Origin of the sequence: Hahella chejuensis KCTC 2396, assembly GCF_000012985.1 — a bacterium.
Lineage (GTDB): Bacteria > Pseudomonadota > Gammaproteobacteria > Pseudomonadales > Oleiphilaceae > Hahella > Hahella chejuensis.
Genome location: NC_007645.1, coordinates 1 through 57,671 on the forward strand (window position 1 = coordinate 1; position 57,671 = coordinate 57,671).

The 57,671-nt window shown below is 54.5% G+C and carries 51 protein-coding genes and 1 tRNA gene (1 of these 52 running past the window's edge); 27 read left to right on the top strand and 25 right to left on the bottom strand.

Annotated features, from left to right (window positions below; genetic code table 11):
- Nucleotides 1-377: 377 nt before the first annotated feature.
- The 6 genes from dnaA to gyrB all read left to right on the top strand — a co-directional run bounded on the left by dnaA (nt 378) and on the right by gyrB (nt 8,670).
- On the top strand, nt 378-1,781 hold the full coding sequence (dnaA, locus tag HCH_RS00005; RefSeq protein WP_011394002.1) for a chromosomal replication initiator protein DnaA: 1,404 nt from the start codon (nt 378-380) through the stop codon (nt 1,779-1,781).
- A gap of 102 nt (nt 1,782-1,883) precedes the next feature.
- Entirely contained in the window at nt 1,884-2,987 is a 1,104-nt protein-coding gene (gene dnaN / locus HCH_RS00010; RefSeq protein WP_011394003.1) for a DNA polymerase III subunit beta, read from the top strand.
- A gap of 140 nt (nt 2,988-3,127) precedes the next feature.
- Entirely contained in the window at nt 3,128-4,405 is a 1,278-nt protein-coding gene (locus HCH_RS00015) for an ABC1 kinase family protein (protein WP_011394005.1), read from the top strand.
- 73 nt (nt 4,406-4,478) lie between these two features.
- Nucleotides 4,479-5,081 (top strand): MarC family protein, encoded by a 603-nt coding sequence (locus HCH_RS00020; RefSeq protein WP_011394006.1) that lies wholly within the window; start codon nt 4,479-4,481, stop codon nt 5,079-5,081.
- 20 nt (nt 5,082-5,101) lie between these two features.
- Nucleotides 5,102-6,229 carry a DNA replication/repair protein RecF gene (recF, locus tag HCH_RS00025; RefSeq protein ID WP_011394007.1) on the top strand — a complete coding sequence of 376 codons (1,128 nt, stop codon included), beginning with the start codon at nt 5,102-5,104 and terminating at the stop codon, nt 6,227-6,229.
- 23 nt (nt 6,230-6,252) lie between these two features.
- The gene (gene gyrB, locus HCH_RS00030; protein WP_011394008.1) at nt 6,253-8,670 is read left to right on the top strand and encodes a DNA topoisomerase (ATP-hydrolyzing) subunit B; all 2,418 of its coding nucleotides are present in this window, start codon (nt 6,253-6,255) and stop codon (nt 8,668-8,670) included.
- 71 nt (nt 8,671-8,741) lie between these two features.
- On the opposite strand, the gene HCH_RS00035 is transcribed toward gyrB, so the two are convergent.
- From HCH_RS00035 to HCH_RS34075, 6 genes are all read right to left on the bottom strand, one after another.
- Entirely contained in the window at nt 8,742-9,269 is a 528-nt protein-coding gene (locus tag HCH_RS00035) for a shikimate kinase (RefSeq protein ID WP_011394009.1), read from the bottom strand.
- 313 nt (nt 9,270-9,582) lie between these two features.
- The gene (locus HCH_RS00040; RefSeq protein WP_011394010.1) at nt 9,583-10,563 is read right to left on the bottom strand and encodes an ABC transporter ATP-binding protein; all 981 of its coding nucleotides are present in this window, start codon (nt 10,561-10,563) and stop codon (nt 9,583-9,585) included.
- Complete coding sequence (locus HCH_RS00045; protein WP_011394011.1) at nt 10,560-12,458, bottom strand: dipeptide/oligopeptide/nickel ABC transporter permease/ATP-binding protein; 1,899 nt, start codon at nt 12,456-12,458, stop codon at nt 10,560-10,562. Before HCH_RS00045 ends, HCH_RS00040 begins: the two co-directional genes overlap by 4 nt.
- A complete protein-coding gene (locus tag HCH_RS00050; protein WP_011394012.1) occupies nt 12,455-13,402 on the bottom strand; it encodes an ABC transporter permease in 948 nt (315 codons plus the stop codon). Before HCH_RS00050 ends, HCH_RS00045 begins: the two co-directional genes overlap by 4 nt.
- A 570-nt stretch (nt 13,403-13,972) precedes the next feature.
- Complete coding sequence (locus HCH_RS00055) at nt 13,973-15,541, bottom strand: ABC transporter substrate-binding protein (RefSeq protein WP_011394013.1); 1,569 nt, start codon at nt 15,539-15,541, stop codon at nt 13,973-13,975.
- Nucleotides 15,542-15,880: 339 nt separating this feature from the next.
- Nucleotides 15,881-16,051, bottom strand: coding sequence for a hypothetical protein (locus HCH_RS34075; protein ID WP_011394014.1), 171 nt, complete (start codon nt 16,049-16,051; stop codon nt 15,881-15,883).
- Nucleotides 16,052-16,439: 388 nt separating this feature from the next.
- Between HCH_RS34075 and HCH_RS00060 the strand changes: the two genes are divergently transcribed.
- Nucleotides 16,440-16,814, top strand: coding sequence for a metalloregulator ArsR/SmtB family transcription factor (locus HCH_RS00060; protein ID WP_011394015.1), 375 nt, complete (start codon nt 16,440-16,442; stop codon nt 16,812-16,814).
- 43 nt (nt 16,815-16,857) lie between these two features.
- Here HCH_RS00060 and HCH_RS00065 read toward each other — a convergent pair whose 3' ends face one another.
- The 8 genes from HCH_RS00065 to glyQ all read right to left on the bottom strand — a co-directional run bounded on the left by HCH_RS00065 (nt 16,858) and on the right by glyQ (nt 26,504).
- The gene (locus HCH_RS00065) at nt 16,858-18,207 is read right to left on the bottom strand and encodes a class II fumarate hydratase (RefSeq protein ID WP_193359415.1); all 1,350 of its coding nucleotides are present in this window, start codon (nt 18,205-18,207) and stop codon (nt 16,858-16,860) included.
- A gap of 46 nt (nt 18,208-18,253) precedes the next feature.
- Nucleotides 18,254-18,628, bottom strand: coding sequence for a hypothetical protein (locus tag HCH_RS00070; protein ID WP_011394017.1), 375 nt, complete (start codon nt 18,626-18,628; stop codon nt 18,254-18,256).
- An 81-nt stretch (nt 18,629-18,709) separates the two neighbouring features.
- Nucleotides 18,710-20,266 (bottom strand): Na/Pi cotransporter family protein, encoded by a 1,557-nt coding sequence (locus HCH_RS00075; RefSeq protein WP_011394018.1) that lies wholly within the window; start codon nt 20,264-20,266, stop codon nt 18,710-18,712.
- 50 nt (nt 20,267-20,316) lie between these two features.
- Nucleotides 20,317-22,452: an SO2930 family diheme c-type cytochrome gene (locus tag HCH_RS00080; protein ID WP_011394019.1), complete on the bottom strand. Its 2,136-nt coding sequence runs from the start codon at nt 22,450-22,452 to the stop codon at nt 20,317-20,319.
- A 298-nt stretch (nt 22,453-22,750) separates the two neighbouring features.
- Nucleotides 22,751-22,827: transfer RNA gene (locus HCH_RS00085), tRNA-Pro, on the bottom strand.
- Between the two features lie 60 nt (nt 22,828-22,887).
- The gene (gmhB, locus tag HCH_RS00090; protein WP_011394020.1) at nt 22,888-23,454 is read right to left on the bottom strand and encodes a D-glycero-beta-D-manno-heptose 1,7-bisphosphate 7-phosphatase; all 567 of its coding nucleotides are present in this window, start codon (nt 23,452-23,454) and stop codon (nt 22,888-22,890) included.
- 19 nt (nt 23,455-23,473) lie between these two features.
- Complete coding sequence (gene glyS, locus HCH_RS00095; protein WP_011394021.1) at nt 23,474-25,552, bottom strand: glycine--tRNA ligase subunit beta; 2,079 nt, start codon at nt 25,550-25,552, stop codon at nt 23,474-23,476.
- Between the two features lie 4 nt (nt 25,553-25,556).
- Nucleotides 25,557-26,504: a glycine--tRNA ligase subunit alpha gene (glyQ, locus tag HCH_RS00100; RefSeq protein WP_011394022.1), complete on the bottom strand. Its 948-nt coding sequence runs from the start codon at nt 26,502-26,504 to the stop codon at nt 25,557-25,559.
- A 230-nt stretch (nt 26,505-26,734) separates the two neighbouring features.
- Here glyQ and HCH_RS00105 point away from each other — a divergent pair, with 230 nt between their 5' ends.
- Nucleotides 26,735-27,631, top strand: coding sequence for a lysophospholipid acyltransferase family protein (locus tag HCH_RS00105; RefSeq protein ID WP_011394023.1), 897 nt, complete (start codon nt 26,735-26,737; stop codon nt 27,629-27,631).
- Between the two features lie 23 nt (nt 27,632-27,654).
- Here the strand turns inward: HCH_RS00105 and HCH_RS00110 are convergent, their stop codons facing one another.
- Nucleotides 27,655-29,334 carry a hypothetical protein gene (locus HCH_RS00110; protein WP_011394024.1) on the bottom strand — a complete coding sequence of 560 codons (1,680 nt, stop codon included), beginning with the start codon at nt 29,332-29,334 and terminating at the stop codon, nt 27,655-27,657.
- 268 nt (nt 29,335-29,602) lie between these two features.
- Between HCH_RS00110 and HCH_RS00115 the strand changes: the two genes are divergently transcribed.
- Nucleotides 29,603-30,559: an alpha/beta fold hydrolase gene (locus HCH_RS00115; RefSeq protein ID WP_011394025.1), complete on the top strand. Its 957-nt coding sequence runs from the start codon at nt 29,603-29,605 to the stop codon at nt 30,557-30,559.
- Here HCH_RS00115 and HCH_RS00120 read toward each other — a convergent pair.
- From HCH_RS00120 to def, 5 genes are all read right to left on the bottom strand, one after another.
- Nucleotides 30,534-31,982, bottom strand: coding sequence for a TrkH family potassium uptake protein (locus HCH_RS00120; RefSeq protein WP_011394026.1), 1,449 nt, complete (start codon nt 31,980-31,982; stop codon nt 30,534-30,536). The genes HCH_RS00115 and HCH_RS00120 overlap by 26 nt on opposite strands.
- 33 nt (nt 31,983-32,015) lie before the next feature.
- Complete coding sequence (gene trkA / locus HCH_RS00125) at nt 32,016-33,389, bottom strand: Trk system potassium transporter TrkA (protein ID WP_011394027.1); 1,374 nt, start codon at nt 33,387-33,389, stop codon at nt 32,016-32,018.
- 1 nt (nt 33,390) lies between these two features.
- Nucleotides 33,391-34,734 carry a 16S rRNA (cytosine(967)-C(5))-methyltransferase RsmB gene (rsmB, locus tag HCH_RS00130; RefSeq protein WP_011394028.1) on the bottom strand — a complete coding sequence of 448 codons (1,344 nt, stop codon included), beginning with the start codon at nt 34,732-34,734 and terminating at the stop codon, nt 33,391-33,393.
- Between the two features lies 1 nt (nt 34,735).
- Nucleotides 34,736-35,692, bottom strand: a complete 957-nt coding sequence (fmt, locus tag HCH_RS00135; protein ID WP_011394029.1) for a methionyl-tRNA formyltransferase — start codon at nt 35,690-35,692, stop codon at nt 34,736-34,738.
- 68 nt (nt 35,693-35,760) lie between these two features.
- Nucleotides 35,761-36,267 (bottom strand): peptide deformylase, encoded by a 507-nt coding sequence (gene def / locus HCH_RS00140; RefSeq protein WP_011394030.1) that lies wholly within the window; start codon nt 36,265-36,267, stop codon nt 35,761-35,763.
- Between the two features lie 163 nt (nt 36,268-36,430).
- On the opposite strand from def, the gene HCH_RS00145 reads away from it, so the two are divergent.
- The 8 genes from HCH_RS00145 (at nt 36,431) to HCH_RS00180 (ending at nt 43,223) form a co-directional block, all read left to right on the top strand.
- Entirely contained in the window at nt 36,431-37,459 is a 1,029-nt protein-coding gene (locus HCH_RS00145) for a LysM peptidoglycan-binding domain-containing protein (RefSeq protein WP_011394031.1), read from the top strand.
- A 59-nt stretch (nt 37,460-37,518) separates the two neighbouring features.
- Entirely contained in the window at nt 37,519-38,688 is a 1,170-nt protein-coding gene (gene dprA / locus HCH_RS00150; RefSeq protein ID WP_011394032.1) for a DNA-processing protein DprA, read from the top strand.
- A gap of 88 nt (nt 38,689-38,776) precedes the next feature.
- Nucleotides 38,777-39,331, top strand: coding sequence for an L-threonylcarbamoyladenylate synthase (locus tag HCH_RS00155; RefSeq protein WP_011394033.1), 555 nt, complete (start codon nt 38,777-38,779; stop codon nt 39,329-39,331).
- A gap of 10 nt (nt 39,332-39,341) precedes the next feature.
- Nucleotides 39,342-40,247 (top strand): oxygen-dependent coproporphyrinogen oxidase, encoded by a 906-nt coding sequence (gene hemF / locus HCH_RS00160; RefSeq protein WP_011394034.1) that lies wholly within the window; start codon nt 39,342-39,344, stop codon nt 40,245-40,247.
- A gap of 48 nt (nt 40,248-40,295) precedes the next feature.
- Complete coding sequence (aroE, locus tag HCH_RS00165; protein ID WP_011394036.1) at nt 40,296-41,108, top strand: shikimate dehydrogenase; 813 nt, start codon at nt 40,296-40,298, stop codon at nt 41,106-41,108.
- Nucleotides 41,109-41,217: 109 nt separating this feature from the next.
- A complete protein-coding gene (locus HCH_RS00170; RefSeq protein WP_049780799.1) occupies nt 41,218-42,006 on the top strand; it encodes a motility protein A in 789 nt (262 codons plus the stop codon).
- Nucleotides 42,003-42,830, top strand: coding sequence for a flagellar motor protein MotB (locus HCH_RS00175; protein WP_011394038.1), 828 nt, complete (start codon nt 42,003-42,005; stop codon nt 42,828-42,830). The genes HCH_RS00170 and HCH_RS00175 overlap by 4 nt, the downstream gene beginning before the upstream one ends.
- 84 nt (nt 42,831-42,914) lie before the next feature.
- Nucleotides 42,915-43,223 (top strand): PA4642 family protein, encoded by a 309-nt coding sequence (locus HCH_RS00180; RefSeq protein WP_011394039.1) that lies wholly within the window; start codon nt 42,915-42,917, stop codon nt 43,221-43,223.
- Between the two features lie 76 nt (nt 43,224-43,299).
- On the opposite strand, the gene HCH_RS00185 is transcribed toward HCH_RS00180, so the two are convergent.
- Together HCH_RS00185 and HCH_RS00190 are read right to left on the bottom strand one after the other, a co-directional pair.
- Entirely contained in the window at nt 43,300-43,749 is a 450-nt protein-coding gene (locus HCH_RS00185; RefSeq protein ID WP_011394040.1) for an Hsp20/alpha crystallin family protein, read from the bottom strand.
- Between the two features lie 230 nt (nt 43,750-43,979).
- Nucleotides 43,980-44,522 (bottom strand): gamma carbonic anhydrase family protein, encoded by a 543-nt coding sequence (locus HCH_RS00190; RefSeq protein ID WP_011394041.1) that lies wholly within the window; start codon nt 44,520-44,522, stop codon nt 43,980-43,982.
- 210 nt (nt 44,523-44,732) lie between these two features.
- Between HCH_RS00190 and prlC the strand changes: the two genes are divergently transcribed.
- Together prlC and HCH_RS00200 are read left to right on the top strand one after the other, a co-directional pair.
- Nucleotides 44,733-46,766, top strand: coding sequence for an oligopeptidase A (gene prlC, locus HCH_RS00195; protein ID WP_011394042.1), 2,034 nt, complete (start codon nt 44,733-44,735; stop codon nt 46,764-46,766).
- A gap of 69 nt (nt 46,767-46,835) precedes the next feature.
- On the top strand, nt 46,836-47,075 hold the full coding sequence (locus tag HCH_RS00200) for a YheV family putative zinc ribbon protein (protein WP_011394043.1): 240 nt from the start codon (nt 46,836-46,838) through the stop codon (nt 47,073-47,075).
- Nucleotides 47,076-47,112: 37 nt separating this feature from the next.
- Here HCH_RS00200 and HCH_RS00205 read toward each other — a convergent pair whose 3' ends face one another.
- Both HCH_RS00205 and HCH_RS00210 read right to left on the bottom strand, forming a co-directional pair.
- Nucleotides 47,113-47,760 carry a hypothetical protein gene (locus HCH_RS00205; RefSeq protein WP_011394044.1) on the bottom strand — a complete coding sequence of 216 codons (648 nt, stop codon included), beginning with the start codon at nt 47,758-47,760 and terminating at the stop codon, nt 47,113-47,115.
- A gap of 93 nt (nt 47,761-47,853) precedes the next feature.
- Nucleotides 47,854-49,188 (bottom strand): MATE family efflux transporter, encoded by a 1,335-nt coding sequence (locus HCH_RS00210; RefSeq protein WP_011394045.1) that lies wholly within the window; start codon nt 49,186-49,188, stop codon nt 47,854-47,856.
- A 247-nt stretch (nt 49,189-49,435) separates the two neighbouring features.
- Between HCH_RS00210 and coxB the strand changes: the two genes are divergently transcribed.
- The 3 genes from coxB to HCH_RS00225 are packed head-to-tail and all read left to right on the top strand — an operon-like array spanning nt 49,436 to nt 53,118.
- Entirely contained in the window at nt 49,436-50,557 is a 1,122-nt protein-coding gene (gene coxB, locus HCH_RS00215) for a cytochrome c oxidase subunit II (RefSeq protein ID WP_011394046.1), read from the top strand.
- Between the two features lie 39 nt (nt 50,558-50,596).
- Nucleotides 50,597-52,177: a cytochrome c oxidase subunit I gene (gene ctaD, locus HCH_RS00220; protein ID WP_011394047.1), complete on the top strand. Its 1,581-nt coding sequence runs from the start codon at nt 50,597-50,599 to the stop codon at nt 52,175-52,177.
- A gap of 56 nt (nt 52,178-52,233) precedes the next feature.
- Complete coding sequence (locus HCH_RS00225) at nt 52,234-53,118, top strand: cytochrome c oxidase subunit 3 (protein ID WP_011394048.1); 885 nt, start codon at nt 52,234-52,236, stop codon at nt 53,116-53,118.
- A gap of 77 nt (nt 53,119-53,195) precedes the next feature.
- Here the strand turns inward: HCH_RS00225 and HCH_RS00230 are convergent, their stop codons facing one another.
- Nucleotides 53,196-53,399, bottom strand: a complete 204-nt coding sequence (locus HCH_RS00230) for a twin transmembrane helix small protein (protein ID WP_041598329.1) — start codon at nt 53,397-53,399, stop codon at nt 53,196-53,198.
- Nucleotides 53,400-53,531: 132 nt separating this feature from the next.
- Here HCH_RS00230 and HCH_RS00235 point away from each other — a divergent pair, with 132 nt between their 5' ends.
- From HCH_RS00235 to HCH_RS00255, 5 genes are all read left to right on the top strand, one after another.
- Complete coding sequence (locus tag HCH_RS00235; RefSeq protein WP_011394050.1) at nt 53,532-54,269, top strand: SURF1 family protein; 738 nt, start codon at nt 53,532-53,534, stop codon at nt 54,267-54,269.
- Nucleotides 54,247-54,870 carry a hypothetical protein gene (locus HCH_RS00240; protein WP_238384949.1) on the top strand — a complete coding sequence of 208 codons (624 nt, stop codon included), beginning with the start codon at nt 54,247-54,249 and terminating at the stop codon, nt 54,868-54,870. The genes HCH_RS00235 and HCH_RS00240 overlap by 23 nt, the downstream gene beginning before the upstream one ends.
- Nucleotides 54,871-54,964: 94 nt before the next feature.
- Nucleotides 54,965-56,053 carry a COX15/CtaA family protein gene (locus HCH_RS00245; RefSeq protein ID WP_011394052.1) on the top strand — a complete coding sequence of 363 codons (1,089 nt, stop codon included), beginning with the start codon at nt 54,965-54,967 and terminating at the stop codon, nt 56,051-56,053.
- Nucleotides 56,050-56,949: a heme o synthase gene (cyoE, locus tag HCH_RS00250; RefSeq protein ID WP_011394053.1), complete on the top strand. Its 900-nt coding sequence runs from the start codon at nt 56,050-56,052 to the stop codon at nt 56,947-56,949. The genes HCH_RS00245 and cyoE overlap by 4 nt, the downstream gene beginning before the upstream one ends.
- A 118-nt stretch (nt 56,950-57,067) precedes the next feature.
- Nucleotides 57,068-57,671: the 5' end (the start) of an EstA family serine hydrolase gene (locus tag HCH_RS00255; protein ID WP_011394054.1), read on the top strand. Its footprint extends 662 nt past the window's final position; the window shows 604 of its 1,266 coding nt (coding positions 1-604); the start codon lies at nt 57,068-57,070; its stop codon lies beyond the right edge, outside the window.

The window sequence follows — 57,671 nt, forward strand, 5'->3', positions numbered from 1 at the left end:
ATATGAGCAAAGGTTCTAAAAATTTTTTTACGTCTTAAAATGTTAACAAGCTTGTTAGTAACTTCGTAAGTTTATGAAATTAAATTAAAATATAATCCACAGGGGTTCTAATAAGATTTATTTTCGAGGTGGTAAAGAAAAGTCATTCCAGCTAGAATTTTCCCCTACCTGTTGAGGTTCAGTCTGTTTTCGTTGCTTATGTGGGGAGTGACGAAGAGCTAAAGCGTCTTTTATTAGCCGCCTGATGTGGGTTTTGGCCACAGGGTTTTGTTTTCTCTGAAAAACATCAACATTCGGTTTTCTCTATATATAGAAAGCCGCCGTCTTAAATTTGCGCAAAAAAAGAGCAAGCATGTACGAATTCTGGAGGTTTGGAAGTGACGTCTGAGCTGTGGCATCAATGTCTCGGTTATTTGGAGGACGAGTTGCCAGCACAACAGTTCAACACTTGGTTACGCCCTTTGCAGGCGAAAGGCTCTGAGGAAGAGCTGCTTTTGTTTGCTCCAAACCGGTTTGTACTGGATTGGGTTAATGAGAAGTATATTGGCAGGATCAATGAGATTCTCAGTGAACTGACTTCTCAAAAGGCTCCGCGTATTTCTTTAAAGATTGGCAGTATTACAGGGAATAGCAAAGGGCAGCAAGCAAGTAAGGATTCGGCGGTTGGCGCAACAAGAACCACTGCCCCGTCCAGGCCTGTTATCGCTGATGTCGCTCCGTCTGGGGAGAGAAACGTCACGGTGGAAGGGGCTATCAAACATGAGAGCTATCTGAACCCTACCTTTACGTTTGAAACTTTTGTTGAAGGTAAGTCGAACCAGTTAGCGCGGGCGGCGGCCATGCAAGTGGCGGATAATCCGGGCAGCGCGTACAACCCACTATTCTTATATGGCGGCGTTGGCTTGGGGAAAACTCACTTGATGCAGGCGGTGGGTAACGCCATTTTCAAGAAGAATCCCAACGCGAAGATTCTTTATCTACATTCCGAGAGATTTGTTGCGGATATGGTGAAGGCGTTGCAGCTGAATGCTTTCAACGAGTTCAAGCGGTTGTACCGGTCTGTGGATGCGTTGCTGATTGACGATATTCAGTTCTTCGCGCGCAAAGAACGCTCTCAGGAAGAATTTTTCCATACCTTTAACGCCCTGTTGGAGGGTGGTCAGCAGATGATTCTGACCTGTGACCGCTACCCAAAAGAAATCGATCACATGGAAGAGCGCCTGAAGTCTCGCTTCGGGTGGGGGCTAACGGTGATGGTCGAGCCGCCGGAATTAGAGACCCGGGTGGCGATTCTGATGAAAAAGGCGGAGCAGGCCAATGTCCACTTAAGCAGTGAATCCGCTTTCTTCATTGCGCAGAAAATTCGCTCTAACGTTCGAGAGCTGGAAGGCGCATTGAAGCTGGTGATCGCCAATGCTCATTTTACTGGGCAGGAGATCACGCCAGCGTTTATTCGCGAATGCTTGAAGGACCTGCTGGCGCTGCATGAGAAACAGGTGAGTATCGATAATATCCAGAGAACAGTGGCGGAATATTACAAAATCCGCATCGCGGATATTCTGTCAAAGCGTCGCACCCGCTCAATTACCCGTCCAAGGCAGATGGCCATGGCGCTGGCTAAAGAGCTGACCAATCACAGCCTGCCGGAAATCGGTGAGGCGTTTGGGGGGCGTGATCACACTACTGTTTTGCATGCCTGCAAGGTAATGATAGAACTTCAACAAAGCGATCCCACTCTGCGGGACGATTATCAGAATTTTATGCGCATGTTAACCAGCTAGTTAGGCGTGCATGTGCGCCGCTAGCTTGATAGCGACCAAAGAATTTAGTTTAAAATAGCAATATTTTCAGTGATTTAAGAGTTTATAGAAACGGGATATTACATGAAGCTCACTATAACCAGAGAGGCGCTTGTCACGTCATTGCAAATGATTTCTGGAGTGGTTGAAAAACGCCAGACGATGCCAGTGCTCGCCAACGTATTGCTTGACGCCAGAGACGGAAAGCTGGTTATCACCGGCACTAATATGGAAGTAGAGCTGGTCGCAGAAATTAGCGATGTAAACATTGAGCACGAATCAAGAATCACCGTTCCCGCCAAGAAGTTCACGGATATCTGCCGCGCCCTTCCCGAAGGCGCAGCTATTGGTATTGAGCTGAAAGATGGACGCTTGAATGTTCGTTATGGCAGTAGCCATTTCATATTGTCCACATTGCCAGCGGAGCACTTCCCTAATGTAGAGGAAGAACCTGAAAGTGTGAAAGTCACGTTGCCGCAGAGAGAACTCAAGCGTCTGATCGATGCGACAGCTTTCGCTATGGCCCAGCAGGATGTTCGTTATTATCTGAATGGCATGCTGATGGAGCTGGATGAGCAGGGCCTGCGCACTGTCGCAACTGACGGCCATCGTCTGGCTCTCGCTAATGTGTCACTGCAAACAGGCGTTAGTGAAAAGCGCCAACCTATTGTGCCGCGTAAGGGGATTTTGGAGTTAGGTCGTCTTCTCAATGATACAGATGAGTCCTGTACTCTGGTGTTCGGCGATAACCACGTGCGGGCCAGTGTAGGGCATTTTACTTTTACTTCTAAGTTAATTGATGGAAAGTTCCCTGATTATCAAAGGGTTATCCCTAGGTCCGGGGATAAAGTGATGCTCGCAGACAGAGTCCTTTTGAAAGGTGTGCTGTCGCGCGCGAGTATTTTGTCGCATGAAAGTATTCGCGGCGTTCGTCTGCAGTTTGAAGAGGGTTTGTTGAAAGTATTTGCAAATAACCCGGATCAGGAAGAGGCGGAGGATAGCCTGGAAGTGGAATACCCCCATGAAGCTTTGCAAATTGGCTTCAACGTGGGCTATCTGATTGACGTTCTTAACGCACTGGATGATGAGCAGGTCAAAGTGACTCTTTCTAATGCGAATAGCAGCGCCTTGGTGGAAGGCGTCGATACCAGAGATGCTGTCTATGTTGTTATGCCGATGAGGCTATAGTCAGTTAAACTGAAAGCGCCGTGAATCTGTTCGAACTGGAAAGATCACGGCGCGTCGCCCGCTCGGGTATGACGCTCGGCAAGGATGTATCGCCCCTGAATGCAGACAGAGTTTGAATCTCAGCAAGAGTGGAAAAGCTTATGGGAAAGATTGTTAACGCAGTAAAGGGAGCCGCCAGAATTGGACAGACGGCGGCGGTCATATCCAAGGTTGGCCTTGGTTGGTTGAAGGGAAATCGCGCGCCTGCGCCGAGGCTTCTGCGACAGACTTTTGAAGAACTGGGGGCCACATACATTAAGTTGGGGCAGTTTATCGCTAGTTCACCAACATTTTTCCCTGCCGATTATGTTGAAGAGTTTCAACTGTGTTTGGATAAAACCAAACCACTGCCCTATTCGCAAATCGAGAAAATTCTGAAGGAAGAATTCAAGCGGCCATTGCAGTCGATATATTCGCATATCGACACCAAGCCGCTGGCATCCGCATCTATCGCGCAAGTTCACGCGGCTCGTTTGGTGACAGGCGAGGATGTGGTCATTAAGGTTCAAAAGCCGGGTGTTCGCAATGTCCTGCTGACGGATTTGAACTTCTTGTACGTTGCTGCGCGGGTGGTCGAATATTTGGCGCCAAAGCTTTCCTGGACGTCGCTATCGGGCATTGTGGAAGAGATCCAGCGAACCATGATGGAAGAATGCGATTTCTATCAGGAGGCGGCCAATCTCAAGGAGTTTAGAGAGTTTCTGGTGAGTAGCGGAAACGATCAAGCGGTCGTGCCCACCGTATATGAGCAAGCCAGCACCATGCGAGTGTTAACCATGGAGCGCTTCTATGGCGTGCCTCTAACGGATCTGGAAACTATTCGCAAATACTGCTCTGATCCGGAAAAGACGCTGATTACAGCGATGAATACCTGGTTCGCCAGTTTAACCCAGTGCGACTTTTTTCATGCGGATGTTCACGCTGGCAACCTGATGGTGTTGGAAGATGGTCGCATCGGGTTTATCGACTTTGGCATAGTAGGCCGAATTGGCGCAGGAACCTGGCAGGCGGTGTCTGATTTCATCACTGCGATAATGATGGGGAATTTTCACGGCATGGCCGATGCTATGTCGCGAATAGGCATCACCAAGTCTCAATTAAGCGTAGATGACCTGGCTGCGGACATTGCCGACGTTTATAAGAAAATGGATGCGATGACGCCTGATATGCCGCCGATATATTACGACCAGCAGACTGGGGATGATGAAGTTAACAATATTCTGATGGATCTGGTGAGAATCGGTGAGCAGCACGGTTTGCACTTTCCTAGGGAGTTTGCGTTGCTGCTAAAACAATTTTTGTATTTCGACCGTTATGTACATGTACTGGCTCCAGAGCTGGATATGTTTATGGATGAAAGGCTCAGCCTGATTCAGTAACGACGGTTCACCTAGCGTAGTTGAAGAACCTAGCACATTGTTGTGTTAGGTTTTTTTGTTTAAGGGGAAGTTGATGGATATCGTATCCGCGTTGACCTTATTGATAGTGGTCATGGACCCGTTAGGGAATATTCCTTTGTTCCTGAGTATTCTTGAACGTGTAGACGTCAAAAGAAGAAAGAAGGTTTTGTTCAGAGAGCTGTTGATCGCTTTGGCGATTCTGTTGGTGTTTTTGTTCTGTGGACAGTATCTGCTCAAAATATTCAGCCTGAGCAAAGAGTCTGTGGGTATAGCTGGCGCTATCGTACTATTTATCATCGCGCTGCGTATGATCTTCCCCGCCAAGAGAGAGTGGCTTGAAGATCTCCCCGATGGCGAGCCTTTTATCGTGCCTTTGGCGATCCCCTTTGTGGCGGGTCCCTCCGCGTTAGCGACGCTGATTTTAATTTCCACCCGGGAGCCGGAAAGAATGATGGATTGGTCCATCGTGGTGTTGCTGGCCTGGTCTGTCACCGCGGTCACGCTTATGAGCTCCACCTTCTTGTATAAAGTGCTTCGTAAGCGGGGCATTATCGCGATAGAACGTCTGATGGGTATGCTTTTAATTGCGGTTTCGGTAGAGATGTTCTTGACCGGCTTGCAACCTATATTGACCAAACTGACCCACGTTTCCTGAAGCCCGATTGGATTGTTTGAATGGGTCTTAGTCGTATTGCATTCACTAACTTGCGTAATATCTCCAGTCTGAAGCTGGATACCTCTGCGAGATTACTGTTATTTCACGGGAATAACGGAAGTGGAAAAAGTAGTCTTTTGGAAGGCGTTTACCTGTTGGGTCGGGGGGCGTCTTTTCGTACTAAAGAGCTGGACTACGCTGTTTCACATCTATCCGATGAAATGGTCTGCTTTGGCGAAGCCGTCAACGAAGATGCAGGAAAATCTTTCCGTATTGGCGTTAGCCGCCAGAAAACAGGCAAGCTGACCCGGGTCAGGATCAACGGCGAGAGCGCCAGAACTTTATCTGAGCTGGCGGCGGCGCTTCCTATACTGATTGTTACGCCCGATACCTTCGGATTTATTAATGGTGGCCCTGGGGAGAGACGTCGCTTTGTCGACTGGGGAGTGTTTCACGTGGAACACCAGTTCAAGGTGGTCTGGCAGAACTGGCGCAAATTGCTATTGCAAAGGAATAAATTGCTGAAAAGTGGTAATATTAGCCGTTCTGAGTTAAGTGCGTGGGACAACCAGTACGTAGCGTATTCAGATGAGATAAGCCGATATAGAGACGCTTATTTCGCTGAACTGAAGGAAATCCTCATCGAATCTCTGAAAGAGTCCAGTGAACAAACCAGGGATATTGGCGACAAGCTGACGATTACGCTAAGCAATGGTTGGTATCAGAATGATGTCAATCATATGGATCAGCTGGCGTCGTCCGTTGAAAGCGACGTAAAAAAAGGATTTACGACTTTAGGCCCGCACCGGGCGGATATTAAAGTAAAGGTCGGTGGGGTTCACGCGAAGGAAGTGTTATCAAGAGGTCAACAGAAAACCCTGATAACTCACCTGTACTTATCACAATTAGAAATATTACGGCGGCGGACAAATCAAAGGCCCATCGTGCTTATTGATGATGTTGGAGCGGAGCTGGATACCGGAAATCAGGTAACACTGTTGACGAGAATGTTGGAGAAAGGGGCCCAGGTGTTTGTGACGGTCCTGGATAAACAGCAGTCAGAATATTTGTTCGGCCATTTTAATCAAGAATACGACACGCAAATGTTTCACGTGGAACAGGGTGCTGTCACCAAAGTCCACAATTAGCGTGTGACGGTTAGGAGAGATATATGTCCTCATCGGGAAATTATGATTCCTCAAGCATCAAAGTGTTAAAAGGCCTGGATGCGGTAAGAAAGCGTCCAGGTATGTACATTGGCGACACTGATGATGGTACCGGTCTTCACCACATGGTGTTCGAGGTAGTTGATAACTCTATCGACGAAGCCCTGGCTGGATACTGTAAAGAAGTGAAGATCACTATTCACGCCGATGAATCAATCACGGTTAGCGATGATGGCCGCGGCATTCCTGTCGATATCCATGAAGAAATGGGCGTTTCCGCAGCAGAAGTTATCATGACGATGTTGCACGCCGGTGGTAAGTTTGACGATAACAGCTATAAAGTATCTGGCGGCCTGCACGGTGTGGGCGTATCGGTAGTAAACGCGCTTTCAAAAGAACTGCGTCTGACTATCCGCCGCGACAACAAAGTTCATGAGCAGGTTTATAAGCACGGCGTACCACAAGCGCCTTTATCCGTGGTTGGCGAAACGGACCGTTCTGGCACGGAAGTTCACTTCTTCCCTTCCGCAGAAACGTTTAACAACATCGAATTCCACTACGATATTCTGGCCAAGCGTCTGCGTGAACTCGCATTTTTGAACTCTGGCGTTAAGATCACGTTGCATGATGAGCGCTCTGCGAAAACTGAGACCTTCGAGTATGAGGGCGGATTAAGAGCTTTCGTTGAGTATCTCAATCAGACCAAAAACCCGATTAACAAAGTATTCCACTTCCTGAAAGAAAGAGAAGACGGCACCGCTGTAGAAGTGTCGCTGCAGTGGAATGACTCCTTTCAGGAAAATATTTTCTGCTTTACCAACAACATTCCTCAGCGTGACGGCGGCACCCACTTGGCTGGCTTTAGAGCCGCCCTCACCCGCTCTCTTAACAGCTACATTGAAAAAGAGAGCATGCTGAAAAAGACTAAAGTAGCCACTTCCGGCGATGACGCGCGTGAAGGTTTGACTGCGATTATTTCCGTTAAAGTTCCCGATCCCAAGTTCTCCTCGCAGACCAAGGATAAACTGGTTTCCTCAGAGGTTAAGACTGCGGTCGAGCAGGAAATGAATGCCTATTTCGCGGACTTCCTGGCGGAGAACCCGCAGGACGCGAAGAACGTGGTCAACAAAATGATCGATGCAGCTCGCGCCCGAGAAGCGGCCAGAAAAGCGCGTGAAATGACGCGTCGTAAAGGCGCGCTCGACATCGCCGGTTTGCCCGGTAAGCTGGCCGACTGTCAGGAAAAAGATCCCGCTCTCTCTGAACTGTACATAGTGGAGGGTGACTCGGCGGGTGGTTCCGCCAAGCAAGGGCGTGACCGTAAAACTCAGGCTATCCTGCCTCTGAAAGGGAAGATCCTGAACGTTGAAAAGGCTCGCTTCGACAAGATGCTGTCTTCCGCTGAAGTCGGCACCCTGATTACAGCTCTGGGCTGTGGTATTGGCCGTGAAGAGTTTGATGTGAACAAGCTGCGGTATCACAGCATCATCATCATGACGGATGCGGACGTGGACGGTTCGCACATTCGCACATTGCTGCTGACTTTCTTCTTCAGACAAATGCGCGAAATCATCGAGAACGGCCATGTGTTTATTGCGATGCCTCCTTTGTACAAAGTGAAAAGAGGCAAGCAGGAGCAGTACGTTAAGGATGAGAAAGCGCTACAGCAGTACCTGACTCAGAGTGCGCTTGAAAACACACAACTGTTTGTGAATCCGGATGCTCCGCCCATTATTGGCACTGCGCTGGAGACACTGGTAACGGACTATCGTACGGCGACAGGCGTCATTGAACGCATGTCCAGAGCCTACCCTAGAGGCGTACTGAATCAGCTTCTCTACGTCCCACGCCTGACTCAGGAGCAACTCAAAGATAAATCCGCCGTTGAAACCTGGGTCGCCTTGCTCAATGAGAAGCTGGGCTATGACAACAGCACTGGTAACAACTACGTTATCAGCGTCGTGGAAGATGCGGAAAGAAGTCTGTTCCTGCCTCAGGTGGAACTGGTTCAGCATGGCGTGGACTATAAATACACCTTCAACCAGGACTTCTTTGGCTCCAGCTCTTACACCAATATTGCCGATATGGCCGAAAAACTGGACGGTCTGGTTGAGGCTGGCGCTTATGTGAAGCGGGGTGAAAAGACCCAGGCTATCGAGACCTTTGACGATTCGTTGGTCTGGTTGATGAAGGAAGCTCAGCGTGGGTTGAACATTCAGCGCTATAAAGGATTGGGCGAAATGAACCCTGAGCAGCTGTGGGAAACCACCATGGACCCAGCTGTGCGTCGCATGATGAAAGTCACCATTGAAGATGCAATCGCTGCGGATCAGATCTTTAACACTTTGATGGGCGATGATGTAGAGCCGCGTCGTGACTTCATCCAGACCAACGCGCTGTCTGTTATGAACTTGGACGTGTAACAACCTCTCCTCTCTATATTAAAAAATTTAAAAGGGCTGCAATCGCAGCCCTTTTTTTCGCCATCGTTTGTTTATGAGTTCCATGAAAGCAGGCAGTTCTCCATCTCTTTTGGAGAACGAATCCGAATAAAGCGAATGTGGCCGTATTGCGGGTCTCTCATTATCGACAGGGATTTTTCGCGGTTTTTCTTATAGGTAGTAATGGTCCAGAGGACGATAGAATCCCTGCTGAACAGTTTGCGTAATGACTCTCTATTGCCTGTGCCCGCCCAAAGTTCCTTTTTTGTAATGATGCGGGTTATTGCTCTTTTGATTGCTTGGAAGAGTGTGCGGAGGAAAGAGTAGTCAATCCAAACGACTATCTGCGCTCTCTCCCACTTTAGCTGCGTTCTGCTGTTGTAATTACCGTCCAATACCCAGTTTTCCTGCTGCAGTGCTTGCGCAACCCGGGCGCTGAAGATTTCTTCTGGATGGTTTCGCCAGTCAGGCCCCCAATATAGGGCGTCCATTTCTATATAAGGAATGTCGAGCTTTTTTGAAAGCCTTTTACTGAAAGTGGACTTTCCGCTGCCACTGGTTCCTATTACGTTAATTCTCATCTTCACTCCTTATATTCAGAAAAGGTTAAACAGGGGGTGAAGCAACGCGGGAGCGACATTATAGAGTTTTCTGACTAGGCATATACCTGAATTGTCTTAACTTAGAGGCAACACGCAACGATGGCTTTGGACAATGTTCTAAGTTATCTCCATATCAATTCAGACTTATTCCACGACGTATAGATTTTATGCCATTGAAGAGACAAAAGCTGGCATGTCAGAGGAGGATAAAATGGGAAAGTCTGATGGCCGCTGATAAATCTATGAGAGCTCTGATTGCGGCAAATCTCCCAGAAGAGCCGTCATTAAGGCGTCAATGAATCTCCCCCACAGGAAAATGGCAAGCGGCTATGCGCTCCTCTCCTTCCATAGGTCGAAGTTTGGGAAGCTCATGGCGACATTTGTCCCGCGCATTGGCGCAGCGGGGAGCGAACGGGCAGCCGGGTGGCGGTGCGGCGGGATCGGGAAGCTCTATGGTTTCGCTCTCCCCTCGCAAACCTTTTTTACCAGGAAGCGGGATAGAGTCGAGTAGCAAACGGGTGTAAGGGTGCTTGGGAGACCGGAACAGCTCGCTGGCTGGCCCTTGTTCCACGATGCGTCCGAAATACATCACTGCGACCATATCGCTGATTGCTTCCACGACGGCCAGATCATGGCTGATAAATACGTAAGCGAGGCGATAGCGCTGCTGGAGATCCTGCAGCAGGTTCAGCACCTGGGCCTGTATAGAGACATCCAGCGCGGAAACCGGTTCATCCAGAATCAGGATCTGAGGTTGCGCAGCCAATGCTCGTGCAATGCCGACGCGTTGCGCCTGGCCGCCGGATAATTCGTGAGGATAACGCTCAAGTAGCTCTGGCCGTAATCCAACGGCCTCCATAAGCTCCTGTAAACGTCTGGAGCGTGCGTATTTCTTCATCCCCAGTAGAAGCTCCATTGGCGCCTCTAAAATCGCACTGATCGCTTTACGGGGGTTGAGAGCGCTAAGAGAGTCCTGAAACACATACTGGATCTGGGCATGCAGCTGCTGATGTCCGTCACGGCCCCAATCATTGCGCGACCCCCCATGTAACGCCACGTGGCCTGCATTGGGTTGATCAAGGCCTACCAACATGCGCGCCAGGGTGGACTTGCCGCAACCGGATTCCCCCACAATGCCTAGCGTGGCGCCGGCCTGAATACTTAGATCCACGCCCTGTACGGCCTGAATAAGCGGCTTGCGTCGTCCAAGCCAATCACGTTCGCCGCCATAGTGACGAGTGAGGTTGCTGGCGGTCAGGAGAGCATCGCTCATGGATCGGCTTTCCATAGGGGTTTGATACAGCGGGCGAAACGATGATCGCCCAGTGAGCGTAAACCAATATCATTGTTGCGGCAGTCGTCTTCCTCGAAAGGACATCTCTCTGCGAACGCGCACCCGACAGGGAGATTGTTTAGCGCGGGAGGAGAGCCAGGAATTGCGGGCAGGCGGTGTTGGCCTCGACCTGGAATGGGGACGCAATCAATCAAAAGGCGGGTATAGGGATGAGCGGGTCTGTTCAATACCTCCCAGGCGGCGCCCACTTCCACGATACGACCGGCGTACATGACCGCCACGCGATCACAGATTTCGGAAACAACGCCAAAGTCATGGGTAATGAACAAAAGCGCCGCGCCGCTTTGTGTCCGCTGTTGGTTCATCAACTTTAACACTTGAGCCTGTACCGTGACATCCAGGGCGGTAGTGGGTTCATCCGCCACGATGATGTGTGGATGATTGGCGAGAGCCATGGCGATGCAAACCCGCTGTCGCATGCCTCCGGAAAGCTCATGGGGATAACTGTGCGCTTTGGACGCGGCGTTGGGAAGGCGCACTTGTTCAAGCAGGGTCACTGCGGCGCGCCACGCCTCCGCATGAGAATAAGGCTGGTGCGCTTGAATAGCCTCTGCGACCTGGGCGCCGACGCTAAAAAGCGGGTGTAGACTGGAGAGAGGGTCCTGGAATATGTAGGCGATTTTCCCGCCTCTGAGCGCCTGTATGCGATGCAGTGGGAAAGAGAGTAGATCTTCCCCGCTCCGCCAGACTTGGCCTCCTACGATGCGTCCAGGCGGCGTAGGCGCTAACCTGAGCAGCGACATCGCCGTGACAGACTTACCGGAGCCGGATTCGCCTACCAACCCCAAACACTCCCCTTTTCCCAACTCAAAGCTGACGCCGTTCACCGCCTTGTATATATCCGTCCCAACCTGAAACTCGGTGTATAGATTGCACACCGCCAGAGCGTTTTGTGACTTGGTGTCGGAGGATATCTGATTCGGTGCGCGTTGTATTTCCGTCATGGCGGCGGGACGGGTTAAAGAACCGGATTTCAATTTGGGATCAAGCACGTCCCTGACGCCATCGCCAATCAAATTGACGCTCATGACCAGCGCGAAGATCATCAGCCCTGGAATAACCGACACATGTGGCGCCGTGAACAGCAACTTGCGTCCCTCCCCCAGCATTGAGCCCAGATCCGCTTGCGGCGGTTGTGCGCCCAAACCGAGAAAACTGAGTCCTGCGGTTTCCAATATCATCCAGCCCAGGGTTGTCGACATGGTGATGACGATGACGGGAGCTACATTAGGCAGTATTTCCGTTAGCAGAATGCGCACAGGACCTTTGCCGGAAAGCCTGGCTGCGTCGACAAAATCCCGTCTTGTCAGACTCAAAGCGACGCCTCGGATATTGCGGGCGAAGAAGGGAATATTCACCAGAGCGATGGCGTAGAGAGCGTTCGATAATCCCGGCCCCAATGCGGCGACTATCGCCAACGCCAGTAAAATGTATGGAAAAGCCATTAACATATCAACGCCGCGCATCAATACATTATCCGTTCGTCCTCCCGCAAAGCCTGCGACCAGTCCCAACGCGGAGCCGATAACGGAAGCGATCAGCGTGGCGGATAAACCCACAGCGATGCTGACGCGCGCCCCCCATATCAAACGAGACAGGAGGTCTCTTCCCAGATGATCCGTCCCCAATAAATGTCCCTCGCTTAATGGGCGTAGTAATCGCTCCGCCGGCGCGGTGTCATTCGGCGCAGACAACGGTAATAACGGGGCCGCCAGAGCGATGACTGCGACAAAAAGAAACAGGCAAAGCCCAAAAAATGCGATGTGATTATGCCTGAACAGGGTCCAGGCGCTGGGGCGAGATGAGCGAGTCATGAGGTCAGTCTGGGATCAAGTCGATGCTGCGCCACATCCGCAGCCAGGTTAAAAAGGACGTAGGAGGTAGCGACCACCAACACCCCGCCTTGTGCGAGCAGGATGTCCCGAGTCGCGATCGCCTGCACTAACATGCGGCCTATTCCCGGCCATTGGAACACTGTTTCAATATAGACAGCGCCGCCAAGCACAAAGCCAGCCTGAATGCCTAATACTGGGATAATGGCGACCAAGGCTGCTTTGAAAGCATGGCGATAGATAACGCGGCGCTCACTCAGTCCCTTGGCGCGAGCGGTGCGAATATAGTCCTGCCGCAACACTTCCAGCATGGCGCCTCGCGTTAAGCGGGCGATTACGCCAGTAGCGATGACCGCCAGCGTGACGGCCGGTAAGGCGAGATGTGAGAGTAAGTCTAGAAAACCGCCGCCGCCGTAAATGGCGTACATACCGCTCGCCGGTAGGCATTGCAACGTGACGGCGAACACTAATATAAGCAGCAATCCCAGCCAGAATGACGGCGTTGAAATACCAATCAAAACCAACAATGTGATCAGTCTGTCCGCCCAGCTGAACTGACGCGCCGCAGAAACAATCCCCGCCAATAGTCCGAACAGAGAGCATAGCAAAAAGGAGGCGCCGGCGAGCGTCAAGGTAGCGCTGAAGCGCTCTAAAACCTCGTCCAACACAGGGCGATTCAAGCTGTAAGAACGGCCTAAATCACCTTGCAGAATGTGTCCCAACCAGATGAAATATTGTTCAAATAGGCTATGATTTAACCCAAGTTGGCGGTTAATTCGGGCGATATTCTCAGGCGTCGCATAGGCGCCGAGGATGGCCGTGGCGGGATCTCCAGGAATCATGGCCATGATCAAAAAGACGATTGCGGTCATTCCGAACAGAACAGGAATGACGAGAAGGAGACGTTTGGCGATATAGCCCCACATGGATATCAGAGCTTTTCTTTGGCGATGGGAAAACGGGGGAGAATAGGTGACAAAAACTCCCGAGTATTCCAGTGTTTTTCCTTGCAAGAAATCTTGTGACAGCTCGGAGAGTTTGGAGGGGAATTTGGGGCGTAAATGGGTTTTTTCGCGACTTCTTTTCCTTTGCTCATTGAAAATGGTCCTTTTGGAAGTGCTTATTTTGGAGGCGATAGCTTGGTTAGACGCGGGCTATTTCTTCACTTTTATAGCGGTAAAAATGGATTAAAGCGTCTATTTTTTGATCTTCCTGGGACAGGATTGTCGGTCAATTTCCCGTTATTAAAAAGTGATCGCCGATCAATAATTACGTTATAAATTTTCATGATAATTTTAACTTAAAAATTAAGCGGCTTTTGCCGGTTACTAGTGTAAACTCCATCTAAAAAATAGATTAATAAGATGATTTTAAAGAAATTTACTATTAGACAGCTAACGAACCAATAAATTACAGATAGCGTGTTTAAGATCATAGTCACGCAGTAATACTTGTTTGTATGTAGTAGATCGCCGGTTAGGTTTTCCAGATAAGTTTCATAGCTTATTCACCGCTGTTAAATCCAAAAAAAATGAAGGTTGCAATTTGAAGTTTTTAACACGTGTATTGCTGACGGCGTTTTGCTTCCAATTGGCGATGAACGCCCAGGGAGCGTCTTCCTCTACGATGAACTGCATTTCCTTGTAAAGTGTGGCTCTCTCATCCTGGTCTGTCGCGCGACGCGCTCGCTCAAGCAAATCGTCCACTTTGGGGTTGGCGTAGTAACCGGAGTTGAAGCCGCCCTTATCCGGCCAGGCGTCGCTACGTAAGGCGAGATAAGGCAAGGTATCGGGGTCGTTGGTCATCCAGGCCATTTCCGCCATATCGACGTCTCCCGGCAATCCGGGATTCACTTTGCTGAGAAAGGTATTCCACTCATAAGTCACTATTTTTACCTGAAGACCCACTTTGGCGAGATCCGCCTGAATCGCGGCTCCTATAGCGACAGGCTCCAGCATTCCTGAGCCCCCTTCCGTCACATAAAACGTGAGCTGCGCGCCTTCGCGCCCCGCCGCCTTGATCAGCGCCCGCGCCTTGTCGGGGTTATAAGCGTAAGTATCCAGGTTTGTGTTATACGCCCAGGCGAAGGCGGGCGGGATGGGTCCTTTGGCGATTTCAGCAGTGCCTTGCAACACGTTCTCCACTAACGCCTTCTTATCAATAGCGTAGTTGATCGCCTGACGCATACGGCGATCCGCAAAGGGGCCTTTCTTGTTGTTGAGAATTAAAAACCATAAATGCGGTCCTGCCTGTTGATAAACCTGGAATCCAGGATCTTTCTCGAACACAGCCAGATTATCCGGCGGGGTTTCCACCATCAGATCCACGCCGCCGGATAACATTTCCGCCATCCGCGTGTTGGCGTCGGTGATTGGACGGAACACCACCGCTTCCAGAGGCGGCGCGTCATCCCAATAATTTTCGTTGCGGACAATGACTACTTTGGCGTTGCTGACCCACTCAGCAAAGCGGAAAGGGCCGGTTCCCGCAGGATGTCGCCCATAATCCTTGGCGTACTTTTTCACTGAGTCAGGCGAGATAATCAGACCGGTAGGGTAAGCCAGGTTGGATAGAAACGGAGCGTAAGGCGCTTTTAATACGAATCGAATCTGGAGGTCGTCGATTGCTTCCACCTTCTCTATCGGACTGAAGAAAAACGCTAAGGGAAAAGGACCGGTGTCGTGATAAGGATGATTCTCGTCAAGCATACGCTCGAAATTGAACTTTACCGCTTCTGCAGTGAGTGGCGCGCCATCATGAAATAGCACGCCTTTGCGCAGAGTAAAGGTGTAAATCTTGCCGTCGTCGCTGATGGTCCAGGACTCCGCCAACGCTGGCTCTACCTCCAAGGTTCCGTCCTTGTAACGCACCAGGCCGTCATAGAGGTTGATCAGAATGCGAAAGTCATTGAGGGCAGTGACGGCGTGGGGGTCCAGGGACTTGGGTTCGGCGATCTGGCCGACGACTAGAACATTAGCGGGAGTTTGCGCCGCGCTGGGTGAAGTTAATGCAAAGAATGAGAGGCAGCAAACGAGGACGCGCAGAACGCCTGACAGCCGGCCCATAATACTCTCCTTGTGCGGAAGCGTTACTTACGCGTCTCCGAGGCTCTCCTTTCTGACCCTACACCTGAACATTACGGGCGACATTTGGTGGGGCGCTGAGCGGCTCGGTACTGTCCTTGACGCAGCCTTATTACACCATAAAGAACATTTCCCACAACCTCAATGCTTTGGGCGGTTCAGTCTCTGCTGAATGTCTGGACGGGGGTAAATGGTTTGCCGACATAGCAGGCCGCTGTGGGAGACAGCGGCGTAACCTGAGAAGTTTACTGTGGGCGAGTAACAGTGAAGATATCGAATGCTCAGAGTGAGTTAGTGTGTAATTACATACTCTATTTCGCTTTATTTTCCAGTAAGGGAGCGTTTCATTAGGGGAGTGAGTTTATCGTTGTAACGAGAAAGAACATCCTCGTCTGACGTCAGAATACGCAGGTACTTCCAGTACTTCTCACCCTCGGCGGAGAACATGGCGAGCTTGCTGTCCAGTTTCCACTCTTCGTCATCCAGACCCACTCATCCCTCCAAAAAACGCCGCCACGATGAATTATTAATATGGCAATGATATTGGCATGTTAATAACCAGGCGCATGGATGCGCCTGCGCGGCGGCTAGCCGCGGGAGACAGGGCCTGACCTGTGCAGGCCCTGTCGTTGCAGACAAATAGAAGGAAGCTATTTGTCTGCCTGATTAATAACAAGGCGATGAAAACAGCATATTCTCTGCTGAGACCAGCTGGGAGAGCCTTCAGGTCTGTTTGCCTGTGGAACTTGAAGCTCTAGCGGTGGTCTTTATGAAGCAAGCTCGGGGGCGATGTTAACCATTGATTTACCCCCCGGGATGGTTCTATATGAATCTTGTCGTTAAAAACAATTAGAAACTGATAAGCGTAGTAGGGACTAATATGAGTACGGATAATGTGTTTAAGGCCCTGTCCTCCACCCCCCGTAGAAGAATTCTGGCGTATCTTTCGAAATCGCCGCTGACGGCGGGAGAAATCGCCGACCGGTTTGATATCTCCAAGCCGGCTATCTCCAAACATCTTTCCATATTATTGGCGTCAGGGCTGGTGCAGGAAGAGAAAAAAGGACTTTATGTCACTTACTCTTTGGTAGAGGAAAATGTCGCTAACGCACTGATGAGCTTTCTTTCCGAAGTTTGCTCACTTAATCGTTATACCCAAGATGAGAGCGCAGATAGCGACGCTTTGAGTGAACCGGCGCAGGAAGCGTCTGAAGGCAAACAGGACGCCCTTGCGACGATAGTGGAAAAGTCGTGACGCCTGCGCGCCACGAGACTTTTCTTTAGCGGTGAGGCGACGCTTACAGGCCGCCGTGAGTCAGTTTGGCCGGGTCCAGTAACTTCTCCAGTTCCTGACGGGACAGATCGGTTTGCTCCTCCGCCACGTCGATGACCGGGCGTCCCTCTTTGTAAGCCTGTTTGGCGATTTCCGCCGCCTTCAGGTAACCGATGATTGGATTCAGCGCGGTGACCAGAATCGGGTTGCGGGACAGCGCTTCCTGCAGCTTGGCTTCGTTGACTTTGAAAGTGGCGATGGCTTTATCCGCCAGCAGACGACTGGCGTTCGCCAGCAGTTCAACACTTTGCAGCAGGTTGCGAGCGATCAAAGGCAGCATCACGTTCAACTCAAAATTACCAGACTGTCCGCCAATGGTGATGGCCGCGTCGTTGCCAATAACTTGCGCCGCCACCATGGCTGCGGCTTCTGGAATGACCGGATTCACCTTACCAGGCATGATGGAGGACCCGGGCTGCAGCGCTTCCAGCTCGATCTCGCCAAGTCCCGCCAGCGGACCTGAGTTCATCCAGCGCAGGTCGTTGGCGATTTTCATGAGGGCGACGGCGACCGTCTTCAGCTGACCGGACAGGGAGACGGCGATGTCCTGCGAACCGATATGGGAGAAAAAATTCGCCGCCGGTTTGAAGTTCAGACCTGTCATCTCACTGAGCTGGCGATTGAATTCCGCAGCGAAATCAGGATGCGCATTGATGCCGGTTCCTACCGCTGTGCCGCCCTGCGCCAGGGTTTGCAATGCAGGTTGCGCCGCCGCCAGTGCGTTGATGCTCTGCTCTATTTGCGCGCCCCAGGCCAGCAGGCTCTGACTCAGGCGCACCGGCATGGCGTCCATCAGGTGGGTGCGGCCAGTCTTGATGTAACCGTCGGTTTGCGCGGCTTTGTCCTGAATGGTCTTTAACAGGTGACGCAGCGCCGGCAGCAACTGCTTGTCTAACTCCAGCGCCGCACTGATGTGAATGCTGCTGGGAATGATGTCGTTGCTGCTTTGTCCGTAATTGATGTGGTCGTTGGGGCTGACTTTTTCATCCAGAATACGGCTGGCCAGATTCGCCAAGACTTCATTGGCGTTCATATTGGTGCTGGTGCCGGAGCCGGTCTGGAAGACGTCGACCGGAAAGTGGGCCATCATGTCGTCGGCGGCCAGAAGCTGCTGCGCCGCTTCGCAAATAGCGTCGCCCATTTTGGCGGGAATCAGCTCCAGTTTGACGTTGGCGCGCGCGGCGGCGGACTTGGCCAGAAGCAGCGCGCGAATAAAGGCGTCCGGCAGACGCTCGCCGCTGATTGGAAAGTTATTTACGGCCCGCTGGGTTTGCGCGGCGTACAGGGCGTTTTCCGGGACCTGCAGTTCGCCCATGCTGTCTTTTTCGATACGGGTTTTCACACTGTCTCTCCTGAGTGTTTCAGCCGGTCAGGCTGGCTTGAAAGAAATGGCTGGTGGTTCTGAGTTCATAGAGCAACCGGTTCAATTGGCGACGGCGGGATTCGCCATCGGCGATGCGGCTGAGCGCCGCCAGGGGACGATAGATCTGGTCCATGCACAGCGTACGCCAATGGGCGGGAATCAGGTCGTCCGCGAGGGTGTCCAACAAGAGCTGGAACTCCGCGACGTACAACCGCCAGCGACTGGCGGCGCAGGCGGGCGCCAGAGCTTCCTCCATCGACAGCCATAAAGACATCAACTGAGGGTTGTCCGCTTCCGTGGCGTAGCGGATCTTGCGGCGTAGTTCGCGGATCGCCGGCTCTTGCGTGTCGAAGCCGTGAAGGGGTCCTGTCATGGATCGGATGCTAAGTTTATTAATTGATAATGATTATCATTTAACTCTGAGCTGAAGCGGACTGTCAAGCAGGGACGTCCATTAAGTCCCGGGTTTCAAACCCGCCACTAAGCGAGCGGCTTTCAACATCTGCTCCTGAATCCGCTTATACAGGCTCAATCGCTGCAGCGCCTGATTCATCGTAGTTAACTTGATGGTTTTCTCCAACGCTTCATCCAATAATCTCTGCTTGGCCTCTCGATATGAGAGCTCCGCCTGAGCGGCGCTGTCAGCGCCCTCCTGCACCGCTTCCGTCGCGATGGGAGGATGGCAATACAGGCTCAGCCAATCGTTCATCTGCGCTGTCAGAGAGCGATCCAGAGAAGGTTCCTGCTCCACCTCATCCAGCGTCTCCAAGAGATTATAGGCGTATTGAATCACTTGCAGGCATTGCGGCAACTGTTGCGTCAGCGGCAGGCGCAGCGGCTGATGCAGAATATGAGTGATGTGCTGGTTCAGTTCATCCAGCAACTCCTTCAGCTCGCGACGCGTTTCCAGCGTGCGGATGTCGCCAGGATTGAGCAGCGAGTTTTGGATGTGGGCGGACAGCAGGCCCTGAAAACGTTCGAGTTCCATGACGACAGCATGAAAGGCGACGTCCGGTACGACAGTGGCGCTCTTATCCAGATGTTGCAGAGAGAGCACTTTGCCGCCTTTCTGAAAGCGGGTTTTCAACCAGGCGGTCATGGACGTTCCCAGCGGCCACATCAGGGCGACGCCCAGCAGATTGAAAAGGGTATGGAAAGCCGCCAGCAAAACGGCGGGGTTATTCAGGTCCTGACGCATGTCGCTGAGCGCCCCCAGTAACCAGAGAAACAGCGGTAGCAGAGCCAGCGCCGCCGCCCCGGTGATGAGGTTGAACAACACATGCGCCAGAGATAACCGTTTAGCGTTGGCGGTGGCGCCGAAAGAAGCCAGAATCGCGGTGGAGGTGGTGCCGATATTCGCCCCGATTACCGCCGCCGCTCCCGCTTCCAGAGGCAGCATCTTGCCTGCGATGGCGGTAAGGATAATAGCGATGGCGGCGCTGGAGGATTGCATCAGCACGGTCAATATCGCACCGATAACGACCATCCATAGCAAAGAGAGGTTGTCTCCAAAGTTGAGGTTATCCGTAAAATTGGCCCCCACCCCTTCAAATGCGGACTTCATGGCGTCGATGCCCAGAAAGAGCAGACCGAAACCGGCGATGGCGGTTCCAGCGGCTTTCAGACGTGGGCTGCGACCGCCGAGATGAATGAAGGCGCCGATGCCGATTAACGGCAGCGCGTAAGCGTCGATTTTGATGCTGAAGCCCAGCAGGGCGACCAGCCAGGCTGTGAGCGTAGTGCCGACATTGCTGCCGAAGATCACCCAGGCGGCGTGTTCAAACAGTAAAAGCCCCGCATTGACGAAGCCCAGCGTCGCCACTGTGACGGCGCTGGAGGATTGCACCAGCGCCGTAATCGCCACACCACTGGCCAGCGCCCGTGAGCGGGTTGATGTCCAGCGGCTGAGCATGACCTCCAACGCGGGACCGGCGGCGAGTTTGAGGCCGTCCGTCAACAAGGTCATACCTAACAGAAACAGGCCGACGCCACCCAAAAAATGTGCGAGCATTCCTTCATTCTCCCTTACTGCATTGTTTTAAAAATATATCGTCTTAAAGTTCAGTCGCAGGATGTTAGGCTGTTGATCCAATCCTGCACCAAGGCGCCGCCTTCCGTATCGATCAAATTACTCGCCAGCGGCGGCATCCTGTATTCTCCGGAATGAGTCATGCGCAGATAGATCAGTGACATAGAGGCGTCCCCCGGGGTGATTAACTTCGCATTATCGACGCCAATGTCTCCATTCAATGGCTCCTGGCCGCAGGCTTGGGTTGAAGACAACGCTGTGGTGAAGCGCAAATCCATCGCGCTCTGCGACGTACCGCCGGGTTGATGACAGTTGGCGCAGTTACTATGCAGATAAGCGCGGGCGCGACGCGCCAGGGTGGCGTTGTCATTGCTGCTTGCGGGAAGCGCGTTGGACAGATGCGCGTCGCTCAGCGGCGCTGAGAAGACATTGATATGCGTCAGCGTTTGCAGTTGGTTGGCGCGTATGCGGCTTTGTGGATAAATAAGCTCCCGGTTCAACTGCATTGTCTCCAGGCCCAGGCTGAAATCCGCCGCGCTCGTGTGGCATTGCGCGCATTCACCTGAACCAGGAAAGCGCCAGGTTTGTCCGCTGTAATCCACGTCCTTCCCTTCCGCAACCAGCACTGCGTCTGTTTTCGTCTCATTCCACTGATAACTGTAGCCGCGCCAGTCACCTTCCGCCTGTTTCATGAATAGGCGGGTTTCGATGATGGCGCCGTTGAGGTAGAAGTGTTTGACCAGCACGGAGCCATCGGGAAACAGGAAGTCTCCCGCGGCGTTGACGTCAATATAGGTATCATTGGGCAGCGCGAAAAAACGTTGTTTGTCTGCGCCGTCGGACCAGAAAGGCTCTATGACAGTGTAGGGAATCAGTCCAGAGGCTGGCTGCGTGGGATTATCGGGATTGACGCAGCCGGTTTGCGAAAGTAACTCCGGGACCGAGTCTGAGTCGGTATCCGAGATATCTGGGTCGATACGGAAGAGCCCGGAAAAGGTGACTACGTAGAGTTCGCCATCTGGACCCTCTGCGAAAGAAGCGACGTTGCGGCCGCTTTCCAGCAGGGTCTCCCGGTCATAGTCGCCGCTGCCGTTGGCTCTCAATCCCCAAAGGGTTCCCGAGCCGAAATCAGAAAACACGTACACTCCCCTGAGACCAGGAATGGCGTCGCCGCGATAGACATAACCCCCTGTGATGGATATGCCCTCGGAATGGTCGTATTCGGCCACTGGCGCTATATAGGGACCAGTGCTTGTGCAGCTGTTACCGGTGCGGTGCATGCCTTCATAGCAGCGCCAACCGTAGTTACCGCCAGAGGTGATGATATCCACTTCTTCATACTGACCTTGCCCGACATCGCCTAACCATAAGTCGCCGGTTTCGCTGTCAAAACTCCAACGCCAGGGATTACGCAAACCATAGGCATAGATTTCCGGTAGCGCGCCGGGGACGCTATTGCCGGAGGCGGGAGAACCATCGTCGTTCAGGCGCAACATGGAGCCCAGTAGTGTGGAGATGGTTTGGCCATTATTGTCAGGATCGTCGCCGGAACCGCCGTCGCCCAAACCGTAATACAGCAGATTATCCGGTCCGAAGGCGATGTGCCCGCCGTTATGGTTGGAATAGGGCTGGCTGACTTCAATGAGGTTGTCCCGCAATAGATCGCCGCCGCTATCGGAGCGAAGAGTCTGGCCGTTGTCCGAGCTTTCAAAGCGCGCCACGTAAGAAGTCATGTCGGATGCGTTTTCCGTGAAGGAAAAATAGATATAGCCGTTCTCGATGAAGTTCGGGTGAAACGCCATCCCCAGTAATCCACACTCGCCGCAGGTGCTGAGACTGTAGTGCTCGGAGAGGTCAATAAGCGTGGTGCGGGTGTTGTCGCTGAGGTCGACACGGTAAACCCGACCCCGCTGCTGCACGACGTAGAAGATATCGCTCAGGCTGGGATGGGGCAGCATCAGAATCGGGCTGGAGAAGTCCAGTTCCGATGCGATAGGCGTAAGTTTAATGGCGTTGGAGCCGCTACTATCAAACGCCAGACAGGTCGAGTTATCCGGTCGCTCTGATATGCCGACGGGCGTATTTTCGCCTTGATCCGATCCTTCTCCAGATCCACATCCCGATGTAACCAGAACTAAAGCAGAGACAAACAGAACACGCAGCATCATGCATTCCTCCTCCGGCGCTATGACTAAGCGTAACCCATAGCATGGGAGGAATCAGTATGGAATTTGGCCGATTACGATGGGGATCGGTAGGTATGATATATGGCTATCTGGATTCTGCGTATGCTCTGGAAGGCCCTTCGACAGGCTCAGGGCGAACGGGGATTATGTGAGGAATGGATAGGTTGGGATGTAGACATGGTCGGCGTGAGGGGATTGAACGCGCCGGGCTTCCGGGTCCGACCCCGCTGGTGTTTTCTTGAATAACAGAGGATGTAAATGATTGGGTGGGATGTGGATATGGTCGGCGTGAGAGGATTCGAACCTCCGACCCCTTCGTCCCGAACGAAGTGCGCTACCAGGCTGCGCTACACGCCGTAAACCGTGCCGCATAAAATAGATAAAGCTGAGGCCAAAATCAAGCCTCGTTTAGTTTCCTCAGAGGCCTTCTTTTAGACTTGCGATGGCATGCTTGGCGAAGTCCGCCAAGTCGGTAAAAACGGGGACGCCGTCCAACTCTGCGGGAGCTAATTTCGCCAGGGTGCGCTCACCTTTGCCGGTCTTCACCAGCACGGGCTGGCAACCTGCGGCGCGGGCGGCTCCGATATCGCCGACGTTGTCGCCGACAAACCAGGCGTCAGCGGCGGACAGGCCGGTTTCTTCCTCAATTCTACGCACCAGACCGGGTTTGGGTTTGCGGCAATCGCATTGATCGTCCGGCACATGAGGACAGATAGCGATGGCGGCGATAGCGCCGCCATGCTTTGCTACCAGATCGAGCAATTTAGCGTGCATCCTGCCCAGCTCGGCTTCATCGAAATAGCCGCGTCCCAGACCGCTCTGGTTGGTGGCGACGGCGACGGTGAAGCCGGCGGCGGATAAGGCCGCGATGGCTTCAATACTGCCGGGAATCGGACGCCATTCCTGCTCCGATTTAATGTAGTCGTCGGAGTCTTCATTGATGACGCCGTCCCGGTCCAGAATCAGCAGTTTGTTGATGCTCACCCGCTCTTTCCTGTCTCGTTTACGCTTTGTTTTGCAGTAAGGAGATGTCCGCCACCTGCAGGAACACGTGACGCAGGCTGGCCAGCAGCGTCATCCGGTTGCTGCGGATAGCCGGATCATCCACCATCACCATGACTTTATCGAAGAACAGGTCGATGACGTCCTTCAATTCCGCCAATTGCTGCAGCGCCTGGGTGAAGTTGCGTTGTTCGATATACGGACGCGCAGACTCGGATTTCTCCTGCAAGGCGCGGAAAAGGTTCTTCTCCGCTTCCTCGGTGAACAATTCTGGATTCGCCGACTCTGCGGAGATGTCCACCTGCTCTTTGCTGAGGATATTGGAAACCCGCTTGTTCGCCGCCGCCAATGCCTGCGCCGCGTCGAGCTTCAGGAACTCCGCCACCGCCAGTACGCGTTGATCGAACTCCACCGGTTTGGTGGGACGACGGGCCAACACACTCAGGAATACTTCGGTGGGCACGCCCGCTTCTTCGTACCAGGCGCGGAAGCGATCCAACATGTAATCGACGACGGCGGTTTCCAGGTTTTCCGCCGGCAGATCGCCGTGCAGTTCCTGCGCCCATTGAACGCACTCGGCGAGATCCAGATCCAGCTTTTTCTCCACCAGAATCCGCAGTACGCCCAAGGCGGCGCGACGCAGACCGAACGGATCTTTGGCCCCGGTGGGCGGTTGATTGATGCCGAAAATACCGACGATGGTGTCCAGTTTATCCGCCAGAGAGACCGCGCAGCCGGTTAAAGTTGTTGGCAATTGATCGCCGGCGAAACGCGGCAGGTACTGTTCTTCCTGAGCCATAGACACTTCTTCCGGCTCACTGTCGATAGCGGCGTAATAACGGCCCATGGTTCCCTGCAGTTCGGGGAATTCCATGACCATTTCCGTAGCCAGATCGGTCTTGCTGAGCTCGCCCGCGCGCTGCGCCCATTCCGGGTTGCTGTCGATCTTCGCCGCGATTTTCGCCGCCAGTTTGCCGACGCGAATGGCCTTGTCATAAACGGTTCCCAACTGCTGTTGGAAAACGATGGGCTTCAGGTCTTCCAGTCGACTCGCCAGGGTGCGTTTCTTATCAGTGGAGAAGAAAAACGCCGCATCGCTGAGACGGGGACGGATGACTCGTTCGTTACCGTCGATGACCTGCTGAGGGTCTTTGCTTTCAATATTGGCCACGGTGATGAAGTAAGGCAGCATGCGGCCTTCCGCATCCACCACGTGGAAGTATTTCTGGTTGCCTTTCATGGTGGAGATTAACGCCTCCGCCGGGACTTCCAGGAAGCGGTCTTCAAAGCGTCCCATTAACGCAGTCGGCCACTCGTTCAAGCTGGCGACTTCTTCCAACAATTCCTCGTCGATGACGGCCATGCCGGAAGTTTGCTTGGCGATGGCTTCCACTTGCTGTCTGATCAGCGCTTTACGCTCTTCAAAGTCCGCCATGACATAGCCGGTGTTTTTCAACGCGTCTTTGTAATTGGCGGGCGTGGCGATCTCGATAGGCGCAGGGTGGTGGAAACGGTGGCCCAACGTGGTATTGCCCGCTTTCAGACCCAGAATTTCGCAGTCGATGACTTTTTCACCAAACAGCATGATGATCCAATGCACGGGACGCACGAACTCCGTGCGACGCGCGCCCCAACGCATGCGCTTGGGAATCGGCAGCGCCGCCAGAGACTCTTCAACAATGGCCGGCAACAGGCCGGTGGTTGGCGCGCCGGCCTGCTTGCTGCGAAACACCAGCCACACGCCTTTGTCGGTTTCCAGCTTCTCCAGTTTGTCCGGCGTGGTTCCGCAGGAGCGGGCGAAACCTTCACAGGCTTTGGTGGGCGCGCCGGCGGCGTCGAAAGCCGCTTGCAGAGCCGGTCCGCGTTTTTCCACTTCCAGATCCGGTTGCTTTTCCGCGAGTCCGGAAACATGCACCGCCAGACGTCTGGGGGCGGCGTACCATGTCAGCTCAGAGAAGGACAGTTGCGCTTTCTCCAGGCGTTGACGGATGCCTTGGGCGAAGGCTTCCGCCAACTGACGCAAGGCTTTCGGCGGTAGTTCTTCTGCGCCGATTTCTACTAAAAAATCCTGGTGGTTCATTGACTTACTTCTCCCCTTCGCTGGCTAGCACTTCGTCACGGATAGAGGCTTCGGCCAATGGGAAGCCCAATTGTTTGCGGCGGTCAAAGTAGGCTTGAGCCACATCTTTGGCGAGACCGCGCACGCGCAGGATAAAACGCTGTCTCTCGGTGACTGAGATCGCGTGCCGTGCGTCCAGCAGGTTAAATGTATGCGACGCCTTCAACACCATTTCATAAGCGGGCAGCGGCAGGCCTTTCTCGATCAGGCGTTTGCTCTCGCGCTCGTAGGTGTCGAAGTGGCGGAACAGCTCGGTGGTGTCCGCTTCTTCAAAGTTGTAAGTGGACATCTCCACTTCGTTTTGGTGAAACACATCGCCGTAAGTGACCGGACCTTGCGGGCCGTGGGTCCAAATCAGGTCGTATACGCTGTCCACGCCCTGTAGATACATGGCGATCCGCTCCAGACCGTAGGTGATTTCGCCGGTCACGGGGTAACATTCCAGTCCGCCCACCTGTTGGAAGTAGGTGAACTGAGTCACTTCCATACCGTTCAGCCAGACTTCCCAACCCAGTCCCCAGGCGCCCAGCGTCGGGGACTCCCAGTTATCCTCTACGAAGCGGATATCGTGAACCAGGGGATCAATGCCCATTTCACGCAGAGAGCCCAGATAAAGTTCCTGAATATTGTCGGGAGAAGGCTTCAGCACCACCTGATATTGATAGTAGTGCTGCAGACGGTTGGGGTTTTCGCCATAGCGGCCGTCAGTGGGACGGCGGCTGGGCTGCACATAGGCGGCGTTCCAGGTTTCCGGACCGATAGCGCGTAAAAACGTGGCCGGGTGAAAGGTGCCTGCCCCTACCTCCATGTCCAGCGGCTGCAAAATGACGCAGCCCTGACGAGCCCAATAGTCTTGGAGAGTTCGGATTAATCCCTGAAAGGTTTTTACATCTGGCTTGTTTGTATCAGTCACGGTTTACACCACTTGCTGTGCATGTTTGGTTCTTTAGCCGCAGGCGCTTACTTGTCAGGACGTCGCCGGCCTGTAGAATAAAGCGGCAAATTATACTACGTGTGCGCGCCGATTGCAGATAGCCATAGGATATAGCTGCGAAATTACGCGAAAATTGCTGTTTCTGCGGAAAAAAGACGCTATCTGACGCCAGTTTAAGGTGGCGCACGCCTCGAATTCACAGGTATCTCTTGAACAAATCCAAATTCATCGCCACGCTGATCATCTTTTTGATTCGCCTGGTTTCCAAACTGTCTCTGCGCTGGGCGCAGCGATTAGGCGGTTGGCTGGGCTCCTTGACCTGGCGCTGCAACGCTGGCCCGGCTCGGGTGACGCGCACCAATCTGCAACGCTGCTTTCCAGAAAAAAGCGAAGCTGAAATCAATGCCTTGGGCGCCGCCAGTATGCGCGAAACCGGCAAAGTGGCGTTTGAAACCGGCGCGGTGTGGGAATGGCCCGCTGAGAAGACGCTGTCTTTGATCAAATCCATTGATGGCGAGCACCTCATCAAAGAAGCGGAAGAAGCCGGCAAAGGGTTGATTCTGCTGGCGCCGCATTTGGGCAACTGGGAAGTGGCGGGCTTGTTTTTCGCCGCGCGTTACTCCATGGCGGCACTCTATCAACCGCCCAAAATCGAAGAGCTGGATGATTACATGCGGGCCGTACGCGAACGTAACGGCTCTGAACTGGTTCCCGCCAACAAGCGCGGCGTCATGCGCTTGTTCCATATTTTGCGGGATCAGGGCGTGATCGGCATTCTGCCGGATCAGGAGCCGGAGCTTAGCGGCGGCGTCTTCGCGCCTTTTTTCGGTATTCCCGCCAATACCATCAAACTGGTGTCCAAGCTGATAGAACGCACCGGCGCCAAGGTGCTTTGCGTTTACGCCAAGCGTTTACCGGAAGGAGAAGGCTTTGTGATGACGGTGCGACCGGTGGCTGCGGATATCTATTCCGAAGATCTGGACGTTTCCGCCGCCGCCTTGAACGCCACGGTGGAGGCCTGCGTGCGGGAGACGCCCGAGCAATATCAGTGGGAGTACAAGCGCTTCAAACGGCGTCCGGATGGCGAACGCCATTTCTACGACTGAATGTCTCGGCAGGCCGGAAGCCCTTAAAAGCGGTTGCCAGTTCGCAGTGGCGAGCGCTGGGACAGGTCGCTCTCCCGCAGTACTTTTTCATCGATCGAGCCGGAACGGCTGATATTTTTCAGAGAGTTGGCCAGAGACAGGTTGAAGTAAATCACGTCAGCGAGTTCATCGCCGTTGTCTGGATTTTTCTCCATGGTGAACAGACCGTGCGTTTGCTCCACAACTCCTGTCTGGATTAGTTTGTTCTGGCCGTTTAAGCGACCAAGATTGAGCACGGGCAAACCTTCACTCAGGTTGTACGAAGTAAAAGCCGGGCGGTTGAAGTAGCCGTTTTCGAAGGCGGGCACGTAGCTGTCGACGGAGTCGTCCGGATTAGGGTCTGGCGTTTCTTCTCCTGTCATCAATACTGGCGCATAGCCAACGCCTACTTCCTTGAAGGTCTGGAAATACAGCCAACGGGCGTTTTCCGTGACGGCGCAGTGAGCGCCTGGGCAGGCGGTTGCAGCTATGTCCAGGTTCATCAGATAGGCGCTGGCGTTGCTCACGTCTTGATAGTTTGCATAGATGCGGGAGGCGCCGGTCAGGTAATCGCCGCTGATCGGATTGATGATTTCCCGCGACTCCCCAGTCACTTTATCCACTAAATACAAACGCGAGCCACCCAGAGCGATAACCAGATAATCCGTCGTTTGCGCCAAGCGTCCAGTAATCGCGCCCTCGCTACTGAAATCATGCAAAGTCTCATTGGCTCCGCCGTCCAGAGAGATTCTGCGCACCAGCGTTCCATCAATCAGGTAGACGTTGTCTCCGTCTACGACCGTTTTGGTGGGGTCCATGACATTGGCGTCAATGGTTGTCAGCGCTGACAACGCCATGCCTGTATCCAATAACTCTGCGCCGCTGTTGGCGAATACCTGGCTGTCCGTGGTCAAGAGCATATCCAGTTCGCCAGTGGTGAAGGCATAGATGAAGTCGGCGTCCGCCAGGCCATCAATACTCCGCGTCAGAGCGCCTTGAGCGTCCAATATTTCCAGAGAAGTCGCCGTTGGCCGCAGGTAACCCGCCAACGCCCAGTTGGGTTTCCAGAACGGCGTCAGGTTGAGATCGTTAGATGTGCCATTGCCTGGTGCGTCAGTGACTGCCGCGTTGAGGGGTATTTTGAAATAGGCGTCATCCCCATTGGCGCATGTAGCGTCCGCGCCTGGCGTACGCACGGTGATTTTAGTCTTGCCGTAGCCCAAGCCTTCCGGAAGAACAGCGGCGGCGCAAACGGTCGAAGCTAGCGTGCTGACCTGGGTAAGGGAGGACTGATCAGGTCGTCCCAGAAATAGCTTCCCGGATTCGATCATCAACATATAGCCTGCGCTGGCGCGGCTTTTCCCCAGGGGAATCACCGGCGCAAGCGTGGAGGTCGGCTGGCTTGGGCTTTGCCGGTACACGCTGCCGGCGGTGATGTCATAGCGAAACGCGAAGTTCTTCTCCGTGTCTTCGCCAGGGTTTTGCAGTCCCGAGAAAAACAGGTTTTTGGTGACGGGAAAGGGTTCCTGAGGCTCTTCCACGATGACATCCGGCGGTTCCACCACTACCGGCGGACTGGAGTCGTCTTTCTTTTCGTCATCCTCCAGTCCCAACTGCTCACAGCCCCCCAACGCCAGAGAACTTAAGCACAAAGACAACAGAATATTGCGCTGGAGTTTATCCATACTTGCCTCGCATGCCGCCACGATTTTTATTGGTTTGTTTACGCGCATTTACCTACAAATACATAAATTTACAGTAATTTTCGCCGCGAAAATTTGAACCAGCCCTGGTTCTTGCGAGTTGCCCATAGCCCTGGGAGCCTGCTGGTTAGACAATATGAGGCCCTTTGCTATATTTTGTGATGCGATCCGCATTCAGGATTTGGAAGCGGCCGGCGATCCCGGACGTTGTTGCTTAAGTAGTTGGAAGAAGTAGAGAGGTAAGGCATCCATGAATATGCCTTGGCGAAGGAATGTATCCCCCCTTCCCGCGACAGGCGCGCTCAACCTGTTGCAACTCCCCGGCCAGCGAACCCTCGCCTATGGCGAGTGGGGCGACCCTGCCGGAGTTCCGGTTTTTTACGCTCACGGCGCCCCAGGCTCGCGTCTGGAAGGCGCGTTTTTCCATGATGCGGCGCAAGCCGCCGGGATTCGTTGGATTGTCATTGATCGACCAGGAATGGGCGCTTCCTCCCTGGCGAACAACTACACCCTGTTGGATTATCCCAGAGACGTCAGCGCTGTCGCCGACGCGCTGGGGATTGACCAGTTCGCAGTGTCGGGGTGGTCCAGCGGCGGCGCTTATGCGTTGACTTGCGCCTTCGAAATTCCCAAGCGCATCGCCTTTGTCGCGGTAATGGCCAGCTACACCAATTTTGGCGAAATGAGCGTCGCGAAAGATCTGTTATGGCGTAATGAACAGCGCGGCCCGAAGATTGCTGAAGTCAGTACGGGATTGTTTCGCACTCTGTTGTCTCTGCTGAGACTCACAGAGCGCTACAGCCCCAAGCTGTATCTGAAATTTATTGAAAGCTCGAGCACGGAGCAGGATCTGGCGCTGCTGCGCGACGCAGGCGTACTCGAACGCTTCATGAACAACCAGCGCGAGGCCTTCAATCAGGGAGTGCAAGGCGTTATGCTGGATTTGCTGGCGCAGTATCGGCATTGGGGGTTTTCGTTGTCAGAGATCCACCTGCCGACCCATATCTATCAGGGGGTGAAAGACCGTTTCGTCCCTTGGCGTTTCGCACAGCATCTGGCGGATAACCTGCCGTTGGCGGATTTGCGCATGATCACGGACGCCGGCCATATGTTTCCGTTGGAGGCGGACTTTCAGCGTGAACTGATGTCCGCCATCCGGCGTTATCTAGCGCCGTCTGAGACTAGCGACGCCAGAAAGCAGGCGTAAACAGTATCAGCAGCGTGAACACTTCAAGACGGCCCAGCAGCATGGCGAAGCACAGTATCCATTTGGCGGGCTCGTTCAGCTCGCCGTAATGCAGCGCCACGCCGCCCAGGCCCGGACCCAGATTATTGATGCAGGCGCCCACGGCGGACCAGGCGGTAACCTGATCCAGCCCGGTGGCGAGCAGGCCCATCAACATAAACACGAACATGAACATATAAACGGAGAAGAAGCCCCACACGGCCTCCAGCACCCGGTCAGGCACCGGTTTTCGCCCCAGCTTCACCTGAATCACGGCATTGGGATGCACGATACGCTTCACCTCGCGCATGCCTTGCTTAAAGATCAACAGCACTCGGATAACTTTCATGCCGCCGCCAGTGGAGCCGGCGCAGCCGCCGATGAAAGCGACAACGAACAACAGGAATGGCAGCAGGTGCGGCCAATGGGCGAAGTCCGCGGTGGCGAAGCCTGTTGTGGTGGCGATGCTGACGACTTCAAATACGCCTCGAATAATGGCGGTAAAGGGGTCGTAAGTGCCGGTGCCGATTAATACGCCGACGGTAATGACTGAAACAGTTATCAGGATCAGTGAATAAAAAACAAACTCGGGATCTTTCAGGTACACCAGCACGGAGCGGCGGCGCCAGGCGAAAAAGTGCATGGCGAAGTTGATCCCGGCCAGGAACATGAAAATGATGCAGATGAACTCAATCAGCGGGCTGTTGAAGTAGCCAATGGAGGCGTCATGAGTGGAGAAGCCGCCGATCGCAATAGTGGCGAAGCTGTGTCCGATAGCGTCGAACGCATCCATGCCCGCCCACCAATACAGCAGTGCGCACAGCGCAGTGAGTGAGACATAGATATACCAAAGCGCTTTTGCGGTTTCGGTGATTCTGGGCGTGAGCTTGTTGTCCTTGACCGGACCCGGCGCTTCCGCCCGATATAACTGCATGCCGCCGATACCCAGCATCGGCAGAATCGCCACCGCCAGCACGATAATTCCCATACCGCCCAGCCATTGCAATTGCTGGCGATACCAGAGGATGGACTTGGGCAAAACGTCGATGCCGGTCATCACCGTGGCGCCGGTGGTGGTCAGCCCGGAGACGGACTCGAAGATGGCGTCAACCAGACTCAGGTGGGGATGCTCGCTCAGATAAAGAGGAACCGCCCCACTCAGACTCAGCACCACCCAAAACAGCACCGTGACCACAAAGCCGTCGCGTATGCGTAGCTCACTGGTTTGGCGAAATACAGGCAGCCACACCATGAGACCCGTCAGAAAAATACCGCACATGGCGGTAAGGAAAGGCTGCATATGGCCGTCTTCGTAGATCAGCGACACCACGATGGGAGGGATCATGGTGGTGCTGAACAACATCAGCAGGACGCCCAGAATTTTAGCTATCGCCGAATAATGCATTGATTTGTCGTACGCTTATTTTTGGTAAATGCGTTAAAAGAATGCGAGTCCCACCTGGAACAGGCGCTCAACTTCGGCGATTCTGCGTTTATCCACCACGAACAGAATGACGTGATCATCCGGTTGAATACGCAGGTGGTCGTGAGCGATCAATACCTCGCCCCGTCTTACGATGGCGCCGATGGTTGAGCCCGCCGGCAGTGAAATTTCATCCAATCGTTTGCCGACCACTTTGGAGGAGCGATGGTCGCCGTGGGCGATCGCCTCAATGGTTTCCGCCGCGCCACGTCGAAGTGAGTGTGCGCTCACTACGTCGCCTCTCCTTACATGTGTAAGCAAGCTGCCGATAGTGGTTTGCTGTGGTGAAATAGCGACATCAATTTCGCCGCCCTGAATCAGGTCGACGTAATCCGGGTTGTTGATCAGGGTCATCACCTTGCGCACACCGAGTCGCTTGGCCAGCATGGAGGCCATGATGTTGGCTTCGTCATCGTTGGTGACGGCGCAGAAAACGTCAGTGTCTTCGATGTTTTCTTCCAGCAACAGTTCTTTGTAGGCCGCGTTGCCATGCAAAACGATCGTCTTGTTCAGCTCTTCGGAGAGCTGGATGCAGCGATTTTGGTTATGTTCGATCAGTTTAACCTGATAGCGTCCTTCCAGGGTTTCCGCCAGTCGCGCTCCAATGTTGCCGCCGCCCGCGATCATGATGCGACGATAAGGCTTTTCCAGAGGCTGCAGCTCGCTCATGACCTTGCGGATGTTATCCCGGGCGGCGATGAAGAATACTTCGTCGTCTTCTTCAATGACTGTGTCGCCTTGAGGGATAATCGCCCTGTCCTTGCGGTAAATAGCCGCGACGCGGGTATCAATATGCGGCAAATGCTGACGCAGGTAGGCGAGTTCGTGGCCGATCAACGGGCCGCCTTTGGTGGCCTTGATGCCGACCAAACGCACCAGCCCCTTGGAGAAATCCAGCACCTGCAAGGCGCCGGGGTTTTCAATCAGGCGGGTGATGTGCTCGGTAACTACCTGTTCAGGGCTGATAATCACGTCAATGGGAAAAGCTTCGGTATTGAACAGGCCTTTCTTGGTGAGGTAAGCGGAGGTGCGCACCCGGCTGATTTTGGTGGGGGTCTTGAACAGCGTAAAGGCGACCTGACAGGCCACCATATTGACTTCATCGCTGTTGGTGACGGCGATTAGCATATCCGCGTCGTCCGCCCCCGCCTGTTTCAGAATGTTGGGATAGGAAGCCTGTCCCTGCACGGTGCGGATATCCAGCCGGTCCTGCAATGAGCGCAGGCGCTGGGGATTGGAGTCCACCACAGTGATGTCATTCGCCTCGCTGGCCAGGTTTTCCGCGAGGGTTCCCCCAACTTGGCCGGCGCCAAGAATTATGATTTTCATGCTAAGCGTCCACAGCTGAGACTTTCGGTGTTGGTTGTTTCCGCAATCTGGCGTAGAAAAAGCCGTCATGGCCGCCGGTCACCGGCAAAAGCTGCACTCCGAAAGGCGACTGAATTCCATATTTCCCTTCAATCGGTATGACCTCCGCGTCCGTGGCGTCGGCGATAAAGCGTTCAATTATATGCTCATTCTCTTCTTTAAGAATAGAACAGGTCGCATAGACTAATAGACCCTCAGGCTTCAGGGTAGTCCATAAAGTTCGCAGCAGCTTCAGTTGCAGCTCTGCGAGCTGGGGAATATCTTCGCTGCGGCGCAGCAGCTTGATATCGGGGTGACGACGTATTACACCCGTCGCACTACATGGTGCGTCGAGCAAAATGCGGTCGAATGGCGTCCCGTCCCACCACTGCTGCAGGTCGCCGATATCCGCCGTGCGCACATCCGCCTCCAGTTGCAGACGCTGTAGCGTGTCACGGGTGCGAAGCTGGCGCTCTGGGTCTACATCCACGGCGGTTACGGAGATAGTTGGGGTTCGTTCAAGTAACGCCGCTGTTTTGCCGCCTGGCGCGCAACAAGCGTCAAGCACCCGTTCGTTGGGCTGAGGGTCCACGAGACTGGCGCTAAGCTGCGCGGCTTCATCCTGAACGGAACACAAACCGGCGTCGAAAAATCCCGGCAGACGGCTTACATCTACGGCGTGCTCACACTGGACTCCGGTTTCCGCCCATTCGCAGGAATGTGCGCCCACCTCCACTTCGCGTAATTGATTCAGGTAGTCTTCCCGCTGAACTTTCTGCAAATTGACGCGTAGCGTTAGCGGGGCCTGGGCGTTGCTGGCGGCAAGCAACTCGTCAAGCTGGTGCGGATAAGCGGCGGACAATTTGTCCAGTAACCAGCGCGGCATTGCATAGCGGAGGCTTGGATCCGCTTCGCTGCGCGCCAGCAGTTCGTCCTTGCGGCGTTGAAAGCTGCGCAGTACGCCGTTGACCAGCTTGGTGGCCCAAAGCTTATTGAGTTCCTTGGTGACGTTAACGGTTTCATTGATGCTGACGTGGGCGGGTTTATCCATGAACGCCAGTTGATGAAGGCCGCTGAGCAGGAGGAAATGAATATCCCGCTCTTTGGCCTTGATGGGCTGACGTAATAACTGGCCCAGCCAATGCTCCAAGGTCAGATAATGTCGGCATGCACCGTAACATAGCGCCTGCAGAAAACTGCGGTCATTTTCTTCGACCTGTTCCAGAGCCGGCGCCATCGCGGTGGTCAGAGAGCGTCCTTCTTCCGCCACCGCGCGCAGCGTTTTGGCGGCTGCGGCGCGAGCGCTGAGAGTTTTGCGTCGTTTCATATCAGCTGGTTATCTCCAGGACCTGACCCAATTGCATCAGGGGCTTGCCGCCGTTGATCAGATCCTTGCAACTGATAGGCTTGCCGCCGGGCAATTGCAGACTGGTGATGGACAGTACGCCTTCGCCGCAAGCGACTTTGACCGCTTCCGCCGAACGTTCGAGAATTGTCCCCGGCTTCGCTTTGCTCATATCGGCGGACGCGCTGGCCGCCCAAATGCGGATAGTCTGTCCGTTGTCTTCGGTGAAACACACCGGCCAGGGATTGAACGCTGCGATTTTGCGTTGAATCAGCGACGCCGGCTCGGACCAGTCGATACGGGCTTCCTCTTTCTGCAGTTTGTGGGCGTAGGTGGCCAGATCGTCTTGTTGTCTCTCGGCCTGTAATTTGTCTTCCTGCAACAACGCCAGTGCTTTCACAATGGCCTCTCCGCCCATTTGGGCCAGGCGATCATGCAGTGTGCGGCCAGTGTCGTCCGCAGAGATAGGAGTGACGGTCTTTAGCAGCATGGGGCCTGTGTCCAGTCCCGCCTCCATCTGCATGATGGTGATGCCGGACTCTTGATCTCCCGCGATAATCGCCCGCTGAATTGGCGCCGCGCCGCGCCAGCGCGGCAACAGTGAGGCATGAATATTGAGGCAGCCGCGCTTGGGGGCGTCCAGCACCGCTTGAGGCAGGATGATTCCATAGGCGGCCACCACCATCACATCCGCTTCATAATCGCGCAGTTGCTGCCGGTCTTCTTCGTTTTTGAAGTTCAGTGGCTGTTCCACCGGGATAGTGTGTTTTAGCGCAAGCTGTTTCACAGGGCCAGGGAGAAGCTTGTTGCCACGCCCGGCGGGACGGTCAGGTTGAGTGTATACAGCGACGATCTGATAATTGGCGTCCAGTAACGCTTGCAGTGCTGAAGCTGCAAAGTCCGGGGTGCCGGCGAAAATGACTTTCAGGGGTGATGACATGAAGTTTCAGGCCTTAAAAACAAAAACCGCCTGGGTGGGCGGTTAATAAATCTTTCGGAAATGTGGACTTATGCGCGCATTTTATGCTGCTTTTCCAGTTTCTTCCGGATTCGAGTCCGTTTAACATTACTCAGGTAGTCGACGTACAGTTTGCCATTGAGATGATCAACCTCATGCTGGAGGCATACCGCGAGCAGGCCGCGGGCTTCCATCTCGTAGGATTCGCCGTTACGATCCTGGGCTCTGATCTTGACGTGGGGAATCCGTGTGACCGACTCGTAGAAACCCGGGACGGACAAACATCCCTCCTGCATTTCTTCGGGGTCGCCGTCCAATACTTCGATGTCGGGGTTGATAAACACCATAGGCTCGGATTTGTCCTCGGATACATCAATTACTACGATGCGTTTGTGGACATCTACCTGGGTGGCGGCCAACCCGATTCCGGGGGCCTCATACATGGTCTCAAACATGTCGTCGATTAACTGGCCCAAAGCCGCGTCAAAGGTTTGCACTGGCTTGGCTACTGTACGCAGCCTAGGGTCAGGAAATTCAAGAATTTGGAGCTTACTCATAATTAAATTTGTGAAAAAATTTCCATTACAGATTGGATAACGCCTGCTAGTATTATCTATTAGTGTAAGAATGAGTACAAACTAGACAAAATTGAATAGGCTAATCGTCATTATAGCCTGATTTCATCCCAAACTGCCCGGTTATGACCTAAGGGAATGTATCATGAGGAAACTGCTGTCCTTTGTGTTCGTAGTGATGCTAACGTTGAGCCAGTTTGCGCTGGCCGCGCCTGAGCTACGCGACGACCATCCAGATCGCTACACTGTCGTCAAAGGTGATACTTTGTGGGATATATCTTCGCGCTTTTTGCGGAATCCCTGGTATTGGCCGGAGATCTGGTATGTTAATCCACAAATAGAAAACCCCCATTTGATTTTCCCCGGCGATGTGCTGGCCTTGGTGTATATCGACGGCAGACCCCATGTCACCATCGCCCAGCGCGGCGATATCGGGCGTACGGTGAAGCTGTCTCCGAAAAAGCGCATTACGCCGCTGGAAAGCGCCATTCCCGCTATTCCGCTTGAAGCTATCTATCCGTTTCTTACTGACAGCCGTGTTGTAACGGAAGAGGAATTGAATCAGGCTCCCTATGTGTTGCTCGGCAAAAAAGGTAATTTGATTGTTGGTGCGGGAGATCAAGTTTACGCCCGAGGCGATGCTGTGCTGGAAGCGTCCTATGGCATTTATCGTCGAGATGATGTCTATGTCGATCCTGACACCAAAGAATTCTTGGGTATTCAAGCCAGATCTATCGCAGTGGGTAAAATCATTGCGCAAGAAGATGATGTGCAGACGGTACAGATTCGCCGTTCAAATGAAGAAATCCGTCAAGGCGACCGCTTGCTGCAAGAGGAAGATCGTGAAATTAATTCCACTTTCTATCCCAGCAACCCTGAGGGCGATATCCATGGCAAGATGATTTCGGTCATTGATGGAGTGAGTCAGATTGGTCAGTACGATGTGGTGGTCATCAACCGTGGCGAACGCGAAGGTTTGAAAGTTGGCAACGTGTTGGCTGTCTACAAAGCCGGTGAGCAAGTTCGTGACCCTTACACCAAGGAAATACTTTTGTTGCCGTCTGATCGAGCTGGTTTGCTGATGGTGTTCCGCACTTTTGAAAAAGTCAGTTATGGACTGATCTTAAAAGCCGAGCGTCCGCTTGCTATAATGGACGAAGTACGTAATCCATAATATGTTAATGCTCTGAGACGCCGCGTGCTGTGGCGTCTCAGCCGATCAAGGATGATCCAATGTCTACTCTGACTCCTATTGTCTGGTTAAATCTCACCACTATTCCTTCTTTGGGCGATAGTCGCCTTGCCCTGCTTGCGCAACATTTTGAAGAGTCGTCACAGATCGACGATTTTCAATTAGGCGTCTCCTCCAGCCTGTCATTTTCCTCTGAGCTGTGGCGCGCCATAGAGAAGGTGATTGCACACGGCGATCGCCCTGTTAACGCACAGGCGGCGAATGCTTTGAGGTGGAGCGAACAGCCAGGGAATCGTCTGTTTTTGTTGCCTGACGCTGACTACCCCAGTCTGCTACGCCTGCTGCCTGACCCTCCCGCCGTGCTCTATGCCCGTGGCCGTCATGAATTGATACATCAGCCGCAGATCGCCATGGTGGGGTCGCGTAATCCAAGTGTGCACGGGCAGGAAACAGCACGCCAGTTCGCCCGTTCCCTGGGGGAAAGCGGCTTTACTATCACCAGTGGTCTGGCGGCGGGTATAGATGGCTCTGCTCATGCGGGCGCGTTGGGAACACTGGGGGCGACAATTGGTGTGCTGGGGTCTGGCTTGAATGTCATTTATCCCGCCAAGCACCGTGATCTTGCCCAAAAAATGATGGAAAGCGGTTTGCTGGTTAGCGAGTTTCCACCGGATACTCAGCCCAGATCGCAGCATTTCCCCAAGCGGAATCGCATTATCAGCGGCTTATCGCTGGGAACGCTGGTGGTGGAGGCCAGTTTACGCAGCGGTTCTTTGATTACGGCGCGCAATGCTCTGGAGCAACATAGAGAAGTCTTCGCTATTCCCGGCTCTATCCATAATCCTCAGGCGCGCGGTTGTCATCACCTGATCAAGCAGGGAGCGAAGCTGGTGGAGTGCACAGACGATATCCTCGCTGAATTGCCTGCATTGATGGGGCTATACCGCTCTCTTAATGAACCATGGACCACTGTGTTCGCTGCGGAAGAATTCCCAGGCCAGCAGAGCCAGCCTGAGCCGGCGTCACTGCGTCCACTGTCTGAACAGGCGGAAGCGGTGCTTAAGGGGATGGGTTACGATTGTACGCCGCCGGACGCGTTGGTGGAGCGAACTGGCCTGTCTATTGCGGAGATCAGAAGCGTGTTAATTGAGCTGGAGCTGGAAGGCTGGGTGCAGGAAGTGGCGGGAGGCTTCATTCGCAACGCCCGCTAGCTATCCATCCCTCCAGGCGCCCTTAGAGCTTGCCCCCACGGTCGCCTTCGGTTACTTTGCGCGAGATTGGTATCTGGAGGGGCAAAACTTGTCAGCATGGTTTATTCAGAAAGCAGTGTCCGTTCTCAGCCGTGGCGGCGTACTCGCTTATCCCACTGAAGCGGTATGGGGTCTGGGCTGCGATCCCTCGTGTGAAGACGCGGTCAATCGTATCCTACAGCTTAAACGTCGACCATGGCGCAAAGGCTTGATCCTGGTATCAGGTCAGATTGAGCATTTTTCCCAGTTGTTAGACAGGTTGCCGCAGCAACAGAAAGATCAGATATTGGCGACCTGGCCTGGACCCGTTACCTGGGTTGTCCCTGACCCTGGCGTATATGCGCCGCTGGTGCGCGGCGCCCATGACGCCATAGCTATCCGCGTCACGGCGCATCCTCTGGTGGTGGAGCTTACCAAGGCGTTTGGCGGCCCAATCGTTTCCACTTCCGCCAATCCTGCGACGAGGGAGCCGGCCCGCACTCTTTTCGACTGCCGCCGCTACTTTAAATCCGGCGTTGATCACTATCTGCCCGGCAAGCTAAGCGGACTGAGTAAACCCAGTCAAATCCGCGACGCCGCCACCGGCGCCATTCTCAGACAATAAAGGCGACTCCATGCAGCAACAGATTACACAGGTTAAAGACTATCTTCTGGGATTGCAGGACGAGATCTGCAATGGACTAGCCGTCATTGACGGTGGCGATGGATTTGTCGAAGACGCCTGGAGTAGAGAGGAAGGCGGCGGTGGACGCACCAGGGTGCTTAGTGAAGGCGGCGTGTTTGAGAAAGCCGGCGTCAACTTTTCTCATGTCAGCGGCGCGCGCCTGCCCGCCTCCGCCAGCGCCGCCCGTCCAGAGTTGGCGGGACGCAGCTTTCAGGCCATGGGCGTCTCGCTAGTGGTGCATCCACGGAACCCCTATACCCCGACTTCCCACGCCAACGTACGCTTTTTTGTGGCGGAAAAAGAGGGCGAAGACCCCGTATGGTGGTTTGGCGGCGGTTACGATCTGACGCCTTATTACGGCTTCGATGAAGATTGCGCCCATTGGCATCGCACGGCGGCGCAGGCGTGCGAGCCCTTCGGCGCGGAGATTTACCCCAAATACAAAAAATGGTGTGACGACTACTTTTATTTGAAGCATCGCGATGAAGCCCGCGGCGTCGGCGGACTGTTTTTCGATGATCTCAACGCCTGGGGATTTGAGCGCTCTTTCGAGTTCATGCGCGCAGTTGGGAACAGTTATCTGCCCGCTTATTCGCCCATTGTGGAGCGTCGCAAAGACATGACTTATGGCGAGCGGGAACGTTCTTTCCAACTTTATCGACGGGGTCGTTACGTGGAGTTCAATCTGGTGTATGACCGGGGCACCTTGTTTGGTTTGCAGTCCGGCGGCAGAACCGAGTCCATCCTGATGTCCCTGCCTCCGTTGGTGCGCTGGGAGTATGCCTGGACGCCGGAGCCGGGCTCGGATGAAGCCCGTCTGATCGAGTATTATTTGAAGCACAGGGATTGGGTGTAATCCCGCAACGCCAAAACCCATATCAGCGCAAGCAAAGGCAGGTATAGCATGGATATGTACGCAGTGGTCGGCAATCCGGTCAGCCATAGCAAGTCCCCTAAAATTCACGGCATGTTCGCGCAGCAGACCGGTGAGAGCCTTGAATACACAGCGATTCAGGCCCCACTGGACGGTTTCAGGGAAACCGTGGAGTCGTTTTTTATCGGCGGCGGCAAGGGCTTGAACGTTACTGTGCCCTTCAAGGAGCAAGCCTGGAACATTGTCAGTGAGCGCTCGCATCGAGCGGAGCTTGCCGGCGCCGTCAATACCTTGTTGCAACGGGACGGACGTTTGTTCGGCGACAATACCGACGGCGAAGGCCTGGTCCGCGATATCTGCGTCAATCAGGGCGTGGCGTTAAGCGGTAAGAAGATTCTTCTGGTCGGCGCCGGCGGGGCGGTAAAAGGCGTCATGGCGCCGCTGTTGGATGAAGGTCCCGCCTCTATTGTGGTCGCCAACCGTACGGTTTCCAAAGCGGAGGATCTGGCTCGCATCTTTGGCCGCAATGGCGTTGTCTGCGCCAGGGCGTTCGCAGACCTGGAAGGTCCTTTCGATGTGATTATTAACGGAACTTCCGCCAGCCTGGCGGGGGATATTCCGCCTCTGCCGGATGCCGTCATCGCGTCACATACCTTTACCTACGACATGATGTACAGCTTGCGCGACACCGCATTCGTAGCCTGGGCCAAAGCGCGTGGCGCGGCACACTGCTGCGACGGGCTCGGCATGTTGGTGGAGCAGGCGGCGGCGGCCTTTTACCTGTGGCGCGGCGTGCGTCCGGATACGGCGCCGGTGCTGGCGGGGTTAAGGCAGGGAGATTAGCGCCGCCGCCAACTTTGACTATGCTTAAGCTAATGATTTTAGGCGCTTAGATCCGCTTTAGACGATTCTGAGCCAGTCACTTGAGCATCGTGAAGTATGGACGGTCAACATGGATATACTCACCTGGGTGGGGCTTTTGTTCGGAATGGGCGTGGTGCTGGGAGCGGTTGCTTCCGGCTCCGAGCTGTGGGACTTCGTCAACGTTCCCGGGTTGATGATAGTCGTCTTCGGTTCTTTCGCCGTCACCTTGGTGAAGCACCGTTGGCGTAACTTTTTCGGCAGCGTACGCCTTGCCTTCTCCACTACCTTTCTTGAAAAAACTCAGGACCCATGGGAGCTGTACCGTGAAGCGCGGCAATTGGCGGACGTTGTGCGCAAGCAAGGCTTGCTGGGATTGGACAGGGTTGAAATAACCCATCCGTTTCTACGCAAAGCCGTCGGTCTCGCCGTAGACGGCCATCCCCCGGAATTCATAGAAGAAGTTCTGCTGGAAGACACGCATCAGTATGTCGAGCGTCTGCAGACAGCGGAAAAGGTGTTTCGCGGCCTGGGCGAGTCGGCTCCCGCCCTGGGCATGCTGGGCACCTTGGTGGGGCTGGTGCAGATGCTGAATAACATGCAGGACCCCTCCTCCATTGGCCCCGCCATGGCGATTGCGTTGCTCACCACCTTTTATGGCGCCTTTATCGCCCAGCTTATCGTGTTGCCGCTGGCTGACAAACTGCAGCTTAAAACTCAGGATGAAGTGCGCAACCGCATGATTGTGATCAGTGGCATTTTAAGCATGGTGAAAGGGTTGAATCCGCGTATTATCAAGGACGTGTTGGCGTCTTATCTGCCTGAGCTGGACGCTATGGAAGACCTCCATGAATCGACGCCGGCGCAGGAAGAATCATGATCAAACCGCGCAAGCAATCTGGTGGCTTGCTGCCCGTCGGAGCGCCAGCCTGGATTGTTACCTTCGCCGACCTGATGACGTTATTGCTGACTTTTTTCATTCTGCTGTTGAGCTTTTCCAGTCTGGATGCGGAGAAATACCGCTCCATTGCCTACTCCATGAGTAAGGCCTTTGGCGTGGCCTGGGTTCCTTCGTCTCAGGGCGCGCCGGATATGTATCCTCTGGGAGGCGATATCACGCCTACCGTGCCGATGGAGCCTGTAATCCGCGATAAGGGCGACGCGGAGCAACCGGCGCCGCAATCCAACGTAGAGCCCAGCCTGGATTTAAGCCAGGAAGTGGTGAGCGAAGCGGCGTATATGGAAAACGATCGCCTGGCCTCGCGCATGATCAGTTTGCTGGAGAATGAAATCGAGGACCAGGCGGTGGACATCAAGTTTGACGACAAAGGGGTTGTGCTTAGCTTTACCGAGCGCGCGACCTTTGCTTCCGGCAGCGAGGAATTGAAGTTATACATGCTGCCGGTGCTGATGAAAGTCACCGATGTATTGGCTGACTGCAAGGGAGACATTCTGGTGACCGGCCATACTGACGATCGTCCTATCGACTCGGTGAAGTTCCGCTCCAATTGGGATTTATCGGCGGCCAGGGCGGTGAGCGTGGTGCATCGCCTTGTGCTGGATGGGCGCCTGGACGCCAGTCGCGTGAGCGCCATAGGACAGGCGGAAACGCGGCCCTTGGTTCCCAACGACACTGATGAGCACCGGGCGCAAAACCGGCGTGTGGAAATTCATATCGAAAACGCTGAATGCCGGCTGGGCTGAGCGCGCGCAGCCTTCAATATGCGCGCAGGATCAGGGTAGAATGTGCGGCCCGGTAAATAACTATGATATGCAGGTGAATACGATATGAGCGGTCCTTCACAACCGAAAGTGGTGGATGAGGAATGGAGCGATGAACGGGTTCAGGGATTTTTGGCGTTGCTGCCCCGGGATGAAACTGATCCCGACTACCATGTTCTGCGGCAGGCTTATGAATACATGCTGGCCCGCGATTATGCGCGTTTCGTGGCCTATTTCGCCGAAGCTGGCCGTAATATCAATGCGTTGAGTCCAGAAGGCGAAACCATGCTGGATCGCGTTGCAGAGCACGCACGTGGCGCGGAATATGCGCAAATCCTGCGTGACGCCGGCGGTAAGAAAGCGGCGGAACTGTAAAAAGTCTGGATTGTAAAAAACCGGGGCGAACTACACATCGCCCCGGTCGCCGGTTTAGTGCGGCAGGTCGCCCAAACTACTGCACGTTGATTTCGATTGCTTTGGGCTGCGCCTTTTCCACCTTGGTCAACTGCAAGGTCAGGATGCCGTCCCGATATTCCGCGCGGATGTTGTTTTCATCCACATTATCCGGCAGCGTGAAGGAGCGTGCGAAAGCGCCGTAGAAGCGTTCTACGCGATGGTGTTTTTTGTCGCCCTCTTCTTTTTCCAGCTTGCGTTCGCCCTGAATGGACAACACGCCTTCATGGACGGCCACTTTGACGTGGTTTTTATCCACGCCAGGCAACTCCGCCTTAATCAAGAACGCTTCTTTGGTTTCCGTGATATCCACGGCGGGAGCCCAGTCAGCCTTGCGGATCACTTCTTTGCCGTTTTCACTGACGCGGGACTGGCCCTGCAGAGAGCGGTTATAACGGTCCAGAATATCTTCGAACTCAGAAAACGGATTCCAACGGGTAATCGCCATAATTCAATCTCCAAAAAGAGTTTAAGTACAAATCTGTTAGCCTGACGCGACAGGCTCTATGTAATCATTTACACCTGAAACTGCTGATTGGGGTGACGTCTTGCCCCGGTTACGCTGCGTATCGTGATAATAGAAATAATGGCGTTAAAAATGTTTTCAAGGGGCGCCCTGACGACAAAAAAAATTATATTCTGATTTGCGTCAATTTCCTCCCGCCTCCTGAATTTCCCCTACTCGCTCCAGTTTTCCTGCAGGTGCAGGTCCTTCAATTTGACGTAGTTGGCGGCGGTGTACTGGAAAAATTTTTTTTCCTTGTCACTGAGCGGACGCGCTTGTTTCGCTGGCGCGCCAACGTATAAGTAACCGCTTTTCAAGCGCTTGCCGGGAGGCGCAAGCGTACCGGCGGCGATCACCACATCGCTCTCCACATGAGCGCCGTCCATGATGATGGCGCCCATACCGACAAGGATGCGGCTCTCAAGCGTGCAGCCATGCAAGATGGCCTTGTGGCCGATGGTGACGTCGTCCCCGATCGTCAGCGGGTAGCCGTCGGGGTTGAAAGGTCCCGCATGAGTGATATGCAACACCGAGCCGTCCTGCACGCTGGTGCGCGCGCCGATGCGGATGCGGTGCATGTCGCCGCGTATCACCGCGGTGGGCCAGACGGAGCAGTCGTCGCCCAAATGAACGTCGCCAATGACAACGGCGGTGGGGTCGATAAAGACGCGCGCTCCCTGCGTCGGCGTGATTCCCTGATAAGTGCGCACAGGCATGGTGAAGACTCCAAACATCAAAAATCTGAGGCGCCCTAGTAGGGCTCAAGAGCCCGAATGGCGGATTGTTACTTTAGCATTGATCGGACTATTCTAAAGCAGGATTCCACGGCGCATTACTTGAAAGCCGCCGCCAACGCCCACATTTTGATTGCTCGGGGGCGTTGCGATCAGCAACCCCGGAAGACTTGTCAATTCAGGAATATTTCAATGACCAATCCATTGCTCGCCGATACGGCGTTACCCCCGTTTTCACAGATTCGCGCCGAACATGTCAAAGAGGCGATGGACAAATTACTTGCCGAAAACAGAAAGCGAATTGTTGATCTGGCGGCGCAGCCCGCATTCAATTGGGACAATCTGGCGCAGCAAATGGATAACATGTCGGACAAGCTGAACCATGTGTGGTCGCCGGTCAGCCACCTGAACAGCGTGCTCAACAGCGAAACGCTGCGCGAGGCCTACAACGCTTGTATCCCCGAGCTGTCCCGCTACGGTACGGAAATCGGTCAGAACAAGGCGCTGTACGACGCTTATCACGCCATTAAAGAGTCCGAAGAATTCAGTTCGCTTAGTGAAGCGCAACGTAAATCCATCGACAATACCCTGCGCGACTTCCATCTGGCTGGCGTTGATCTGCCGGAAGACAAGAAAGCGCGCTACATGGAAATTTCGCAGCGTTTGGCGGAGTTGGGGAGTAAATTCAGCGACAACGTGCTCGACGCCACGCAGGCCTGGACTAAACACATCACCGATGCGGATTTACTGAAAGGCATGCCGGACTCCGCTCTGGCGGGGGCGCGCCAGGCGGCCAAGTCCCGTGACAAAGAAGGTTATGTGCTGACGCTGGATTTCCCCAGTTTCTATGCAGTGATGACTTACTGCGAAAATCGCGAATTGCGGCAGGAAATGTATGAAGCCTATAACACGCGGGCTTCTGAACAAGGCCCCTACGCCGGTCGCTGGGATAACTCTGATGTGATGAAAGAAATCCTGGTGCTGCGTTTGGAAAAAGCGCGTCTGTTGGGCTTCAACACCTATGCGGAATACTCTCTCGCCACCAAGATGGCGCGTACGCCGGATGAAGTGCTGGGTTTCCTCAATGAGCTGGCGGAGAAGTCCGTGGCGGTGGCGCGTCAGGAATTTGAAGAGCTGAAAGCCTTCGCCAAAGAGCAGGGTCAGGACGAACTGCAATCCTGGGACGTCAGCTTCTATTCAGAGAAACTGCGCCATCACCGTTACGCCGTATCTCAGGAAGAGTTGAAGCCCTACTTTCCCGCCTCCAAGGTGATCAACGGCATGTTCGCCGTGGTGCAACGCCTGTTTGGCGTCACCCTCGACGAAGTCGCCGAGTTTGATCGCTATCATCCGGACGTGCGCTACTTCAAAGTGCGCCGTGACGGGGAAGAGATCGCCTCCATCTATATGGATCTGTTCGCGCGCGAGAACAAGCGCGGCGGCGCCTGGATGGCGGATTACGCAGTGCGTCGTCGTCTGGACGACGGTTCTGTGCAAAAGCCCGTGGCGTTCATCACCTGTAACTTTGCGCCCGCCACGGAAGAGCATCCTGCGCTGTTGACCCACGATGAAGTGACCACCCTGTTTCACGAATTCGGCCATGCGCTGCATCATATGCTGACCACGGTGGACTGCAATGATGTATCAGGCATCAATGGCGTGCCCTGGGACGCGGTGGAACTGCCCAGTCAGTTTCTGGAAAACTGGTGTTGGGAGGAAGAAGCGCTGGCGCTGATTTCCGGTCACTACCAGAGTGGCGAACCACTGCCGAAAGAATTGCTGGAGAAAATGCTGGCGGCGAAAAACTTCCAGTCCGGCATGTTGATGGTGCGTCAGCTGGAATTCGCCCTGTTCGATTTTCGTTTGCATCACGAATACGATGGCTCGGAAGGCTTCGCCATCCAGCAGGTGCTGGATGAAGTGCGGGATAAAGTCGCGGTGATCAAACCACCCGCCTTCAATCGTTTTCAGCATAGCTTCAGCCACATTTTCGCCGGCGGTTACGCTGCGGGCTATTACAGCTATAAGTGGGCGGAAGTACTGGCGGCGGACGCATTCTCCCTGTTTGAGGAAAATGGCGTGTTCGACCCGGAGACGGGCCGACGCTTCCTGCATTCAATTCTGGAAAAAGGCGGCAGCCGCGAGCCTATGGATCTGTTCATTGAGTTTCGTGGGCGTCCGCCGGAAGTGGAGGCGTTGTTGCGTCAAAGCGGCATCGCCGCCTGAGAGAAATAGCAAGGGCCTGCGTCGCAGGCCTTGTATTCATTTAGCCATCGTATTTACCGGGTAGTGCATATGGTGAAGCGTTTTATCGCGGGGGCGGTGTGTCCCCGCTGTGGAGAGATGGACAAGATCGTCAGCTACGCCGACGAAGAGCAGCGGCAAGTGCGTGAGTGCGTCGCATGCGGCTTCTTTGAAAAGCTGCGCGAAGCTGATGGGCCGACGGAGCTGCAAACCCGCGTCACCCGTTCGAAACAGACGGAAGCGCAAGTGCAAACGATCAAGTTTTATCCCCGTCCCAAGAAAGAGCAATAACGGTGTGTGAGCCTGACGTCTTGTTGCTGAATACCTGTCAACAACGAGGCTGAAAGCTCATACGAATGTGATGCTTGTCCAACAGGTTCAGCCAGTCTTCGTTCAGAGGTCGCCAGCGTTTGGTGTTGGTCTTCACCAGAAAGGGCGACAGGTCCAGATGATAGAAATCCGGCAGACTCACCATTTGGCGCACAGTCAGATGGGTGGCCTGATCCAGTTCATTGGCGAAGGGCTCGCCGATCAGATGATGGGCCAACAGATTGGCCTGAGTGGCCTGTAGATCGCAGATCGGGCTATTGCGCAGGCTGCGATTGTTCTCATAAACCTCCTCCACCAAACGATGGCTTTGATAGGCCATGATCAACAGGCAGTCCAGACCGGTATGGCGCAACACCAGGACGGATGGATGCGCGAAGTAATGGATGGTTTTTTCGATGAAGGGCGCGAACAGCTTTTCCGTGCGGCTTGCTGCGGCGCAATGCGCCACGCACTCCACTAAACGTGGGGCGAGCTCGATATAATCGATGACGAAATGAATGAGGTCCTCAACCGGCTGTGATCCGTTCAGTTCAATGACTCGGTGCAGAGAATCCAGTTGCTGGCGAAGCCACTTGGCGTAATTTTGAGTTTTAAGCTCTGCGGCCTTAGCCTGATTGATGATCTCGTATACTGCAGCGAGGCTCATCTATAACGATTTCCCTAAGTGACAACTATAAAAAATTGTTTCAATCCAGACGCATGACTTCAGTGTAGTCAAGGGATGCCAAAGTGCGTAATACTAATTTGTAATGAACCACTTTTCATGCTGACAAAATGTTTTGTACAGCCACGCCTGATAGGCGCCCCTCGCCGCAAGAAACAGGCAGAGTGAGAACCAGAGTCCGTGATTGCCCCAACCCTGAGTGAGCCACCAACTGGGCAGAAACACCAGCAGGGTGGCGACAATAATTGTATCCCGCATCGCTTTGCCTTGGGTAGCGCCCACAAAAACGCCATCGAACAGGTAACTCCACACGCCGATCAGAGGACATAGAATCAGCCAGATCAGATAGCGACTCGCCTCGACGCGAATGACTTCCAGGTCGGTCAGTCGGTAGATCAACCCTTCGCCTCCCAGCCAGAAAGCCAGGGTCAGCAGGAGCGCCGTCACTAGCGACCAGACGCCTCCTACTCTGGCGGTGCGGCGCAGCATGCCCTGATCGCGCTTACCGACGGCTTCTCCACACAGGGCTTCGACGCCATTGGCGAAGCCGTCCAGGGCGTTGGAGATGATCATCAAAAAGGTCAGCAATACGGCGTTTGCGGCCAGAACGTTGGTTCCCAACTGTGCGCCTTGCGCCGTAAAGAAAGCGAAAGTGAACAGCAGCAGGATCGTGCGGATGAAAAGATCGCCATTGAGCTTGAGCAGCTTGGCGAAAGCGCTGCGCGCCCAGAGTTCCGGATTGCGCATCTGGGTGAAAAAGCACCCGACGTCACCGCGTATAACGAAGAAGAGTCCCAGCGCCAGACTGTAATATTCGGCGATGAGCGACGCCCAGGCCACGCCGTCGGCGCGCATACCGAAACCGACCACGAACAGCAGGTCCAGTACGATATTCACGAGGTTGGCGCTGACCGCCAGAATTAATGCGCTGCGAGTACGCTGACAGCCGATCAGCCAGCCCACCACGCAGTATTGAATCAGCACCGCCGGCGCACTGAAGATGCGGATTTCCGCATAGTTGTGCGCTTGCGTCCAAATGTCGCCGGTGGCCTGCATCCACGCCAGACCCAGGGGCAATATCCAGGCGCGATTGAGAATCATGAATAGCCCAATGCCAAGTGCGATGGCCGCCGCGCGCAAGAACTCGCGGATCAACCTGCCCTGGTCCCCGGCGCCCCAGGATTGCGCCGCCAGACCGGTGGACCCCATGCGCAGAAAGCCGAACGCCCAGAACAGAAATGTGAACAGATTGCCCGCCAGCGCCACGGCGCCGAGATAGACCGGAGAATCCAGGTGTCCCAGTACGGCGGCGTCCACCAGACCCAGCAACGGCGTGGTGATATTGCTAAGAATTAACGGCCAGGCGAGGGCCCACAAACGCAAGTGAAGCGTTGCCGGGGGAGTGCTCATGAAACTCCTGAAGATGTGGCGATCAGATCACTGAAAGTGACCAGATTTGTGCATGAAATCAGCTGGATAGCTTTTTTACCTAAACCATGACTGAACAATTGCCAGCCCGATCCAAGTTTGTCTATACTGGCGCTGTACCTTGCATTTGACTTCCTACAAAAGTAGTCGACGGACCGTTGTAGGCGGGCCGTCTTGCAGGAAGTGTCCGGCAGTAACAATAAAAACTAAGCTGTGGAGACACAATAATATGATGTCACGAAGACGCGCAATAGCGGTGGCTTCGCCCGTTCCGTTTGTATCTGCGTCCGCTTCGGCCGCCTGGGAATTGAATATGACTCCCGGGGTGACGGAAGTGAGTCAGTCAGTATACAGCCTCCACATGACTATTTTCTGGATCTGCGTGATCATAGGGATAGTGGTGTTTGGAGTAATGTTCTGGTCGATCTTCAATCACCGCAAGAGTAAAGGGGCGAAACCCGCCCAGTTCCATGAAAGTACGACAGTCGAGATTATCTGGACTGTTATTCCCTTCCTTATTCTCATTGGCATGGCCATACCCGCGACCGGCACGCTGGTCAAAATGTATGACGCCAGTGAAGCGGATATGGATATCAAAATCACCGGTTACCAATGGAAATGGCGATACGAATACCTGAACCAGGACGTCAACTTCTTCAGTAATCTGTCAACTTCCCAGGACCAGATCTACAACCGCGACGACAAGGGCGAACACTACCTGTTGGAAGTGGACGAGCCTCTGGTGTTGCCGATAAACAAGAAGATCCGTTTCCTGGTCACCTCCGCCGACGTCATTCACTCCTGGTGGGTGCCCAGTCTGGCGGTCAAGCGCGACGCTATTCCCGGCTATATCCGCGAGGCCTGGACGGTTATCCAGGAGCCCGGTATTTACCGCGGTCAATGCGCTGAACTGTGCGGCAAGGATCATGGCTTCATGCCCGTCGTGGTGAAAGCCGTGCCTGAGGAAGAATATCAGGAGTGGCTCCTGGCCAAACAGGAACTGGCTCGTCAGGAATACGAGTTGAAAAATAAAGAATGGACGATGGAAGAATTGGTTGCACGCGGGGAGAAAACCTACGCGTCCAGTTGCGCTGTGTGCCATCAGGCCAATGGCGCCGGCATACCGCCGGCATTCCCTGCCCTTATCGGCAGCGGCGTAGTCAAAGGTCCGATCGAGAAACACACTGAAATCGTATTGCACGGGGTGCCCGGCACCGCCATGCAGGCGTTCGGAGCGCAGCTGAGTGAAGTTGATATCGCCGCTATCGTGACCTACGAGCGTAATGCTTGGGGCAACAACATGGGCGACATGATTACTCCGCAACAAGTTGCAGAGTTAAAGAACAAGTAGTTCTCAGCGACACACAACCAATTTAAGAGGAGTTTGACCATGAGTGCGGTACTAGGCGCTGACGCGCATCACCATCACGGTCCGGCTAAAGGCTTCAAGCGGTGGCTGTTAACCACCAACCATAAAGACATTGGCACCATGTACCTGTGGTTCAGTTTCGCCATGTTTCTCACCGGGGGCGTCATGGCCCTGATAATCCGGGCGGAACTGTTCGAACCGGGCATGCAGATCGTCAATCCGGAATTTTTCAATCAGATGACCACCATGCACGGACTGATCATGGTGTTCGGCGCGGTTATGCCAGCTTTCGTCGGGCTGGCTAACTGGTTGATTCCGATGATGGTCGGCGCGCCGGATATGGCGCTGCCCAGGATGAACAACTGGAGTTTCTGGATACTTCCGTTTGCTTTCGCCATGTTGCTGTCCACCCTGTTTATGGAGGGCGGCGGTCCCAACTTCGGTTGGACCTTCTATGCGCCGTTGTCCACCACGTATGCGCCGGACAGCGTGAATTACTTCATCTTCGCAGTGCATATGATGGGGATCTCTTCCATCATGGGGGCCATTAACGTCATCGCCACTATTCTGAACATGCGGGCGCCGGGTATGACCCTAATGAAAATGCCCCTGTTCGTCTGGACCTGGCTGATCACCGCTTTCCTGTTGATTGCGGTCATGCCCGTATTGGCGGGCGTCGTCACCATGATGCTGATGGATATCAATTTCGGCACCAGCTTCTTTAAAGCGGAGGGCGGCGGCGATCCGGTGTTGTTCCAGCACATATTCTGGTTCTTCGGCCATCCTGAGGTATACATTATGATCCTGCCCGCCTTCGGCGTGGCGTCACAGATCATTCCCACCTTCAGTCGCAAGCCGCTGTTCGGTTATCCGTCCATGGTGTACGCCACCGCCTCTATCGCGATCCTGTCGTTCGTGGTGTGGGCGCACCACATGTTCACGGTTGGCATACCCCTGGCCGGAGAGCTGTTCTTCATGTACGCCACCATGTTGATCGCCGTGCCCACCGGGGTGAAGGTATTCAACTGGGTCAGCACCATGTTCCGCGGCTCTCTGACGTTTGAGACGCCCATGCTGTTCGCCATCGCCTTTGTGATTCTGTTCACCATCGGCGGCTTCTCCGGCTTGATGCTGGCGATCGCTCCGGCGGACTTCCAGTATCACGACACCTATTTCGTGGTGGCGCATTTCCACTACGTGCTGGTCCCGGGCGCCATTTTCTCCATCTTCGCAGCCACCTACTACTGGTTGCCGAAATGGTGCGGAAACATGTACGACGAGGGGCTTGGCAAAGTGCATTTCTGGATGTCGTTCATTGGTTTGAACCTGACTTTCTTTCCGATGCATTTTGTCGGACTGGCAGGCATGCCGCGACGGATTCCCGACTACGCTCTGCAGTTCGCCGACTTTAACCAGATATCCAGCGTCGGCGCGTTTGTTTTCGGGACCACGCAACTGCTGTTCCTGTTTATTGTTATCAAATGCATCAAGGGCGGTAAAAAAGCCACCGCCCAGGTGTGGGAAGGCGCGGAGGGTCTTGAATGGACGCTGCCGTCGCCGGCTCCCTATCACAGTTTCTCTGAGCCGCCTACTGTGAAGTAGGCGGGCCGCATGGGTATTGAGATAACAAGAACAAGATAACTGCCACAGGAGGACCTATGGCGACGCAACAAAGTTATTACGTACCGGAACAGAGTAAGTGGCCCATCATCGCGACGGTGGGATTGTTTTTGACCCTGTCCGGTTTGGCGACAGTAATGGTGAATAAAAGCGGCGGCGACACCAGCACCGGTTGGTGGATGTTCGGCATCGGCTCCCTGGTGATGGTGTATATGCTGTTTGGGTGGTTCGGCAATGTCGCCAAGGAGAGCATGGCCGGCTTGTACAGCGCGCAAATGGACCGCTCATTCCGCTGGGGCATGTCCTGGTTTATTTTCAGCGAAGTGATGTTTTTCTCCGCTTTCTTCGGCGCGCTCTTCTATGTGCGCTATCTGGCTGTCCCCTGGCTGGCGGGGGAAGGCGACGGCGCCATGAACACATTGCTCTGGTCGGATTTCGAGGGGACATGGCCTTTGATGAGTAATCCCGACCCGAAAGCGTTTCCGGGGCCGGACGCGGTCATCAACCCCTGGAGTATTCCGCTGCTCAACACCGTGCTGCTGCTGACTTCCAGTGTGACCATTACCTTCGCCCATCACGCTATCAAGAAGGACGAGCGGGAGAAGGTGAAATTGTGGCTGGGGCTGACCATTCTGCTGGGCGCGATCTTCCTTGGCTTTCAGGTCTATGAGTACATTGAAGCGTATCACGAGCTGAATCTGACGTTGGCGTCCGGCATTTACGGCACCACGTTCTTCATGTTGACCGGGTTTCACGGCATGCACGTCACCCTTGGGGCGATTATCCTGACCGTTATTATGCTGCGCTACATGAAAGGCCATTTCTCCGCAAAACAACATTTCGGTTTTGAGGCCGCCGCCTGGTACTGGCACTTCGTGGATGTGGTTTGGGTGTGTCTGTTTGTGCTGGTTTACATCATGTAGTTCTGATGATCGACCCGATGTCTGCGTCGGGTCTTTTGGCTTCGCCGGAGCGTGGAACTCCGGCGGCGTCTCCACATCTAGTGGGGCGTCGGATTCAACTGCAAATGCCCGCTGAACAACAAGGCGAGCAGCACAACGATGAGGGCGACGGAAAAGCCCACGCGATAGGTGAGCGCTTTAGCGGTGCGTTTACTGGTGCTGTCATCCTTGACCAGAAAAAACAAACCGCTGAAAAGACTGACGACTGCGCCTGTAAGTAGTAATAAAACAAGGATTTTCATGGGTTCCCTCTTATTTTTTCGGACCACTATAGCAAAGACATTGCAGACAAACTACGGACTCCGTGAGGGCGTCCAAACGCTGTCGGGGGAAATGTCCGCCGGCTTTCGCGCGGTATGTCGGGATGGGAATGAGTGAACTGGAAAATCCTGTTGTTCAGCCTGTTGCTGTTACCCGTTCTGCTTGGACTGGGATGCTGGCAATTGATGCGCGCGCAGGAAAAAGAGCAATGGCTGCAGGCCTACCAGGCGATGCAGAGCAAGGCGCCGCAGCGCTATGACAGCCTGCAGGCGCCGCCCCGCTATGCGCGGGTCACATTGTCCGGCGCGTACTCGCCGCAAGGCGATTGGCTGCTGGACAACCAGATACGGGAGGGCCGCTTCGGATATCGGGTATTCACGCCTTTCTGTCTGGATGGCGACGACGCTTGCGTCATGGTGGAGCGGGGCTGGATTCAGGGCGATCTGGATCGCAGCGTGCTGCCGCAGATTCCGGCGGTACCGGGAAGACTGATCTTGCAGGGGCGTGCGGATACGCTCTCGGACAGCTATTCCATGGGCCCGAATGAAGCGTCGACAGCCGCGCCGTACCGGGTGCAGACCCTTAAGCTGGAGGAAGTGCGTGAGCGTATGTCCGGTCAGCTGGCGAGCTGGGTGCTGCGGCTTGATCCTGACCAGCCCGGCGCGCTGACGCCGGTATGGGAGCCGGTGGTGATGGGACCGGAGAAACATTACGGCTACGCCGTGCAGTGGTTCGCCATGGCGTTGGCGCTGGTGGCGCTGACGTTCTGGAAATGGCGACGTGGCGATAGCGAAGATAAGAACTTGGAAGAAGCAGGAGAAACTGACATTGGAACAACTGGCCATGGCTGAAAACGCGCCTTCGTCCCGCGGGCGTCTCAAACTCTGGGGCATCATTCTGGTGGCCGCGACGCCGCTTATCGCGGCGATGGTCATGTATTTCGGCCGCATCGGCATTCCTTCGGGCTCCACCAATCATGGCGACCTGATTATTCCGCCTTTGGACGCCGTTGAGATCGGTGTGAATCTGCCTGATGAGCGGCTGGAGGAAATCACACAGGCTGACGGCAAACGCCAGTGGCTGATGTTGACCATCGCTGGAGACGTCTGTAGCGAACGTTGCGCGCAGGCGTTATATCTGTCTCGTCAGGTCAATATCGCGCTGGGAAGAGAAGCTGACCGGGTCGGCCGCGCGCTGTTGGCGGACGCTGGCGACGCATCGTTGCAGCAAGCGCTGAATGATTATCCGCGCCTGCTGCCCGCGCCCTTCTCCAGCGGCGATATGGAGGGGCTGCGCGCGAAGTTGAACGAGCACAATATTCAATTGCAACCGTACGATATGCTGTTGATGGACCCGCTGGGCAATATCATGATGCATTATTCAGAGAAGCACGACGGCAAGGCGATCCTGGAGGATCTGAAGCGGCTTCTCAAAGTATCCAAGATTGGTTAGAGTGAGGAAAGACTTCCTCTGGGAGCCGTTGAGCCGGCAGTAAAATCAACGACTTCCGAATGCAGTAACAACAATAACAAGAGGCGTTTGGAAAATGGACTATGTCGCCCCGCCGGCGGTAGTGACGTCGGCTGTCGTAAACCCGCGTCTGCAGTGGCTGCGCCGCCTGGTCATCCTGACCTCGGTCTGGGCCTTCTGTGTGATTCTGCTCGGCGCATACACCCGTCTGGTGGACGCCGGCCTGGGTTGCCCGGATTGGCCTGGCTGCTACGGCTTCCTTACGGTGCCGAACGAGGCCCATGAAATTGAAATTGCGGAAGCCCGCTTCCCGCACGCGCCGGTCGAGGTCCACAAAGGCTGGCCGGAAATGGTGCATCGCTACTTCGCCAGCGCCCTGGGCCTGCTGATTTTCGCTATAGCTGCGCTGTCCTGGCGCGACATTTCCCCCGATTCCGTTCCAGGCGCGCGTCGCCCGCCTCGTAAACTGACTCTGTTTTTGTGCGCTCTGGTGATTCTCCAGGGACTGTTCGGCATGTGGACCGTCACCCTCAAACTCTGGCCGCAAATAGTCAGCGCGCACTTGCTGGGCGGCTTCTGCACGCTGACCCTGTTGGCGCTGACGGGCATGCGGCTACTTGATCGGCCGCTGACGGTCTCTGCGGAGACGCTGCGCCGTTGGCGTCGACTCAGACCGCTGGCGCTGCTCGCCGTGGCGTTATTGGTCACGCAGATTTTTCTGGGCGCCTGGGTGACGTCGAACTACGCCGCCGTGGCCTGTCCCGACTTCCCAACCTGTCAGGAAAAACTGTGGCCGGAAATGGATTTTCAGCACGGCTTTAATCTCACTCAGACTATCGGTCCCAATTATCTCGGCGGACTGATGCATAACGAAGCCAGAGTCGCGATTCATATGACCCATCGCCTGGGCGCCGTGGTTGTGCTGCTGGCGTTGGGCGGCTTTCTGATCGCCGCCTGGCGGCGCTCTCAGGGTTCGCCTCTCAGACGCAGCCTGGCTCTGACCGGGGCGTTGCTGCTCCTGCAGATCGTGTTAGGCGTGACTAATGTGGTGGCGCTTGTGCCGCTGCCGGTGGCGGTGGCCCACAACGGCGTTGCGGCGTTGCTGCTGATTTCTCTGGTATGGGTGACATACCGTTTATGGACTGCCAAAGAGGTGCGCTCATGAAAAATACCGCTTCCACTACGGCCGCCGCCGGCTGGCGCGATTACTACGAACTGTGCAAACCAAGGGTGGTGGCGCTGATGATGCTGACCGCGGTGGTGGGCATGCTGCTCGCCAGCGACCAGGGGATGCCCTGGAATGCGCTGATTCTGGGTAACCTCGGCATCGCTTTGCTGGCTTCTTCCGCGGCGGCGATCAACCATATCGTCGATCAGAAAATCGATGCGGTGATGGCGCGTACGCAAAAACGTCCGATTGTGCAGGGGCGTGTGGATAACGTTCACGCGCTGACGTTCGCCTTCTCTCTCGCGGTGGTGGGCATGGCGATTCTGGCCTGGGGCGTGAATCCGCTGACCGCCTGGCTGACCCTGGCGTCGCTGATCGGTTACGCAGTGGTTTACACCCTCTTTCTGAAACGGGCCACGCCGCAAAATATCGTGCTGGGCGGTCTGGCGGGCGCCGCGCCGCCCCTGTTGGGCTGGACCTCGGTTACCGGAACCGTAGACCCTCATGCGCTGTTGCTGGTGTTGATCATTTTCGCCTGGACGCCTCCGCATTTCTGGGCGCTGGCGGTGCATCGCAAAGACGAGTACGCCAAGGCCGGCGTGCCCATGCTGCCGGTGACCCATGGCGACCGCTACACCAAGCTGCACATTCTGCTGTACACCCTGATGTTATTCGCCGCCAGCATGCTGCCCTTCATCACCGGCATGTGCGGCTGGATCTACTTCGTCGCCGCACTGGCGTTGGGGGTGCGTTTCCTGGACTGGGCCTGGGCGATGTGGCGGGACTCGCGCAAACACGCGGCCATCAAGACTTTCCGCTACTCCATTACCTATCTGATGCTGTTATTTGTGGCGCTGCTGGCGGATCACTATATTCCGGTGACCCTGTCATAGCAGGCCAATCGCAGACGCTTGGAGAAAGTCGCCGTCTCGCTCTGGGCATCTGCGTAAAAGCGTCTAGAATTTAACAGCTACGTAGGACGTTTTTTTCCGCCAACGTGGAAGTGCTGTTATGTTGAGTCTACTGCGAAATCCTTTGCGTCTGGCTGAAGTCGCCGCCGATCCGGCGCAGGTTAGCGTCATCGATGAAGGTCTGGAAGTCTGTCCGGAACGGGTGGATGTGGCGCCGGAAGGCGTACAACAGATCTGGCGGGCGGTGGAGCGTCTGTACGCCACAGGCACCCAGCCGGCGATCAGTTTGTGCGTGCGCCGCAAGGGCCGCGTCATTCTCAATCGCGCTATTGGTTACGCCAGCGGGGGCGGTCCTGGCGATGCGCCGGATGAGTTCCGCCAACCTATGACCACCGCTACGCCGGTATGCCTGTTTTCCGCTTCCAAAGCGGTGACGGCGGTATTGATGCATAAGCTGGCGGAAGACGGACTGATCAACCTGCTGGACCCGGTCAGTTTCTATTTGCCGGAGTTCGGTCAGCGCGGTAAACGTAATATCACCCTTCACCAGATTCTCTCTCATCGGGGCGGCATTCCCGGACTGCCCACCCACGAATCTCTCGACACGTTGTACGATCACGAACAAGTGTGGAAGCTGTTGTGCGCTGCCAAACCTATCGCGGTGGACGGCGGCAAACTGGCGTATCACGCCATTACCGGCGGGT

What these genes read in the sequence shown, in the direction of transcription:
- dnaN (WP_011394003.1), top strand. Translation starts at nt 1,884, where the DNA reads ATGAAGCTCACTATAACCAGAGAGGCGCTTGTCACGTCATTGCAAATG.
- HCH_RS00015 (WP_011394005.1), top strand. Translation starts at nt 3,128, where the DNA reads ATGGGAAAGATTGTTAACGCAGTAAAGGGAGCCGCCAGAATTGGACAG.
- HCH_RS00020 (WP_011394006.1), top strand. Translation starts at nt 4,479, where the DNA reads ATGGATATCGTATCCGCGTTGACCTTATTGATAGTGGTCATGGACCCG.
- recF (WP_011394007.1), top strand. Translation starts at nt 5,102, where the DNA reads ATGGGTCTTAGTCGTATTGCATTCACTAACTTGCGTAATATCTCCAGT.
- gyrB (WP_011394008.1), top strand. Translation starts at nt 6,253, where the DNA reads ATGTCCTCATCGGGAAATTATGATTCCTCAAGCATCAAAGTGTTAAAA.
- HCH_RS00035 (WP_011394009.1), bottom strand. Translation starts at nt 9,269, where the DNA reads ATGAGAATTAACGTAATAGGAACCAGTGGCAGCGGAAAGTCCACTTTC.
- HCH_RS00040 (WP_011394010.1), bottom strand. Translation starts at nt 10,563, where the DNA reads ATGAGCGATGCTCTCCTGACCGCCAGCAACCTCACTCGTCACTATGGC.
- HCH_RS00045 (WP_011394011.1), bottom strand. Translation starts at nt 12,458, where the DNA reads ATGACTCGCTCATCTCGCCCCAGCGCCTGGACCCTGTTCAGGCATAAT.
- HCH_RS00050 (WP_011394012.1), bottom strand. Translation starts at nt 13,402, where the DNA reads ATGTGGGGCTATATCGCCAAACGTCTCCTTCTCGTCATTCCTGTTCTG.
- HCH_RS00055 (WP_011394013.1), bottom strand. Translation starts at nt 15,541, where the DNA reads ATGGGCCGGCTGTCAGGCGTTCTGCGCGTCCTCGTTTGCTGCCTCTCA.
- HCH_RS00060 (WP_011394015.1), top strand. Translation starts at nt 16,440, where the DNA reads ATGAGTACGGATAATGTGTTTAAGGCCCTGTCCTCCACCCCCCGTAGA.
- HCH_RS00065 (WP_193359415.1), bottom strand. Translation starts at nt 18,207, where the DNA reads ATGGGCGAACTGCAGGTCCCGGAAAACGCCCTGTACGCCGCGCAAACC.
- HCH_RS00070 (WP_011394017.1), bottom strand. Translation starts at nt 18,628, where the DNA reads ATGACAGGACCCCTTCACGGCTTCGACACGCAAGAGCCGGCGATCCGC.
- HCH_RS00075 (WP_011394018.1), bottom strand. Translation starts at nt 20,266, where the DNA reads ATGCTCGCACATTTTTTGGGTGGCGTCGGCCTGTTTCTGTTAGGTATG.
- HCH_RS00080 (WP_011394019.1), bottom strand. Translation starts at nt 22,452, where the DNA reads ATGATGCTGCGTGTTCTGTTTGTCTCTGCTTTAGTTCTGGTTACATCG.
- glyS (WP_011394021.1), bottom strand. Translation starts at nt 25,552, where the DNA reads ATGAACCACCAGGATTTTTTAGTAGAAATCGGCGCAGAAGAACTACCG.
- HCH_RS00110 (WP_011394024.1), bottom strand. Translation starts at nt 29,334, where the DNA reads ATGGATAAACTCCAGCGCAATATTCTGTTGTCTTTGTGCTTAAGTTCT.
- HCH_RS00115 (WP_011394025.1), top strand. Translation starts at nt 29,603, where the DNA reads ATGAATATGCCTTGGCGAAGGAATGTATCCCCCCTTCCCGCGACAGGC.
- HCH_RS00120 (WP_011394026.1), bottom strand. Translation starts at nt 31,982, where the DNA reads ATGCATTATTCGGCGATAGCTAAAATTCTGGGCGTCCTGCTGATGTTG.
- trkA (WP_011394027.1), bottom strand. Translation starts at nt 33,389, where the DNA reads ATGAAAATCATAATTCTTGGCGCCGGCCAAGTTGGGGGAACCCTCGCG.
- rsmB (WP_011394028.1), bottom strand. Translation starts at nt 34,734, where the DNA reads ATGAAACGACGCAAAACTCTCAGCGCTCGCGCCGCAGCCGCCAAAACG.
- fmt (WP_011394029.1), bottom strand. Translation starts at nt 35,692, where the DNA reads ATGTCATCACCCCTGAAAGTCATTTTCGCCGGCACCCCGGACTTTGCA.
- def (WP_011394030.1), bottom strand. Translation starts at nt 36,267, where the DNA reads ATGAGTAAGCTCCAAATTCTTGAATTTCCTGACCCTAGGCTGCGTACA.
- HCH_RS00145 (WP_011394031.1), top strand. Translation starts at nt 36,431, where the DNA reads ATGAGGAAACTGCTGTCCTTTGTGTTCGTAGTGATGCTAACGTTGAGC.
- dprA (WP_011394032.1), top strand. Translation starts at nt 37,519, where the DNA reads ATGTCTACTCTGACTCCTATTGTCTGGTTAAATCTCACCACTATTCCT.
- hemF (WP_011394034.1), top strand. Translation starts at nt 39,342, where the DNA reads ATGCAGCAACAGATTACACAGGTTAAAGACTATCTTCTGGGATTGCAG.
- aroE (WP_011394036.1), top strand. Translation starts at nt 40,296, where the DNA reads ATGGATATGTACGCAGTGGTCGGCAATCCGGTCAGCCATAGCAAGTCC.
- HCH_RS00170 (WP_049780799.1), top strand. Translation starts at nt 41,218, where the DNA reads ATGGATATACTCACCTGGGTGGGGCTTTTGTTCGGAATGGGCGTGGTG.
- HCH_RS00175 (WP_011394038.1), top strand. Translation starts at nt 42,003, where the DNA reads ATGATCAAACCGCGCAAGCAATCTGGTGGCTTGCTGCCCGTCGGAGCG.
- HCH_RS00180 (WP_011394039.1), top strand. Translation starts at nt 42,915, where the DNA reads ATGAGCGGTCCTTCACAACCGAAAGTGGTGGATGAGGAATGGAGCGAT.
- HCH_RS00185 (WP_011394040.1), bottom strand. Translation starts at nt 43,749, where the DNA reads ATGGCGATTACCCGTTGGAATCCGTTTTCTGAGTTCGAAGATATTCTG.
- HCH_RS00190 (WP_011394041.1), bottom strand. Translation starts at nt 44,522, where the DNA reads ATGCCTGTGCGCACTTATCAGGGAATCACGCCGACGCAGGGAGCGCGC.
- prlC (WP_011394042.1), top strand. Translation starts at nt 44,733, where the DNA reads ATGACCAATCCATTGCTCGCCGATACGGCGTTACCCCCGTTTTCACAG.
- HCH_RS00200 (WP_011394043.1), top strand. Translation starts at nt 46,836, where the DNA reads ATGGTGAAGCGTTTTATCGCGGGGGCGGTGTGTCCCCGCTGTGGAGAG.
- HCH_RS00205 (WP_011394044.1), bottom strand. Translation starts at nt 47,760, where the DNA reads ATGAGCCTCGCTGCAGTATACGAGATCATCAATCAGGCTAAGGCCGCA.
- HCH_RS00210 (WP_011394045.1), bottom strand. Translation starts at nt 49,188, where the DNA reads ATGAGCACTCCCCCGGCAACGCTTCACTTGCGTTTGTGGGCCCTCGCC.
- coxB (WP_011394046.1), top strand. Translation starts at nt 49,436, where the DNA reads ATGATGTCACGAAGACGCGCAATAGCGGTGGCTTCGCCCGTTCCGTTT.
- ctaD (WP_011394047.1), top strand. Translation starts at nt 50,597, where the DNA reads ATGAGTGCGGTACTAGGCGCTGACGCGCATCACCATCACGGTCCGGCT.
- HCH_RS00225 (WP_011394048.1), top strand. Translation starts at nt 52,234, where the DNA reads ATGGCGACGCAACAAAGTTATTACGTACCGGAACAGAGTAAGTGGCCC.
- HCH_RS00230 (WP_041598329.1), bottom strand. Translation starts at nt 53,399, where the DNA reads ATGAAAATCCTTGTTTTATTACTACTTACAGGCGCAGTCGTCAGTCTT.
- HCH_RS00245 (WP_011394052.1), top strand. Translation starts at nt 54,965, where the DNA reads ATGGACTATGTCGCCCCGCCGGCGGTAGTGACGTCGGCTGTCGTAAAC.
- cyoE (WP_011394053.1), top strand. Translation starts at nt 56,050, where the DNA reads ATGAAAAATACCGCTTCCACTACGGCCGCCGCCGGCTGGCGCGATTAC.